This is a genomic window from Gordonia paraffinivorans NBRC 108238 (assembly GCF_000344155.1).
GTDB classification, from domain to species: domain Bacteria; phylum Actinomycetota; class Actinomycetes; order Mycobacteriales; family Mycobacteriaceae; genus Gordonia; species Gordonia paraffinivorans.
On sequence record NZ_BAOQ01000031.1, the window covers coordinates 1 to 42,685 of the forward strand.

40 protein-coding genes and 2 pseudogenes are annotated in these 42,685 nt (G+C 64.6%); 27 read left to right on the forward strand and 15 right to left on the reverse strand.

The window, feature by feature from the left end; translation table 11 throughout:
- Positions 1-48 precede the first annotated feature (48 nt).
- From GP2_RS15205 to GP2_RS15215, 3 genes and pseudogenes are all read left to right on the forward strand, one after another.
- Complete coding sequence (locus GP2_RS15205) at positions 49-420, forward strand: integrase core domain-containing protein (protein ID WP_006901415.1); 372 nt, start codon at positions 49-51, stop codon at positions 418-420.
- A 30-nt stretch (positions 421-450) separates the two neighbouring features.
- A pseudogene (locus tag GP2_RS15210) lies at positions 451-897 on the forward strand (IS256 family transposase); the annotation flags it as partial.
- A 45-nt stretch (positions 898-942) separates the two neighbouring features.
- Entirely contained in the window at positions 943-1,158 is a 216-nt protein-coding gene (locus GP2_RS15215) for a helix-turn-helix domain-containing protein (RefSeq protein WP_006901417.1), read from the forward strand.
- Positions 1,159-1,713: 555 nt separating this feature from the next.
- On the opposite strand, the gene GP2_RS21280 is transcribed toward GP2_RS15215, so the two are convergent.
- The 3 genes from GP2_RS21280 to GP2_RS15230 all read right to left on the reverse strand — a co-directional run bounded on the left by GP2_RS21280 (position 1,714) and on the right by GP2_RS15230 (position 3,573).
- Complete coding sequence (locus tag GP2_RS21280) at positions 1,714-1,905, reverse strand: hypothetical protein (RefSeq protein WP_006901419.1); 192 nt, start codon at positions 1,903-1,905, stop codon at positions 1,714-1,716.
- Between the two features lie 802 nt (positions 1,906-2,707).
- The gene (locus tag GP2_RS15225) at positions 2,708-2,971 is read right to left on the reverse strand and encodes a plasmid partition protein ParG (RefSeq protein WP_006901421.1); all 264 of its coding nucleotides are present in this window, start codon (positions 2,969-2,971) and stop codon (positions 2,708-2,710) included.
- Positions 2,968-3,573 carry a ParA family protein gene (locus tag GP2_RS15230; RefSeq protein WP_006901422.1) on the reverse strand — a complete coding sequence of 202 codons (606 nt, stop codon included), beginning with the start codon at positions 3,571-3,573 and terminating at the stop codon, positions 2,968-2,970. Before GP2_RS15230 ends, GP2_RS15225 begins: the two co-directional genes overlap by 4 nt.
- Positions 3,574-4,173: 600 nt before the next feature.
- Here GP2_RS15230 and GP2_RS15235 point away from each other — a divergent pair.
- The 3 genes from GP2_RS15235 to GP2_RS21670 all read left to right on the forward strand — a co-directional run bounded on the left by GP2_RS15235 (position 4,174) and on the right by GP2_RS21670 (position 8,323).
- Entirely contained in the window at positions 4,174-5,562 is a 1,389-nt protein-coding gene (locus GP2_RS15235) for a cytochrome P450 (protein ID WP_006901423.1), read from the forward strand.
- Entirely contained in the window at positions 5,562-6,614 is a 1,053-nt protein-coding gene (locus GP2_RS15240) for a GAF domain-containing protein (RefSeq protein ID WP_006901424.1), read from the forward strand. Before GP2_RS15235 ends, GP2_RS15240 begins: the two co-directional genes overlap by 1 nt.
- Positions 6,615-8,143: 1,529 nt before the next feature.
- Positions 8,144-8,323, forward strand: coding sequence for a hypothetical protein (locus GP2_RS21670; protein WP_040527187.1), 180 nt, complete (start codon positions 8,144-8,146; stop codon positions 8,321-8,323).
- Between the two features lie 347 nt (positions 8,324-8,670).
- On the opposite strand, the gene GP2_RS21295 is transcribed toward GP2_RS21670, so the two are convergent.
- Complete coding sequence (locus tag GP2_RS21295; RefSeq protein WP_006901426.1) at positions 8,671-8,904, reverse strand: hypothetical protein; 234 nt, start codon at positions 8,902-8,904, stop codon at positions 8,671-8,673.
- Between the two features lie 104 nt (positions 8,905-9,008).
- Entirely contained in the window at positions 9,009-9,488 is a 480-nt protein-coding gene (locus GP2_RS15250) for a helix-turn-helix domain-containing protein (protein ID WP_006901427.1), read from the reverse strand.
- 983 nt (positions 9,489-10,471) lie between these two features.
- On the opposite strand from GP2_RS15250, the gene GP2_RS15255 reads away from it, so the two are divergent.
- The 20 genes from GP2_RS15255 (at position 10,472) to GP2_RS15345 (ending at position 30,074) form a co-directional block, all read left to right on the forward strand.
- A complete protein-coding gene (locus GP2_RS15255) occupies positions 10,472-12,073 on the forward strand; it encodes a cutinase family protein (RefSeq protein ID WP_255218636.1) in 1,602 nt (533 codons plus the stop codon).
- Between the two features lie 422 nt (positions 12,074-12,495).
- Complete coding sequence (locus GP2_RS22230; RefSeq protein WP_255218637.1) at positions 12,496-13,014, forward strand: DUF8176 domain-containing protein; 519 nt, start codon at positions 12,496-12,498, stop codon at positions 13,012-13,014.
- A 54-nt stretch (positions 13,015-13,068) separates the two neighbouring features.
- Positions 13,069-14,301 carry a hypothetical protein gene (locus tag GP2_RS15265; protein ID WP_006901431.1) on the forward strand — a complete coding sequence of 411 codons (1,233 nt, stop codon included), beginning with the start codon at positions 13,069-13,071 and terminating at the stop codon, positions 14,299-14,301.
- Positions 14,302-14,340: 39 nt separating this feature from the next.
- Entirely contained in the window at positions 14,341-15,138 is a 798-nt protein-coding gene (locus GP2_RS15270) for a hypothetical protein (protein ID WP_051997238.1), read from the forward strand.
- Positions 15,135-15,710: a DUF6668 family protein gene (locus tag GP2_RS15275; protein WP_006901433.1), complete on the forward strand. Its 576-nt coding sequence runs from the start codon at positions 15,135-15,137 to the stop codon at positions 15,708-15,710. Before GP2_RS15270 ends, GP2_RS15275 begins: the two co-directional genes overlap by 4 nt.
- An 18-nt stretch (positions 15,711-15,728) precedes the next feature.
- A complete protein-coding gene (locus GP2_RS15280; RefSeq protein ID WP_006901434.1) occupies positions 15,729-16,016 on the forward strand; it encodes a hypothetical protein in 288 nt (95 codons plus the stop codon).
- Positions 16,017-16,031: 15 nt separating this feature from the next.
- Positions 16,032-16,289 (forward strand): hypothetical protein, encoded by a 258-nt coding sequence (locus GP2_RS15285; RefSeq protein WP_040527190.1) that lies wholly within the window; start codon positions 16,032-16,034, stop codon positions 16,287-16,289.
- A gap of 26 nt (positions 16,290-16,315) precedes the next feature.
- The gene (locus GP2_RS15290; RefSeq protein WP_506256200.1) at positions 16,316-16,897 is read left to right on the forward strand and encodes a DUF8175 domain-containg protein; all 582 of its coding nucleotides are present in this window, start codon (positions 16,316-16,318) and stop codon (positions 16,895-16,897) included.
- A gap of 82 nt (positions 16,898-16,979) precedes the next feature.
- On the forward strand, positions 16,980-17,777 hold the full coding sequence (locus tag GP2_RS15295) for a DUF8175 domain-containg protein (RefSeq protein ID WP_255218640.1): 798 nt from the start codon (positions 16,980-16,982) through the stop codon (positions 17,775-17,777).
- Positions 17,756-19,297 carry a hypothetical protein gene (locus tag GP2_RS15300; RefSeq protein ID WP_006901437.1) on the forward strand — a complete coding sequence of 514 codons (1,542 nt, stop codon included), beginning with the start codon at positions 17,756-17,758 and terminating at the stop codon, positions 19,295-19,297. Before GP2_RS15295 ends, GP2_RS15300 begins: the two co-directional genes overlap by 22 nt.
- Positions 19,294-20,784 carry an SCO6880 family protein gene (locus GP2_RS15305; RefSeq protein ID WP_006901438.1) on the forward strand — a complete coding sequence of 497 codons (1,491 nt, stop codon included), beginning with the start codon at positions 19,294-19,296 and terminating at the stop codon, positions 20,782-20,784. The genes GP2_RS15300 and GP2_RS15305 overlap by 4 nt, the downstream gene beginning before the upstream one ends.
- Before the next feature lie 22 nt (positions 20,785-20,806).
- Positions 20,807-22,663 carry a putative type IV secretion/conjugal transfer ATPase gene (locus tag GP2_RS15310; RefSeq protein WP_006901439.1) on the forward strand — a complete coding sequence of 619 codons (1,857 nt, stop codon included), beginning with the start codon at positions 20,807-20,809 and terminating at the stop codon, positions 22,661-22,663.
- On the forward strand, positions 22,660-22,971 hold the full coding sequence (locus tag GP2_RS21300; RefSeq protein WP_006901440.1) for a helix-turn-helix domain-containing protein: 312 nt from the start codon (positions 22,660-22,662) through the stop codon (positions 22,969-22,971). Before GP2_RS15310 ends, GP2_RS21300 begins: the two co-directional genes overlap by 4 nt.
- Positions 22,968-24,827, forward strand: coding sequence for a peptidoglycan DD-metalloendopeptidase family protein (locus GP2_RS20960; RefSeq protein ID WP_006901441.1), 1,860 nt, complete (start codon positions 22,968-22,970; stop codon positions 24,825-24,827). The genes GP2_RS21300 and GP2_RS20960 overlap by 4 nt, the downstream gene beginning before the upstream one ends.
- Positions 24,828-24,877: 50 nt before the next feature.
- A complete protein-coding gene (locus GP2_RS15320; RefSeq protein ID WP_006901442.1) occupies positions 24,878-25,609 on the forward strand; it encodes a hypothetical protein in 732 nt (243 codons plus the stop codon).
- Entirely contained in the window at positions 25,609-26,280 is a 672-nt protein-coding gene (locus GP2_RS15325; RefSeq protein ID WP_006901443.1) for a hypothetical protein, read from the forward strand. Before GP2_RS15320 ends, GP2_RS15325 begins: the two co-directional genes overlap by 1 nt.
- Positions 26,280-28,106, forward strand: a complete 1,827-nt coding sequence (locus GP2_RS15330; protein WP_006901444.1) for a TraM recognition domain-containing protein — start codon at positions 26,280-26,282, stop codon at positions 28,104-28,106. Before GP2_RS15325 ends, GP2_RS15330 begins: the two co-directional genes overlap by 1 nt.
- On the forward strand, positions 28,103-28,570 hold the full coding sequence (locus GP2_RS15335) for a DUF4913 domain-containing protein (protein WP_006901445.1): 468 nt from the start codon (positions 28,103-28,105) through the stop codon (positions 28,568-28,570). Before GP2_RS15330 ends, GP2_RS15335 begins: the two co-directional genes overlap by 4 nt.
- A 9-nt stretch (positions 28,571-28,579) precedes the next feature.
- Complete coding sequence (locus GP2_RS21305) at positions 28,580-29,635, forward strand: hypothetical protein (RefSeq protein WP_006901446.1); 1,056 nt, start codon at positions 28,580-28,582, stop codon at positions 29,633-29,635.
- A gap of 28 nt (positions 29,636-29,663) precedes the next feature.
- The gene (locus GP2_RS15345) at positions 29,664-30,074 is read left to right on the forward strand and encodes a hypothetical protein (protein ID WP_006901447.1); all 411 of its coding nucleotides are present in this window, start codon (positions 29,664-29,666) and stop codon (positions 30,072-30,074) included.
- A 240-nt stretch (positions 30,075-30,314) separates the two neighbouring features.
- Here GP2_RS15345 and GP2_RS15350 read toward each other — a convergent pair whose 3' ends face one another.
- The 6 genes from GP2_RS15350 to GP2_RS15370 all read right to left on the reverse strand — a co-directional run bounded on the left by GP2_RS15350 (position 30,315) and on the right by GP2_RS15370 (position 40,559).
- Positions 30,315-30,995: a hypothetical protein gene (locus tag GP2_RS15350; protein WP_006901448.1), complete on the reverse strand. Its 681-nt coding sequence runs from the start codon at positions 30,993-30,995 to the stop codon at positions 30,315-30,317.
- Between the two features lie 83 nt (positions 30,996-31,078).
- A complete protein-coding gene (locus GP2_RS15355) occupies positions 31,079-33,109 on the reverse strand; it encodes a relaxase/mobilization nuclease domain-containing protein (protein WP_006901449.1) in 2,031 nt (676 codons plus the stop codon).
- Entirely contained in the window at positions 33,109-33,609 is a 501-nt protein-coding gene (locus GP2_RS15360; protein ID WP_006901450.1) for a plasmid mobilization protein, read from the reverse strand. The genes GP2_RS15355 and GP2_RS15360 overlap by 1 nt, the downstream gene beginning before the upstream one ends.
- 448 nt (positions 33,610-34,057) lie before the next feature.
- A complete protein-coding gene (locus GP2_RS15365) occupies positions 34,058-39,337 on the reverse strand; it encodes a helicase-like domain-containing protein (RefSeq protein WP_006901451.1) in 5,280 nt (1,759 codons plus the stop codon).
- A gap of 74 nt (positions 39,338-39,411) precedes the next feature.
- Positions 39,412-39,852, reverse strand: a complete 441-nt coding sequence (locus GP2_RS21675) for a hypothetical protein (RefSeq protein ID WP_006901452.1) — start codon at positions 39,850-39,852, stop codon at positions 39,412-39,414.
- Between the two features lie 155 nt (positions 39,853-40,007).
- Positions 40,008-40,559 (reverse strand): hypothetical protein, encoded by a 552-nt coding sequence (locus GP2_RS15370; protein WP_006901453.1) that lies wholly within the window; start codon positions 40,557-40,559, stop codon positions 40,008-40,010.
- A gap of 218 nt (positions 40,560-40,777) precedes the next feature.
- Between GP2_RS15370 and GP2_RS21680 the strand changes: the two genes are divergently transcribed.
- Positions 40,778-41,137 carry a hypothetical protein gene (locus GP2_RS21680; RefSeq protein WP_006901454.1) on the forward strand — a complete coding sequence of 120 codons (360 nt, stop codon included), beginning with the start codon at positions 40,778-40,780 and terminating at the stop codon, positions 41,135-41,137.
- A 140-nt stretch (positions 41,138-41,277) separates the two neighbouring features.
- Here GP2_RS21680 and GP2_RS15380 read toward each other — a convergent pair whose 3' ends face one another.
- The 4 genes and pseudogenes from GP2_RS15380 to GP2_RS15395 all read right to left on the reverse strand — a co-directional run.
- Positions 41,278-42,021 (reverse strand): Fic/DOC family protein, encoded by a 744-nt coding sequence (locus GP2_RS15380; protein WP_006901455.1) that lies wholly within the window; start codon positions 42,019-42,021, stop codon positions 41,278-41,280.
- A 10-nt stretch (positions 42,022-42,031) separates the two neighbouring features.
- Positions 42,032-42,226 carry an antitoxin VbhA family protein gene (locus tag GP2_RS15385; protein ID WP_006901456.1) on the reverse strand — a complete coding sequence of 65 codons (195 nt, stop codon included), beginning with the start codon at positions 42,224-42,226 and terminating at the stop codon, positions 42,032-42,034.
- Between the two features lie 32 nt (positions 42,227-42,258).
- Positions 42,259-42,453, reverse strand: coding sequence for a hypothetical protein (locus GP2_RS15390; protein ID WP_006901457.1), 195 nt, complete (start codon positions 42,451-42,453; stop codon positions 42,259-42,261).
- A 20-nt stretch (positions 42,454-42,473) separates the two neighbouring features.
- A pseudogene (locus GP2_RS15395) lies at positions 42,474-42,685 on the reverse strand (hypothetical protein); the annotation flags it as partial.

Consider the following 42,685-nt stretch of genomic DNA (forward strand, 5'->3'; position numbering starts at 1 on the left):
CCCGCTGAGGCCTTCAACGAGCAGCTATTGTTGCTCCAACAATAGCCGGTGTTGCATCGACTGGTTGAGCCCGGTCAATACCGAGCCATCCGCTACACCGAACGACTGGCCGAAGCCGAAGCGGTGACATCTGTTGGCTCCAAAGGGGATTCATACGACAACGCGATGGCTGAGGCGTTCAACTCGCTGTTCAAAGCCGAATGCATCCGTAACCCCGTGATGCGCCCGCGAGGCGGCTGGGCAGGTGTGGGCGAGGTCGAGATCGCCGTCGCTGAGTACGTCGAATGGTTCAACCACCGCCGCCTGCACGGCGAGATCGGACACGTCCCACCCGTCGAGTACGAGAGCGCCTACTGGTCGACCCACACCGTCACCAGCTACCGTGAGAACCCGGTCCCCGCAAACGCTGGAACCAACTAACCGAGCCTCCAGCAAACCCGGGGCGATTCATCCATGTGGCCGGCGGTCAAAGCGATGCTGCACAGCGTTTATGACCAGCCCACCGCCACCGCCGTGCACGAGCAGTTCGACCGACTCCTGGAATACACCGAAGGCAGACTCCCCAAGGTTGCTGACCATCTCGGTGACGCTCGAGAGGACCTGTTGGCCTTCACAGGCTTCCCCGATGACGTGTGGCGACAGATCTGGTCCAACAACCCCACCGAACGACTCAACCGCGAGATCCGCCGCCGCACTGACGTTGTGGGTATCTTCCCCAACCGTGACGCCATCATCCGACTCATCGGCGCGGTCCTGGCCGAGCAGACCGACGAGTGGGCCGAAGGCCGCCGATACCTCGGCCTCGAGGTCCTCAACCGATGTCGACTGACCCCGACCACCGACACCACCACAACACCGGAGGCCACTACCGACCCGCTGATCGAACTGCCTGCCTGAAAGCCCGACGAAGGATCAGAAACGAGTTACACCACTACCTGGGACTTGACCGTCAGCGATGCCGAGTTGGCGCGACGCATCGGGATTTCTCGGCAGAACCTGAACCTGTGGCGCACGCACGGGGTGCGCGGGCTGCCGGCCCGTGCGACGTTGGAAGGCATCGCGACGGTAATCGGATGTACCTATCAGTCGGTCCTGGAGGCGGCACTGCGTGACGCCGGATACCTCGACGGTCCGTGGACCACCTCTGCCGACCATTAATTGAGTAGCTTCCGGATCGACGGAGACGTCGGGGGCGACGAGAAGGAAGGCCAATCAAAGATGACAGTGCCCGCAATAGGCTCCTTGCGCTGGCGAGCCCAGCTCGGTGGCGGCCTGGTCGCCATCGCGCTAATCACAGTTGGCTGTAGCGACAGTGAGGACACTGCATCGAGTGCCTCCAGTTCGTCGCCGGCCCCGGCTCCCACCACTATCGTCACTCCCCCGCCGCCGGCATGGATCGGCGATCGTAGCTGCGGGGTGGCCTGGGGACCGGACGGCATCCTGGACATTGTGGCGTTGACTCCCGGCGTTGATTGTGGGGCCGCTAAGCGGGCCGCCGACACCTACATGTCCGACGTTGACGGGTTCATGTCTAGCAACCCTCTCGAGGTCGGTGACGGCTGGACTTGTCAGATCTCAATCCGCGATCGCGGGGAAATTGTGCGATGCTCGGTCGGCCAGAGGGAGATTTCACTCAACCGCCGTCAAGCCGCCGGCCCTGGCAAAGGAACGGATGCTGGCACCTTGTCCCCTATCCCCTGACCTGGATACCGCTCAGGACAGGTGCTCGACCTCCCCGCCGGATTCCTTGGCATAGGACTCGGCCTCGGCGAGTTCGGCAGCAGTGAATGCTCGTGTCGCGGCGGGGTTGCCTGGAGGTCGCACGATCAGGGTCAGATCAGCGAGTCGGGTGCGGGCACGTGATGGAGAGACACGGCTGACCACTCCCCCCGGTGTCGGTGTCACTCACGTGTTGTCCTCCTTCTCCTGGACGCGAATGGCTTCCGGCGGCACCCACAGAGTCAGCGTCATCGAGGAGACCCGGTTGGCGCTACTGACCGTGAGTTCGCAGATTGCGCGCCACAGCCCATTGGACAGTTGGAGCCAGGCGAGCTGTCGCGCCGGCATGGTTGGCTCGATACGGGCACCGGATGCTCTCACCCGCAAGGAGACCCCTTCAGGCGCTGCCGAGTACGGGCGTCCGCAGTTGGGGTCGAGCCGCACCATGTCCACGACGACAGGCCGTGGCGGGGTGAACAGCCGTAGGGTCCGTTGATCGGGCCACGACTCCCACATGCTCGACCTCGATGCCTCACGCCGATCCGCCGGCGGTTCGCTCTACGAAATATGGATGGGATGCGCGGAACGCTTCCCGTTCGTCCACACACCCCATCCACCGCTCAGCATAACGCACGATCGAACTAATGTGCGAACATGGGTTTGTGGTTCTGGATCAAATTCAGCAGGCGCCTCCAGGAGCCCCCTCCCCCGCCGAATCGCCGACGTGACAACCGACCAGGACGGGAGGGCGGCAGCGCAGCGCAGCGGAGACTCACCCATTAGCGGCAATACAGCAATACAGCAATACAGCTTTCGTGCCGTGCATCTCACCTGCATATGTGATGCGTGCACGCACCTAGGGGGAACGGCTCAGCGCACATCAACGAGATCGGGATGGCCTTCACTGGGCACATCAGGAACGTCGGACTCGCTACGAGGCCCTGGTGGTGCTGCAATCACCACCAGGGCCGCTTCCTTGTACGGAATGTCAGTGCTCGTTCTGGCGAACCCAGTCCGCGATGAGCTCCTCGAGGACGGCGTCCATCGTGGTGCCGGCCGCCGTGGTCGCGAGCTTGAACCTGAGATGTAGATCCGGGTCAAGCCGATGCGTGAGCTTCGTTCGAGCTGAGGTCGGACTCTGAAAAGTGGCTGAAACGGGAATCTTCCGGGGCGACATCGACGATGCCGATTCGGAGGCCGCTGGCTGACGTGGCACCAGGTTGGCCTTGGGGTTGGGCTTCTTGATGCTCATTCCACTTCCTCTTTCAGTGCCTCAAGCATTTCGGTCAGAACGTCGCTATAAGCCACGTCGTGCGGCGGACGGAGGCCGTATGCAGTGCGAATGTGCTCCCGAAGGGGCACGATCGTGTCGAACCGAGAGATTCCCTGCTCTTCCAAGGTCGCGATCGTGTCTGTCAACAATTTGGTACCCAGGCGCGCGGATGTGATGAGAACTGCGTACATCTGCGTGGTGATCACCGGCAGCGTTTCCCACACACGGCTGAGGTCGAGCCCGGCTGCCTGAGTCGGGACGATGACAAAATCCGACATCTCAATCGCGGCCTGGATCACGGCACTGTCTCCAGGCGGCGTGTCGATAAACAGGGCCGCCTCCGGACCCATCTCCTGAGCAATGCGCGGTAGACGCTTCACATTGCTGACGATGACCTTGAACGGAAAGGGGTCTCCGTTGTCGTGGGCGCGGTCCGCCCACTCCGTCGCCGATCCCTGCTTGTCCAAGTCAGCGAGCACAATCTGGCGGTCGGGTTCCCGCCGCGCGAGTTCGGACGCCAGGAAGACACTCGTCGTCGTCTTCGACACTCCCCCCTTCGTGTTCACCACCGACACGATCATGTGACATCTCCCTTTCTCGCTGCTGTATTGCTGTATTGCTGTATTGCTGTAGTGACAGCCAGCCCTGTGGGCTGCGTCACGCATACAGAACCTCTTGCTCCGAGACGGTCTAGCCGAATCAACCCGCCGAATTGCCGTATTGCCAGCTAGCTGGCTAGCTGGCTAGCTGGCTTAACTGGGCGGCTGTACTACCGCACTCCCCGGAAATCACCTAGCTGAACTGAGGTTATGCCTCGCTACCGCCCCGTTTCAAGACGACGCGCCGTATTGCTGTACTGCCATGTCGCTGTACTGCTGTACTGCTGTACTGCCGCGTTGCTGTACTGCTGTACTGCCGCGTTGCTGTACTGCTGTAGTGCCGCGTTGCTGTACTGCTGTAGTGCCGCGTTGCTGTACTGCTGTAGTGCCGCGTTGCCATAGTGCCGTGTTGAGCTGTGCCGCCTTTACAGCTACGCGTCGTGCCGTCAGGCTGCATTGACAGCTGGCTGGCATGCTGTACTGACGGCATGCTGGTTGCGCAGTCCCAGTTGCAACTGCCGGGCGCAGAAGATCTTGATCTTGATCTCGATCACCTCCGCGTCGCATGGAAGACTCGGCCCAATGCACGCGAAGACACTGAGTGAGCTGCCTCATCCCTCGGGACGGGTGCCGCTCTTGGGGGACGTGAGGTCTGTCGATCGGCGCAGGCCGACACAGCATGAGGCTCAACTTGCGCGAGAGCTGGGGCCTATCTTCCAGCGGTTGCTACTCAGAGATCGGCTAGTCGTTGTGGGGGGAGCAGAGCTTGCCAAGGAGACCCTGAACGAGCAGGCATGGGGCCGGGTGCTGGTCGGTCCTCTAGCGAAGCTCCGCGAGATCGTCACCTCTGGGCTCTTCACTGCACGAACCAGCGATCCTCTATGGGGGCAAGCTCGACGGATTCTGACTCCCGGTTTCTCCCAGGCCTCTATGCGCTCGTACCACCGCGCCATGCAGACCGTGGCGGATGATCTGGCGATCAAATGGGAAAAGAACCCGGACGTCGACGTACATGGCGATATGACTGCCGCAACGCTGGAAATCATAGGGCGGGCAGGCTTCTCGACCCCGATGGGTTTGCTCGGTGACCATGAGGCCGCGCCAGAAGGGACCGACGAGTTCGTTGCAGCGTTGAGCCGAGTCCTGGCGTGGGCAAGCGAGTCGACCAACGATCTGCCGATTGTCGGTCCGCTCCGCGCCGCGTTCGCAGCGCCGGGCATTCGCCGCGACGTCAACTACGTGCGCGGGTTCGTAGACAGCATCATCGAGCGTCGACAGAAGGACGGTTCTGCTCAGAACAATGACCTCCTCGGGCTCATGCTGACCACGCGGGACCCGGAGACAGGGCAGTTGCTGCCCGTCGACAATGTGCGAGACCAGGTGCTGACCTTCCTCGCCGCCGGCCATGAAACAACGGCTGCCCTCCTCGAGGTTGCCCTGTACCACCTGGCCACCGATCCGCGTATCGGCGATCTGATCGTCGCCGAGGAACTGAGCGGGAACAGGGTGCTGGACTACGACGAAGTTGTACGACTGCGCCGAATCCGGGCTCTGATAAACGAGTGTCTGAGGCTGTACCCTCCTGCACCGGGGTTCTTCCGTATCGCTCGCTCTGACCAAGAGCTCGGCGGCTACCTGGTGCCGGCCGGCAGAGCGGTGTTCGTCCTCAGCCTCGCCGCACAGCGCGACCCAGCAGCGTGGGGATCGGACGCCGGAGAGTTTCGCGCTGATCGGTTCTTAAACACGAGGTTGACTGCCAGTTCACCAGAGTTCTTCGCGCCGTGGGGAACCGGCCCGAGATCGTGTATTGGCCGCCAGTTCGCGATCCATGAGACAACCCTGCTGATCGGATCAGTACTCTCACAGTTCAGACTGACTGTCAATAAGCCCTTCGAGCTACGCCTGCGCGAGCGGGCAACGTTACGGCCCGAACCGTTCAGGATCGTGGCAACTCCGCGGGGGAGGGCGTAATGACCTGGTATCTCATCGAGACGTTGGCGCCTGCGCCGAGCGCATCCATCGTCTTCAAGGAGGGGGAGCCCCGAGACTGGACCTCGGTCCGCACGCTGACGCGCAGCGACGGTCTGGACATGATCGAAGACCTCATCGCTGAGGTCCGTACCTCGCGTGAGGGGTTAGACCGAGTCGAGCACGGACGGCTTGGTCCTCGGCGGGTCGTGATGCGGCCGGTGCTCGGATACGAGGGCGAGGTCTATGGGATCAAAACCTGGGTAGGCAAGCCTGATGCGGCACTGACTCCCGAACGTGCCATTGCGTCAGTGAACTGGGATGTGCAGTCCCTAGTGGCCCGGCACACCCTTGAGTCCTACATGATGTCGTCTATCAGCCCAGAGGGGTTCGGGCAGGATCGCGATCCGGGACAGTTCCTCCGTAAAGTCGCTCAGTTCGACGCTCTCAATGAGCTGGCTGAACTGTGCCTCAACGACGGAACTCGTACACATTTTTCCGGCCGGCTCACTGTGCTGCACGACGACACCCACTTGATGGCGTGGCGCGGCCTGGCCCGGAGCAACGCCGGCTCGGATGGCTCCGAGGTGCGTGGGTTGTTCCATGACGTGACAGATACCGAACCACCACAAATTGCGCCTCTAACTGCGCTGAAGCTCCCTAGCGGCGATGAGCAGCGTGGCGAAACTGGCAGTGCCCCAGGAACAGTGTTGGTGGCGTACCGCCGTGTGCCTGGCGAACCTGAAATCCCAGCTCTGATCTACTGGGTCTCGCCCCGACCGAACTACATCGCGGAATCCGCCACTGAGCACTACCTGACGCAGCATCCCGACACACCGCTTCCCGGCAACCTCATCAACCCGGAGTCCTTCGATGAGTTCGCCCGTGCCAAGAAGATCCTCGAAGCAGGTCAAGACGACCTCGAGATCCCCATGGTCGTCGAGTTGCTCGGACCTGATGGCAACTGGGTTCGCGTCCGCTTCCACATCCGCCGCTATCCAGGCGCGGTCGGCAGCCTTCTCCACATCGGCCGCTTCGTTCCGCTGGAAGACTAACCAGGGCCGTCACGCACTGTTCGCCGGTACCGGCTACCCGATCGTCGCTGTGATGACGACTCTGTACGCGCTGGGAATGCGTGCACCATGCCAGGGAGCGCGTCAGCGTGCGTGAGGCGCCTCCGCAGCACTTCCAGTCCTCGTCTGCTCCGGTCTTGTTCCGAGCGAGACTCAGCGTGCCAGCAGCGGCGCTCCGCTACGACTCGCGCGCTGATCTGCCGTGCGCGGTCGAGAGCGCCGCAAGTGGCGGCGGCGTCATCGGGGGTCGTAGCGCCTAGTACCCACCGCGTCCCTCTTCCGCGACCTGTGCGCTGGACGAGGCCGAGCTCACCCAGGTGATGAAGGGATCGGAGCACGCCGTAGGTCTGATCCCCGGTGGGTAGCCCGAGCAGCGTCGCAATGCGGGAGGTCGTGGGGGAGGGGAGGGTGTGCAGGGCTGCCCACACACGCCGACAGGTGTGGCCCAGCTGTGCCCATAGGGGGTGGGTGAGGGTGGGCCGGACCCGGGGGCTTGTGACGTCATGGGCCACCTTCCCCCGGTAAATACGACTTGGCACTGAGAGGTCGTAGAGGTTCGCATGCCGGGGGTTGCCCCCTGGCCACCGCTCAACGAGGACGAGCAGGCCGCGGCGAACAAGCTCCTGGAGGGTCCTCGCCGCTGTCCCATCCGATAGATGCAGCCAGGTCGACAAGTCGCGCCGTGCAACTGGGCGAGCGGTGATGCCGTGCCCGTCTCGGTAACGCTGGTGGACGATAACCGCAGCGGCGGCCGCGAGGTCAGCTTCTGGCCACCAGCTGATCTCTTCTAGGGCCGCGTCGATAACGGCCTGGTCCGGCGCAGGGATCGCCGGCCGATGTGCGCGGGCGCGCCGCACAATTGATTGCCAGTGCTGCTGACAAGCCTCCCACCTGATAGGGCCGCGTCGGCCCGCTTTGCGGTGGGCATCGACGTCCCTGTCCCGGAACTTGGCAAATGCGGGTAGGCGTTCGTACCACCAGCGGGCCGCTGCAAAGGAGCGCACACCGTGTCGCCAGAGGAGCCACGCTGCTTCAGTGGCGGCCATCGAGCGATCTGCGGGATTGGTCGAGTTGAGCTTCCGCCATTCGTCGGGCGACATTCGTTGCCTAGCCCGCCATGCTCGAGGTGATTCCCATTGCAGGCCGTGGCTCTCCGAGTGGTCATCGGAGGGGAGGAGCACTGACGTCGCCTCGGCAGTACCACCAGGCGTTGCGGGCTGGGGGATGTCGTCGGCGGCGGCATCTACCGCTCGCTTGACCGCTTCAATAGCCGTGATGGGGGCGAGGGTGTACTCGTCAACGACGGTGCAGTGGCCGTGTCCTTTGAGTGAAGCACTGCCTGGCAGGCGTATCGGTTTACGTCCACGGACGTCGATTGCTGCGCCAGCAGGTAAGTAGGGGGCGTGGCGCTCTCGGAGGTCGGCGAAGACCTCCTCCAGCCGGGCATAGGCGTGGGGAGTTGGAACGGTGAGCGCCGCATGCAGGCAGTTCGGGCGGCCTGACGTCGCGCAATGAACAATGCCAGCTCCGACGTCGGCCGCGGCATCACGGATCGTCGGCCAGACCTCGTCGGCGCATTCGTCGATGTCGAGGACCAAGAGGTCAGCCCTCAGCGGCGCGACGACAGCCCAGACAGCTTGGCCGGCACCTGCTCGTTCGGCCTCTGTCATGAGGCCTACAGCATCGCCTGAATTGACCTTGACCGGCGCGTTTGCGCGATCAGTGGGGGCGAGCGCGTACGCGGTCGTCCCTGGATCAAGCAAGATCCTGAATAACTCGGCCCAGCGCGTCTCATCAGAGGACGCATCGGCCGACACGCTTATGTCAGAGCTAGCCGCGTACCGTGGGTACGCGCTATCCTGAGTGCAGTCCCGCAAAAGACTGACCCTTTCAATTTGGGTGGAGAATTTCCTCCCGGGTTGACCCTCAGCCAAGTTGGCGCTTGGCCTCTAGGACGAACTCCCTGGTGTGGCAGCTAGGGAGTTTTCGTCTATCTAGGGAAAGTTCTCCTCGTTTGAAGTTGTCTGAGTAGCTCTTCTCAGCCTGCTTGCTTGAGTTGGACCTCCGAGATCGCTAGTTGTTCTCCTGCTCCCGCTGCGACGTCGCGAGCGATGAGCTGCTGGATGTAGTCATTGAGGTTGAGCCCTTGTGCACCCGCGCGTTCGGCAGCGGCCGCCTTCAACGGCGCGGGCACCAGCGCTTTCACGACCTCCCGCGGACCCTTCGACGGACGACCGGGGCGGCGCCGCGGAGATGCTGAGGATTCACTCATGCTGCCGATTATCCGTACCAGAAACCGCTAGGCGTGCAGACACGCCGAGGAGCGTGGATCTGTTTCTGATCATACTTGCCAATGTAGACGAAAAATTGCGCCGGTCAGTTGCGCCTACGGCGTGCCGCCGCTCGGGCCTCCAGGAGCTGTCTACGTGCCTCGAGAGTGACTTCCCACGCCGCATCCACCTCCCCCGGCTTGACCCCATACGTCGAGGCCATCGCGTCAGCGAGCGTGGCCGGCAGTTCTTTACGCTGGCCACGCTCGACGACCCCTAAGACTGTGCGCGACACCCCCATCGCCTCCGCGGCAGCCGTCTGCGACAGTCCAGCTCGGACGCGAAGGTCCACTAGCGATGGGTCTTTCGCAGCAGACGGCGTGAACTCCGCGACTTCGACCTCAAGTACGTCAGCAACCTTCGCCAGTGATCCAGGACTCGGGACGGTGACGTTGTTGAGCCAGGCGGAGACCGTCTGCCGGGCAACACCAATCAGTTCTGCCAGCTCATCGGTCGAGATGCCGGCGCGAGACATGGTCCGGCGAAGAGCTGCCGCCGAGAAGCCGTGCACACCGGCGCGGGGCATGTGGGCACCTCTCTCAGTCGGATCGTTGCCCCGAGATTGCGGAGCAGCACCGCAATCTTCCTGCCTACACACGGCGCGCCCAAGCGTTTCGAACCCAAAACATGCGCCCAATAATTGCACAACGCGGGTCGCTGACCTACGATCGCAGCGTGTGGAAACACAGGATTGCGAATGTGGGGGCCGGTGCTACCATCAGCTCCACAACGCGCACCTCGGCACCGGGGTGGATGTTCCCGGACTCTGGAAACCCGAGTCCGGTCGCGACACAAGCGGGGGCACGCGACGCTTCGACGTCGGTAGCCCTGCTCCCGCATTGGTCCGCGACGAGAAAGGGTACGAGGCGTTGTTTTTCCTGGGGGCGCAGTTTTTGGCACTCGCTCCTGCCGTTCACACCATTCCAAGCGTTCATCTGGGCGGTCTGTGGCAGCTCCGCACCAGATGGCCGGCAGCCTCGAAGGTTTGCCGTCGTGGTGTCGTCAGAGCAGGGGAGGAGTAGCACCAGCACAACGTCTGTAGGAGCCCCGTGAGCGAGGTGAGGCCTAGATTTGGCCGTCTCGCCTCATCCCGCCCACGAGGACTCCTAGTTCATTGCCCGACTCGATGCGGTACGACCACGAGTCCGACATTTCGCATGCTACGCGAGGTGTATGGGTAGCGGCTATCCGCTGCCTGGATCGTTCGTGTGCCGTAACCGGATCGAGTCTCTCTACCCAAGAGCGAGGACTCGTGTACGGCTTCACTTCTCCGCAGCGACAGACTGCGCTCCCACCGTATGGGGGTGCTATCTCCGTCAACGAAATTGTTAGCGGCACAGCAACTTATCAGTGCCCATGCCGTCCATCAGGCTACTTGTGTGTGACTGGCCTACCGATGGTGACGGCGCTTGGAATACCCCATTGCAACCTGGGACATCCGCTCGTTCCCCGCAAGGTCGCAGAAAGTCTGGCCCAGTGAGTCGGGCGTGGGTGCGGCGCGGTTCCGCCGTGGGCCTGGCGGTGTCGCTGACGGTCGGAGGATTGATTACCGCGCAAGCCCCTGCCGAAGCGGCGGGGACCTGCCCGAGTCTGTACGTCCTGGGAGTTCAGGGCACGGGCCAGTCAACGGCCGACGCCAATCCGACCACCGATTCCGGGTTCCTGTCGTCAGTGATGAAACCGCTGATGACGATGGCCGGCTCCCTGGTGCAGCGCGCATACGTTCCCTACCCGGCCGGGTTTGGTGGCGCGGTCGGCAATTCGTCGATGACCTTCGACAAGTCCGTCTCGCACGCAGTCACTCGCACTACGTCGATGATCAAGCAGATCGCGGATCGCTGCGAAGACACACAGTTCGCGTTGACCGGCTACTCGCAGGGCGCATTCGCTGCGGGCCGCGTCGCCCGCGACATCGGCCAGGGGCGCGGCCCTGTCCCTGCGGACCGGGTTGCAGGGGTGTCGCTGTTCGGCGATCCCACCCGACCTGCTGGGTCTCCGTTGTTTCCTGGCCGCGACGGCGCAACCCGCCCTGATCCGGCTCCAGGTACATCGGGTGAGTCGCTGATGTCGGTACCCCCGCTGGACCAGCAGATGCCAGCCGGCGGTGGCATCGGCCCAACCGCAGACACGATCAGCGACTACGGAGCGTTGACCGGACGGGTCGCATCTCATTGCCAAACCGGCGATTTGGCGTGTGACGCCCCGGCAGACGCCCCGGTCGTTCATCTGGTGACCAACATCGCGGGACAGAGCAAGCTCGACCAGGACGATCCGGTTCAGACTCTCACGTCATTGGCCGAAGCTCTGGCACTGACCACAGTCAAGACTGTAGTACCGGTCATCAATGAAGACGTCCAGGGCGAGAGCTTGGAAGAGCTGTCCTACCAGCCCGGACAGTCGATCTCCCAGCGTTTGGCGGTCGCTTCTGATCCGAGGACCCCGATGCCCTCGATCAACGACGCTCTGAGCGCACTAGTGAAGGTCGGCACGATCGGACTCAACGCGGCGATCACCGTGGCCAAGGACGTGCTGGACCCGGCCACCATCACCGCGTTGGCAACGACAGGCCTTGCAAATCCGCCAGCCGCACTGGCGATGCTCGGAGCAAAAGCCATCGACGCCACGATCAAGCTGGTTCCACCGGCGACGGTAAACCGCTGGGCAGGCGAAGCGTTCCAAGCCGTCAAGGAGAACGTCGCCGATAACTCCGAGCTACTCGATGTATCGAATCTGGTCCGCTACTGGCAGACAGCCCAACAGCACACCAGCTACGGGTCGCGAGCCTCGACGTCGGCGGGAATGTCGGCAGCTGCCTACACCGCCGCCTGGTTCGCGGCACTCGCCGCCGACATCTCAGGAAAGACGCTGTCGCCCGGTTCTACCGGCGACACCCTGTTCTCCCCGGATACACAGAGTGCCCCGTCCCCGGCCGTCGTGCCGACACTTCCCGGCACCTCGACCACGGCGCCTGCCGAAAGTGCAGCCTCCACCGAGTCGTCGGAGACCGCACCCGAGCCCGGTGCAGACGCCCCGGCCAACGATCCGTCCTCGACTCCCGAGTCGACCGATGATCCTGCCGCATCCTCTGAACCCGTTCCCGCCGCCGAGTGACCAATGAACCGGCTTCTTCCCGAAAGGGGGAGAGGAGAATTTTGTTGACAACCAACAATTCTGAGTCGAAATGGTTCGACACAGTCGCGGCGTGGGCCTATGCCGGCGGCACTCCCGCACAGCACCTGGCCGATGACCTACGGACAGCGGGAAAAGTCGCTGCCCCTGGCAATGACCAGCAAGATGACCCCGTTCTTGGAGACGAGTGGGGCTGGCTTGCACTCGCTGAGGACGCACCCGACCTCGAGCCACCGGCGCATCTAGAGGAAGAAGAACTTGCTGTGTCCGCTGGGGCAGAGCAGCTCCTGGACGTCGATGAGGACCCTGTTGTCGCAGCCGCACCCCCCCGAAGGAAAGCGAGCCGGGGTTCGGATCACGCTGGCCGGCAACCTGATCAGCAGGGAAAGCGTCCCACTGGTCGCATGCTGGTGGCCGGATTGGCGGCAGCGGCTGTTGTGATCGTCGCGGCGACGCTAGCAGCGGGGATGCTGTTCGGCGGGGCGAGTGAGGATTCTGCCCCGCAGGACCCGGTAGAAGTCCTCGCCAACACCCCTGGGGCGACCGCAGTCGCAGACGACTGCCCCGAAAGCGTTGACGGCCCGGTGACCACCGGAAACGACTCAGGCGATCAGGAGTCGGGACCGGGGGTGATCAAGGCCTTCGATTACGCCTATTACGTCGATCGGTCGGGAGAGCGGGCACGCACCGTTGCCACCCCGAGCGGCGTCGGGAGCGCCAAGGATCTGCAAGCCAGCATCGACGCGTTGCCCGCCGATACCAGTCACTGCCTGCGCATCACCGACCGTGGCAATGGCCTCTACGCGGTGCAGCTGACCGAGACCCGGCCGGGTGAACAGCCGATCGTCTACCCGCAGCTGATTCAGACGGTCCAGGCCGACGGCAAGACCTGGATTGCCTCCATCAAGAAGGACACCCCCTGAAGCGCTCAGCGAAACACGCTGAGCTGCTGAGGGATCAACCCGAAAGGACCCGGTATGAACATGACCGCGAAACACCGCCACCACCAACGGCACCAGATGATGCCTCACCACCGGATGCTGGCCGCTGCGGTCGTCGCCGGCGCTCTGGCCTCCGGACTCGGCGCTGGACCGGCGTTGGCCGTCCCCGAGCAGGGCGGCACTTCGCCGAGCGCTCCCGAGGCACCTGAGCAGGGCGGAACGACCGCCCCCGCCGTCCCTGAGCAGGGCGGAACCACCCCAACGCCCGCACCCACGCCACCGCCGGTCGACTACTCTCCGGGAGCGCGCACGCTGCCTGCGCCACCGCAGGAAGCCCCATATCAGCCGCTGGTAACCCCGCAGTACGACGACAACTACAGCCCGGTTCCCACGGCACCGATCGGACCGCCCCGGCCGACGGCTCCGGTCCGGCCCATCGCACCGCCGCCGGAGAAGATCCGAATCGGCAACTACATCACCGACATTCCGAAGGGCATGTCGCGCCGCGATGTCACGTCGATCAACGAGTGGGCGGCCTACACCGAAGCGAAGATCGCTCAGGGCCTGATCTCGGTGGGGGTCCCTGAGGACGAAGCATCACGGCAGGCAGCTGCCACCGTGATCGGTGTCGCGGCAGGCGGAGTGACAGGCGCAGCCGCAGCTGGCATCCCCGCCGCCGTCGTCGGCGGCCTCGGAGGCGCGGTGATCGGCGGCGTTATCGGCGGCGCGATCTCGGCAGGCAACCCCGTTAACGTTGCCGGAGGCGCAGCGATCGGGGCAGCTGCCGGTGCTGCGGTCCTCGGCATCCCGGCCGCACTCGCGGGCGGCGCAGCAGGGGGTCTGGCTGGCGGAATCATCGCCCACACCCTCGGCGCGGGCGATCCCGGCGCAAATCCGCACCTTCCGGGGCAGCCCGACCGCCCGCAAGCTCCCCGCACGCCCGAGGCACCAGCCAATCCCGGTGCCAACCAGTTCGAGTTGAACCTCTCTGCCGACGAGGCCGCCAAGGTCGGCTTGCCCGCCGTGGACTACACGGTCACCGCTGGCGGGGACGTCAACGCTTCGGCCACGGTCGGCGGCCAGACGCTGCGCGCGGGTTGGTCGGGGGAACAGGCGCGCGCACCGTACGCCGCACTGGGTGCGCTTGCACCGCAGGTGGAAAAGCAGGTGCACGAGGCGACCAAGCAGGCGGTCAGCGATCTGAACAAGGCCATCCCCGGTTTGCACGTGGAGTGGCCGCAGCAGAAGAAGCCCGCCCCACGCCGATAAGGCGCCCGCGCGGCATCGACCGAACAGGAGCACACGCAGATGAACGAATCGGCATCGTCATGGTTGACCGAAACCGGGTCTCGGTCCTTGATCGAGGTCCCCAACCACCCCAGCGCGGACCAGCAGATCCCGGTGCGTGAGCGCCCGGTGCTGGTGTGCGGTACCAGCGGGGGAGTGGGCACCTCGGTGCTCTCGGCGCTCCTCGCCGACTACCGGGCCGCGGATCTGGGAGACCGGTCGTGGTGGGTCGACCTGTCGGGCAACGACACCGACATACCGCGCCGTTTCGGCGTGGATGCTGTTCCCGAACGCCGCCAGTGGCAGTCCCCTCGGGGAGGCACGCTGTGGGCACCTGACGAGGGCACCGCCCTTGGCACGGTGCTCGAGAATGTGTCGACCACCGGGTACGGGGTCCCGGTGGTCGATGCCGGGGCGCGCGCCTTCAGCATGGCCCAAGCCCTGCACCATGAACCGCTGCCAGAGGCTGTGACACCGGTTCTCGTGGTCAGTCCCCGACCGGACCTGCTCAACCGGTCCAGGGAAGTGTTCGACTGTTGGGACTCGATGGGGCTGCTAGCCGACACGGTGCTGGTCATAGCGTGCCAGGTGCCCACTTTGAATTACCTCGCCCTGACCGAACTCCTGCAGAACGCGGTTGCAGGTCAGGTCGCCGGCGTGGTGGCGCTGGATTACGACCCGGTGCTGGGCGAAGGCACGCACCTCGATCTGGATCGGCAGGAGGCGTTGGCACAACGCACCTGGGACGCCGTTTCGGAGCTGGCCGCGCACACCAGTTCCCGGACGACCGATGGCCGGCGTTCGGTGGTGTCGCAGTGATTGAGGTCCGTACCGAGCCGTTGCCGATCACTGGGGAATTTCCGCCGTTGTTCGCACTCATGGGTGCACACGGCGGAGCCGGTACCACCACCCTCGCCCGGATGTGGGCGCCAGCGGCCGATGCCGGGCGACGGTGGCCCACCTCGCCGTTGACCACCCGGCGCGTGCTCATCGTGGCCCGCGAACACATGAGCGGGATCTCCGCGGCCGCCGACGTTCTGCGTGCGGCGCTGGACGAGTCCGCACCGACGGGTGTCACCGTGTGCGGATTGATCACCGTTGCCGCCCATCCAGGACGCCCGAGCAAGGACGTGGTGCGCTACGCGGGGACGGTGTCGGAGCTCGCGCCGCATTCCTACCGAATCCCGTGGGTCAAATCGTTGATCCCGCTGCTGCATCGACAACTGCCGACGTGGCGGCCTGCCGATGGAGTCAAGACCACGCAACGCACCGCAGACGGCGTGATCGCGACGGTGCCGAGTCCCATTGCGGCAGTGGGACATCAAATCTGTGAGGACTTGGCAGCCGACCGTGCTGTCGAACGCAGCGACCCGTCTGTGACGGTCGCCTAAACACCGAGGGGAAACATCATGACAACCCGTTCTCTCATCACCGAAGCACAGCTGTTGGCTGTCGATTTCCAGGTCAACCCCACTGCACCTCCCGGCTCGGAGAAGTTCATGACTCTCGTGTCGTGGGTGGGCTGGGGTGCGTGCCTGGCGGCGGTGGCCGCCTTGCTGATCGCGGGCGGCAAGTTCGGCTTCGACAAGCACCAGGGCACCGCCGACAGCGAGGCGGCCACCAAGGTCGCCAAGACCTGCATCGGCTGCGTCATCATCGCCGTCGCCGGCGGTCTCGTCGGAGGCCTGACCGGCTAATGAAAGGAACCACACATGCACGTGCTGCACTCGCTGGCAGCGGGCAGCGACCTCCCCAAAGAAGTCACCGAGCCACTCAATCTTCTTCTGGGCTGGATTATGTGGCTGATCTGTCTGGCCGCCGTGGCGCGACTGCTCTGGATCGCCGGCCAGATGGGGCACGTGCAGGATCACCCCGCCTCCGACCCACCCGACACTCCTCTGGGAGTGGTCATCGGACTGATCGTGGCCAGCTCGGCGTCAGGCATCGCCGGAGCACTACTTACATTCTGACCACGATCGCTACGCTGATCGGCCTGATCGTCCTTAGCGGGTGTGGCGGGGAATCCTCTCCGTCGGCATCGTCGACGACAGCGGCACCGACAGCTCCACCGACCAATGTCGTGTGGACCTCATTCGCGGGGGTGAAAGTCCCCGCCGCCGATGAAGGTCCGCGCAACAACCGCTACCAGTCAGTCCCCACCGGATACGCCCGCACGGGTGCCGGTGCGGCGCTGGCCGCGATCTCGGCGACCATCCGCATGTCGGTGGCCGACGACAACACGTGGCCGAGGGTGGTCGGCACTCTGGTCGCTCCGTCGGAAGCACGAGATCAGTGGTCTGTCAACCGTGTTCAAATCTCCATCACTCAGCCGGTACCGAAAGACAAGGCACCCAGAGTCATCGGGTACACCGTTGAGTCCTTCACCCCAGATAAGGCGACCATCGGGATCGTCGATCGCCAGTCCGACGACTCACTGACCAAGACCACCACGACGGTGAAGTGGGTGGTCAGCGGTGACTGGTTGCTGGAGCTTCCCCCAGTGGACAACACCACCAACCGTGTCCAGGCGCTCGATGCTCCGCCGGCCAGCATGATTCACCTTCCCGAATCCAACTAGCAGGGAGAACTGTGCAATGGCGCTACCAGGCTTGACCGAATCCGAGACCCCCACCAGACGCGCCTGGTGGAAGCGTCCTCGCGTGTGGGCGACATCCGTCGTCGTTATCGTTGTGGTCACCAGCATCGCCGGAGTGGCTCTACTCAGCGACGACGAGGACAACAGCCAACCGAGGGTGGCTGTACCGCCGCCGGTTTCACAGGAACCGTCAGAACCACTGCCCGACGGTGGGCCGTACACGGGCAGCGACGTCGACGTCATCGGTCGCGGTATGCGGGTGCCGGCCGACCCCAACGGTCACGTCCTGGAGCAGACCGTCAGGACATCATCGCCTCGGCTGACACAGCCGATCTCCGCGCCTCAGGGACTGGAATGGCAGAAAGTCTACGGGGTGCCGATGCCGTTCAGCACCAGCGATGGTCCCACCACAATCAGTGCCGAGGGTGTGCCGTCAGGGTTCAGCCGCACGCCTCAGGGTGCAGCTCTGGCCACCTTGCAGATCCTCATGCGCATCACCTACGGCCCGCGCGAGGTGCGTCAAGCGGTGCTCGATAGCTCGGTCATCGGTTCTGCCGAGTTGAAGAACATCGTCCTCAACGCACCGAGTGAAGCTCAGTACCAGACGGTTCCGGCGGCGGTGCAAATCCTTGAGGATCGCTACACCGAGGACTCTGCGTCCGTGCGCTGGATGTTCGGCCCGTTCCCCGCCCCGGAAGAGTTCCCAACCACCAACGGCACTGTGTACCACGGTGGGGCGATTCCGGCGATCTGGGAGAACGGGCGCTGGAAAGTGAAGCTGACCGAGGCGGTCGTGTCCTCTGAACTCCGCGACTTCGAGGAATACCTCGACGACCCTCGGTGGGCGACGACATGGTTCTGAGTTCTGGCACTGCGTGGCCGCGGCGTCTTCTCATCGCGTTCGTGCTGGCCGCGGTCCTCCTCCTGCGGGTACCCATCGGGTTCCACGACGCCAGCTCTGTCCCGCAGACGATTCCGGCGGCGGCAGCGGCACCGAGCGTTGTCGACAACGCCAAAGAGTGCGCGAAAAACCCCATAGCGCTGGTGACCAGCATTCTGGGTTGCACCCTCGCGAAGGGGGCATCTGGAGCTCTCAAGGATGCCGCCGGTGACGGCTTCAAGGCGATCGCTAAGTCGATGGCACAAGGCTGGGTGAGGATGATCCAACTGGCCTTGGCGTGGTTCGTCAAAATCCCTACCCCCGACTACGCCAACGACTCGGTGATCACCGACGTTCAGCAAGCAACCGTCAAGTTGCAGGTCTACGGACTAGCGCTGTCGATCCTGATCGGCTCCTACAAGCTGATCCGTGCGCGCCGCCAGGCAGTGATGAACGAAGCGGAAGAATCATTCACAAGCTTGGCCAAGACCGTGTTCGGGGCCTGGATGTTTGGCGGCGTGCTCACCGTCTGCACCGCAGCCAGCGACTCTCTGTCCGACTGGATGCTCAACCAGGGGACAGAGAACAGCGAACAGCTCATCGCCAACCTGGCCACGGCCAACCTGCTCGGACTCGGGTCAGGTCTGGTGTTTGTCGTCGCGATCTGCGGAATCCTCGGCGGCCTGCTGCAGGCCGTCCTCCTGATCGGCCGCCAGGCAATGCTGGCTGTCATAGTCGCCGTGATCCCGCTGGTGGGATCATTCGGAGGCACGGCAGTAGGCAAAGATGCCTTCACCAAGTTGATCAAATGGACTGTTGCGCTTCTGCTCTGGAAGCCGGTGGCCGCGATCGTGTACTGGGTGGCCTTCCGAATGGCCGGGCACGACGTGAAATCTCTCAAAGACGCACAGATGGCATTGATGGGCCTGATCTTGCTCGCCCTGAGTGCTTTGGTTCTGCCGATCCTCATGCGACTTGTCTCCGGTGGCGCAGCAATGTCGGGCGGGTCGGGTTTGCAGGCCGGAATGATGACCGCGGGCGTCGTTGCCGCCGCCGGAACGATGGTCGCGACCGGCGGAGCCTCGGCCGCCGCCGGCGGGGCATCGACCGCGGCATCTGCGGGCGCGACAAGCGGGGCTGCCGCGGGACCGAGCGCCGGCGGCGGGCTCAGCGGTGGCACCGGCGGCGCACCACCTCCTGGTGGTGGTGGCGGCGGCGGGCTCAGCGGTGGCACCGGCGGGGGAGGCATGCCTCCTGGGCGCGGTGGCACTGGTGGTGGCACCGGCGGCGGTTCGCCGGCACCGCCGCCGCCCGGTGGTGGTAACTCCACAGACCAACTCGGTGGGAACAGCGCCGGAAGCGGCAACGGCAGCTCCGGCACCGGAGGCCCCTCAATGGGAGATGCCGCGATGGCAAGCAATGCCGTCATGTCGGCCTCGGAGATGTTGTTCGACGACGGCTACGAGTCCTCGTCATCGGCACAGGAGGGCAGCTACAGGTGAGCACTCCGCGCAGCAACGCCGTCCTCTTGTACGGCCGCTGGGAAAAGCCCCGCTCTACCGGCCTCTTCGGCATGACCTGGGGCGCAACCATTTTTGCTGGCGCTGTCCTCATCGTAGGCGTGCTCCAGTTCATGATTTTCCGCTCGTTGTTGTCAACCGGCGCAATCCTCGGCCTCGGCATAGCACTGCTGGTGCCGATGCTGATGCAGCGCCGAGGCCGTACTGGATGGGAGCTGATGATTGTGCGTCTAGCGTTTTGGCGGGCACAAAGTAAGGGAGAGAACACATTCCGGGGCGGCGTGTTCGGGGTGGTGCCGGGCCGTTCTCAGATGCCTGGCATCCAGGGCGATACCCGACTCTACGAGTACGAGTTGAGCTCGGGAAAGCGGTTCGGACTGATCCACGCCAGGGCCAAGGACCACTACACCGTGGTCCTGTCCAGCCAGCCCCAAGGTCAGGAACTCGTCGAACAGTGGCAGATCAACGAGTGGGTGCAGGGCTGGGATGACTTCCTCGCAAGCCTAGGCACTACCCACAACGTGGCCGGCGCGACGGTGGTCGTCGAAACCGTGCCTGACAACGGCACCCGTATCGCATCAGAGGTCCGGGCGATCACCTCTCCAGCCGCTCCCGCCTACGCCCGCGAGGTGATGGCACAGACCGCTCTGCATCGGGCATCAGCGACCGTACGCAGCGAGTTGCGCATCTCGATCACCTTCCGTCGCCAGCGCGAGGCAGCCAGCCGTGAGGTGGCCGACCAGGGTGCCGCGATTGGTCGCCTACTGTCGACGATCATCTCCAACGCTGCTGCGGCAGGCTTGGATGCTGCACCGATGACGGCGGGGGAGCTGTGCGCAGTGGCGACCCGCGCGTACCGTCCCGAGCTCGATCGCGAACTCGAAGTGCTGCTGAGCCGGGGCGAGCAGAACGAACTGCGGTGGGACCAGACCGGCTGCGCGGGCGCCAAGGCCCAGTGGGACTACTACGTGCACAATGGATTCCGCTCGATCACCTGGGAAATGGCCGCCGCCCCGGCAGGCACCGTCACCCACGATGCACTTCGCCCACTGCTGGTTCCCCGCTTCGATCTGCCACGCAAACGGGTAGCGATCATCTACCGAATCCACAACATCGCCGAGGCGGTCAAGCTCGTCGACGGCGACTTCAAGGATGCGTTGTCGGCTGAGCAGGCGAAGACCGGTATCGGCTCGGCGGCGGCCTCGATCCGTGTGGACAACACCCGTGCCGCCCGCGAGGAGCAAGCCCGTGGTGCAGGTCTGACCCGCTTCGGTGTCCTGGTCACTCTGACCGCACCACACGATGCCGATCTGCCCCAGATGACCGCAGAAATCGAGGGCATGTCCGCAGCCGCCCGTATCGGGGTGCAACGCGTGTACGGCGGACAGGACTCGGCCTTCGCCGGGTCGCTCGGGCTGGGGATCTTGCTGCCCGAGTACGCGACGGTCAACAAGCGCCTCACCACCTGAAACTGAGAGGACCTAGCGAGCAATGACGACATTGGGAGTGCCCCCGCGCCACCGCGCCGACTCCGCAGCCATCTCCGTCGAGAAGGCCACAGTGCCCGACACAGTGCGTGTCGGTGGTGTGCTGGTGCTGACCGCCCAGCGGTACGCGGAACTGAAACTCGCTGCTGCCACCAAGACGGGCCTGGCCGGGCGCACGGCACGTCGACGTTTGGCCACCGAGGATCGGCGGCGGGTACGCGCAGTTTCCCGCGTAGTCGAGCAGGGCGGATTCGACGTCGAAGGCCGGGACCCTGGCCATCGCGGCGCGGCTGGAGCAGGGGGAGGCCGCACCAACATCGTGCTGAAAATGCACGAATGGCGCGCCACCACCGCCCAGGTGGCGGGCGGGTTCTGGCCGTTTTCCATCGGAGCATCGTCGCCGCTACTCGGCACCCCGCTTGGCTCTCACCTGCGAACCGGGCAGGATTTCGGGTGCGACCCACTCTCGTGGTTTCTGGCCGGACTGATCACGGCACCGGTCGCGTTCGTGCTGGCCCTCAATGGTTTCGGCAAGAGCTCGCTGGTTCGCCGGTTGGCACTGGGCAACATGGCCCAAGGCCACACCTCCTTGTTCCTTGGCGACATCAAGCCCGACTACGCCGAGCTGACCCGAGCCAACGGCGGACAGGTCGTGACCGGCGGCTACGGACATCAGAAGATCAACCCGTTGGCCGCCGGAGCGCTTGGCACCGTCCTGGACCGGCTGAGTGAGGAAGTCGTAGCACTCCAGGCCCTCACCGATCCGAGCGACGAGCAGCGTAAACGGCTGACCACTCTGTCCGATCTGCGCGTGCAGGTGGCGGCGGATCTGCGTGCACGCCAGGTCGCGACCCTCGCCGGCCTGGTCGAGATCAACCGCGGACGAGCAGTGGAGGACTTCGAAGAAACCCTGCTGTCCTCAGCGCTGGACATTCTCTACCGGCCAGAGTCCGACGGCGGCCGCGGATTCACCGGCGCTCACCCGCCGATCCTCGAGGACCTCTACGAAGTCATCAAGGAAGGCAACGCCGCCCTCTACGAAGACGCCGCAGTGGAATGGAAAGAGGCCTACGTCGAGGTCACCGCCCCGCTGCGACGCTCGCTACGAGCCCTGGTGTGCGGTCGACTGGGCGAAGTTCTCAACGGTCAAACCACCCAGCCACTCGACGTGAACGCCCCGGCGGTCTGTGTCGATGTGTCCCGTGTTCCCCAGGGCGACAAGAAGCTCAAAGCCGCACTGCTGCTGGTGTGTTGGTCCGACGGGTTCGGCGCAGTCGAGGCAGCCCACGTCCTTGCCGATGCCGGCATGGGGCCGCGCCGCACCTTCCAGGTCATCATCGACGAGTTGTGGCAGGTGATCGGTTCCGGTGCTGGCATCGTCGATCGCGTCGATGCTCTGGTCCGCCTGAACCGCTCGGATGCGGTGTCGCTGGTCATGATCACCCACTCGGTGGCCGATCTGTCAGCGTTCGAGTCGCAGGCCGACGCCAACAAGGCGATCGGTTTCTTGGAGAAGGCACGGCTGAAGTTCATTGGTCCGGTCGGTCCGGAGGAACTCGACCGGCTCTCAGCGGTGACACAGTTCAATGCCGCAGAGCGCGCCCTGGTCACGTCGGCGGCTTCGACACCACCACCATCGGAGTCGGTGCTGCAGAAGCTGCGCAACAGCATGCGGGTCGGCGACCGTGCTGCCGAACGTCCCCGGCCCCACGGGCAGGGGGTGTTCCTACTCAAGTTCGGCGAGGACAACCGACCCGGCATAGCTTTCCGCCTCAACTTCACCCCGCTGGAAGCCAGCGGAGCGGTGCACGACACGAACTCCCGCTTCAAGGGAGTCACCAGCCGAGCAGGTGCAGCATGAGCGCGCCCGATTCCACCCGCCGCTACGGCTGGATCGACGCCGAGATCCGGGAACTGGCCGTGTCCGCAGTCCGTGAGCTATTGCCGCACACGGTGTCAGTGTGGGCTGCGTGCTGCGAGGTGTCCAAGCAACTATCTGTGCATCCCAACACCGTCAGGAATTGGTACCGGGGGGCCGTCGATGAACAGGACACCCAACAGCCCGGCACAAACCTTGAACTGACCGCAGCCCGCGAACAAATGCGGGCCTTGCAGCGACTCAACGCCAACCTCGTCGAAGCCCTCAAAGACCGAGGTACTCCTCCATGAACGAGGTCGCGAAAGGCGCAGTGGCACTGGCCGTGGCACTGATGGTGGCGATACCAGTTGCCATCGTCGCCATGCTCGGCGGCACTGTGATCGACTGCACGCCTTCCAATGGCGTCAGCGAAACCCCATCTGGCGGCAATCCCGGTCAGCGCACCTGGCCGATGAAGAAGGGCACCTACAACCTCAGTTCCGGTTTCGGTATGCGGTGGGGATCACCTCATCAGGGCATCGACCTGGGCTCACAGCCCGGAGTACCGATCTACGCCGCCTACGACGGGGTCGTCGAACAAGCAGGCCCCGCGTCAGGGTTCGGTGAATGGATCGTCCTGCGACACACCATCGACGGCAAACGAGTCGACACCGTCTACGGGCACATGTTCCCCCAAGACCTCCTGGTCAAAGCAAACGCGAAGGTCGTAGCCGGCCAGCAAATCGCGCGGGTCGGCTACAACGGCTCAGTCAGCCCTCCCGGCCCTGGGGGTGCGCACCTGCACTTCGAGGTGTGGCAGGGAGGCCGGTTCGGCGGTACAGCCATCGACCCACAACCGTGGCTCAACGGTGCCTCCGAGCCCGGACAGGCACGCAGCTCGGGCGGGGTACGCAACATGGCCGCAGTGGTGCCGCACACCGAAGAACCGTCGAGCGAGGCACCGGAGACCGAAGCCCCAGCGGCCCGGCCGGCAGCCGGTGAACCACTGCCCGAAGCGGTCCCCGAACCGTGGCGCTCACTGATCAACGAAGCCGCAGCCAAGCATCCCGACTCTGACCGGCGCATTGTTGCCGCAACCCTGTGGGCAGAGAATCGCGGATGGCCCGAGTACCGCAAGAACGGGTGGGCGACGTCGTCGTCGGCGGCAAAGGGGCCGTGGCAGTTCATTCCGTCGTCCTGGGCGTCGATGGGCTATGACGGCGACGGTGACGGCGTGAAGGACCCCGGTAATCCTGAGGACGCGGTGCACGCCGCGTTCAACCATTCGCCCGGATCCGCAGGCCTGCCGGTGATCCACGGAGAGACCGGGAACCCGGCCGTCGACTATCCGACCAAACCGTTCTACCGACACAACCCGGCCAAGAAGAGCCTGCTGACCTACATGGCCAACTACAACGGCAACGACGGCACCGCCGTCGAGGGCGCAGTTCTCCCCAACTTCGCGCGCGGTCAGAACGGCGACTACGTGCGAATGGGCTACTGGCTGATGGCGACCAACTTCGAGCGGGGTTGGCTACCTGAGTCGAACCAGATCGTCGATGCCAAGACGAAGAAATCGCTAGGCACCCGACTCCCATCTTCAGGATCGTCCACCGGCAACCAATGCGGGGAGAACAGTAGCGAAGGGTCCGGGGCAGCCGCGCCGAACGGATCATGGGTGTACTACTCACAGAACGATCCACGCTGGCAAGTCGACGGACTCCCGATCGCTGAAGCAGGCTGCGGCCCCACCTCCATCGCGATGATTCTCGCATCGACAACCGACAGCTCGATCACTCCGCCGGTCGTGGCGAAGTACGCGGTGGAGAAGGGTGCCTGGGGTGCCGAGGGACTGTCGTGGTCGTTCTTCGACCAGATCGAACCGAAGTGGAAGGTCCCGGTCCGGTCCATCGGCACCGACTACGCCGCCGCCGTGGCCGCACTCAAGAACGGCAAGAAGCTCGTGCTCTCAGGTGACGGAGGATTCCCGCCACCGTTCTGCCCGTGCCCCGGCGGACACATCGTGACCGCCAGAGGCGTCACCGACGACGGAAAGATCGTCGTCGCCAACCCCGCCCCGAACCTGAAGGGACCGAACGGAACACCGGACAACTCGGCGTTCTCCACCCCGATCCCAGGCTTGAAGAACATGTGGGTCTTCGGATGACAGCGACACCCAATCACCACGCAGGCCAGGACTCGACTGAAAGGATCACCATGACCACTCCCTTCGACAAGTCGAACCACTTCGGCCGCGACGGATACAACGCCTACGGCCTCGACGCGAACGGCTACGACCGCGACGGATACGACACCCAGGGCTACGACCAGTGGGGATTCGACCGCTACGGGTGGGATCGCGACGGCCGGGACCGCGAGGGCTTCTACCGCGACGGATACAACGACGCTGGCTACGACCGCGACGGGTACGACCGGGCCGGTTTCAACCGCTACGGCTTCGACCGCACCGGCCAACGAGCACCGGCCCGCCCGATCGAACCCACCGCACGCGACGGAGTAATCGGACTCACCGGCGGAACGATCGTGGTGGTCACAGCCACCAGCATCGTCACCGCACTCGTGGTGTGGCTGCTGCGCTACTTCTCGTCGCACGTACCGGCACAGGTGTGGGACCAGTTCGACAGCGGCCCACCGATACTGCCCGGTACCGGCACCGCCGCCCTTTGCGCCGCCGGGCTCGCAGTGCTCGCCATCGCAGCCTCCGTCGTCATGACGGTCTTCACACCCGGCGGAACCACCTTGTTCCGGCTTCTTGTGTTCCTGATCGGGGCCTGCCTGGTGATCGCGATGGGAACCAGCCACACCGCACCCACCTGGATCGCTTCCATCCTTCTCGTCGCCGCCGGCGGCGTAGCGATCAGCCAGCTCGTCCCAGCCGTCCAACCCCGAATCCGCACCGCCACCACCACCGACCGAAAGGACCCGTAATGACTCGCAAGAAGAGCACCAACGACGCCGCCGACTGGGACGCCGCACGTGACGCCGTACGAGCAAACAGCCAGGCACTAAAGGCCATGAGCAGCCACAGCGAGCTGTTCGCCTGGGCCGAGGGTAACGGCCTCAATACCCCCTCGCTGTTCACCAAGTTCAAGGCCGAGCTGCGCAAACAACTGCACGTCGACTACAACGAGCTGCGCCAGAAAGCGTTTGACGCCCGCACCGAAGAGATGGCACAGCAGGCCGCCGACGCGCCACAGGTGACGCTCTATGCCGCCGGAGACAGCGAGGTGGACTCGTTCGCGGTCTGCTCCGAAGACGGTGAAGATCCTTGGTACGGAGAGTTCCATGAGAATGACCGAGTCACCGATCAGGACAGCGCCGACATCTCGGCGGCCCGGAAGGCGATCTATCTCGCCGGGCAGGCCCGAGAACAGGAGAGCCTCGAGCTGATCGGGCTGCGGCTGGTGGTGTCCAACCACCATGTCACAGCCGATTCCGTACAGCGAGACAGCCTGCGTCACAAGGTGTTCGTCTCGATCGAGGTGGTGGACAACGGCGAAGACAACCCAGCGTTGGAGGTGTGCCGGCTGCCTGGATTCCGTAGCTGGCGTGAGGTTTCTTTGACCGACCTTCTGGCCGCCAACAGCGGGGCACGATAATGGCCAGCGCACCGGGTAAGACCAGGGAGCCCTCTGGGCATCGTGGCGCCGACCTGATGCTGTTCAGCGTTGCCGGCGTGGTGACAGGTATCGCGATCCTGACATGGGCGGCGGTGCAACTCGCCGGAGGGCAGACGGTCCCCGGCAATCCGTTCGCGGTACCCATCAAACTCGCTACCGGCGACCTTCAGTGGCCTCTGGCAGCGACCGTATGGACGGTGTTGCTGCTTGCAGTCATCATCGGCCTCGTCGGCGGGGGAGCGTGGTGGTGGCAGCAACGCCGGACCAACCGCACCCGCGTCGACAGCGCACAGCAGCACCTGGGCAACGGCAAGGACATCGAATCGGTGACCGCGAAGGCCGTGGGGTCCAAGGCGAAGTCCCTCGGCGTGACCGAAGCTGCCATGCCTGCGGAGTTCTCCAGCGCCGTCGGCGTTCCGCTGGGCAACACATTGAACGGGACTCCGGTCTATGGGTCCTGGGAGGACATGCACCTCGACATCTGGGGTCCCCGCCAGGGCAAATCGACCTCGCGGATCATCCCGGCAATCTGTGAAGCTCCAGGACCTGTGCTGGCCACGGAGAACAAGCGCGGAAACCTCGACCACACCCGGTTGGTGCGCGAGTTCCGGGACGCCGACGGCCTTCCCACCCGGCAGGTGTGGGTCTTCGACCCACAGTCGGTCGCCAACGAAGAACCATGGTGGTACTGGAACCCGCTGAGCTACGTCACCGACGAGACCCGTGCTGAGGAGCTGGCGCAGTTGTTCGCCGCCGGAGACGACGGCCTCGACGCGAAAAAGGATCCCTACTTCGACCCCGAGGGCGAGGACCTGCTCGCCAACCTGATCCTGGCATCCGCACTTGCTGGCGAGTCGATCACCGTGGTCTACGAGCGGCTGGTAGTGCGAGATCGCGGGCACGAAGCCGTCTCAATTCTCGATGAGCACGGGTACCCGATGATTGCCCAAGCCCTCAATGCTCGACTCAACTATGCGTCAAAGCAGGCCGACGGTATCTGGGGTACTGCGATCAAGATGGCCAAGTGCCTGCGCGGCCGGAACGTCCGGCAGTGGGTTGCCCCCGTTGACGATGAGGATCAGCGACCCGAGCTGGACCTGGACTCCTACATCCGCAACGGCGAGACCCTGTACTGCCTCTCGCGTGAGGGTGTCGGCTCGGTAGGCCCCTTGGTGGCTGCGCTGACGATGGCCGCTACCAAAACCGCCGAGGCCATAGCCACCGCCTCACCAGGTGGCCGGCTGCCGGTTCCCATGCTGTGTGCGCTCGATGAAGCGGCGAACGTCGTGCGCTGGCCCGATCTGCCGAAGCTGTACTCGCACTTCGGTTCACGAGGAATCATCATCATGACGATCCTTCAATCCTGGTCACAGGGGATCGGCGTATTCGGTGAGAGACCGATGAAGCTGCTCGAATCGTCATCGAACATCTACATCTACGGCGGCAACGTCCGCGAGGCTGCATACCTGGACAACCTCACCAAGCTGACCGGACAGTACGAACGGCTGGCTCGCAACGTCTCTGACTCCAGCGGAGGTGGCAAGGGCGGCGGAAACCGGTCGGTGTCGCGGCATGTCACCCGCGAGAACATCTTCAACCCCAGTGACCTCGCGGCCTGGCCGCGCGGTCGGCTGCTGCTGTTCTCCGCTGGTAACCCGCCCACGATCCTGAAAACGGTCCCGTGGTGGGAGAAGCCATACGCCGACCTGATCAAGCAATCGCTCGCCGAGTACAGCCCCGATACGTCTGCGCCGGCGGGCGCGGTGACCGCCTCGCCTGTTCACTCCGAAGGAGCGCTCCGATGACCGATGACCTGTTCCTGGATGAAGAGTTCGATGACGTCGATGCCGACTGTGACGGGGAAGCCGCCGACGAGGCTGCTGCACCGGAGCCGGAGTTCACCTCGGTCTATGAGTTCGTGGAGACCCACCTGGTGTACCTGTACGCCCGCAAAGTCGCCCACAAGCAGGATCGCCGCTGGTGTCCTCGCTGGTTTGAGCATCCAGAAGCGGTGTCGCGCCTCGAGGCGTTATGGCGTGCATACGAATCGCTGCGGTTAGACCCCGGCACCGGGATGAGCGTGTGGTGGCGCGATCACGCCGACCACCACATGTCGGCACTGTTCGCCACCGACGGACCTTTCGAGGGGTGCTCGGTTGACCGCGGTCACAGCCCCGACCTCACGGCCGAATCCCTGCCCACCGAGGAGATGGATGATCTGAACCTCCGCATGGCCATGAGCACCCTCGCCCCCGAAACCGTCAGTTAAGGAGTCCCGATGGAAGAGCACGACAACGAAACCCGCGAGCTCGAACAGACAATGGAGCGCGCACTGGCGGTCGCCATTGCGCACGGCTCCTCCATAGTCGAGTCATGGGCGAAACTCGCCGCCAAACAGCGTGACCGGACAGCCCGAGGTGCCGATACTGACGAACTGGCCGCCTCTGGCAAGGCCAGTGAAGACTTGAGCCGAACCGCGAGCAAAGTGCAACAACGTGCCCGCCATGACCTTGCGAAAGGCCGGGCAGACGCGGAGTTCTGGCGCACCGCCAGCCCCGATGAGTTGGTCACCAGATTCCAAGCGGAAGCCGCAGAAAAGGACCCGCTCCGTGACGCAAGATCCGACGCCCGGCTCGACCCTCGTCGTCTCGGCGATCGCACCTATGACCGACAGTGGGCACAAAGCACGAAGGGCATCGCAGTCGTGGGTGTGCTCGACCTCGCACACCGATACGCCGACGAGGCCGCCGTGGCTGCCAACGTGCGCGATAACCTCCGCGAACAGATCCGCAATCTCGGACTCGATCCGGACGAACTGATGCGCATGGACCCAGCAGAAGCGGGCCGCCGCTACGAAGAATCGCTGGGGACATCCTTGCAGATTCCGGACACTCCATTCAGTCTTGGCCCCAACTCCACTGCCGCTCCGACGATGACGCTCGATGGCAGCGACAGCGTCGATCGCGACGGAGCCCAGGTTGCAGCGCTGCTCTCACAGGCGCAGGCCGCCGATCAGCGGGCCGCCGAAGCAACCCACAACGCCGAGATCGCCACCGAGCGGGCCGAGACACCAGCCCAGTCGGAGTCGGCGCCGGATCGAGGGGACCCGCTCGACATCCCTCCGCCCCTGTGGGGCCTTCGACCTGAGTCGATGAGCAGAGCAGAACGCGTCGGTACGGCAAGTTCAACAGCACCGGGCCGCGCAGCAGCGACGGCCGCCCGCGACCATCCGACGAACCCACGTGCCGCAGTGGCTTCACCGCCGCGCAGCCAGGCACGTGCGAAGACCGGCGGCGGCAAGAGCGCCGATCGTCAACGCGACCGCGGAATGTGACCACCTACAACCACATAAGGAGACACCGATGACCACATTCGACCCCACCAATCTGCTCGCCGAACTCGAAGCCGAGGACGCCGCCGAAGCACAAGCCCTCGCCGACCGGCAGCGTCGCCGCCGCGAAGCCCTCGAACCGGCTGCCCGGCTCGCCGCCGAGATCGAGGCCACCCGCACCGAGTTCCTCGAGGCCGACCGCCGGCGCCTGGCCGAACTGGCCCAGCTCGTCAAGGAGGCAAAGAAGAACGGCGCTCCCGCCGCCAAGCTCGACCTACTCAGCGTCGCACCGCTGACCACCCAGTCCGGGACCCGGCGAGGCCGCACGAGCAGTCCACGCCGACCGCGTCGCAGCTCGACCCCCACCACCGCCACCTCCGCGCAGTACACCGAGCCGACCGCTGAAAGCGACGATCCAACCGACGTCCGAATGGCCGGCTGAACCAAGCCGCAGACGACTCTGGACTCGGTGCCACCTTGAAGGTGACACCGAGTCCTCGCCTGCGTACATCGCGCGTCGTGGAGTTGCGGGATGACTTCACACGGTGGTGTTGTTACTATGACTGCGAGCAATGAATCGGCCCTCTGGATTTTCCGGACAGTCGATCAGGCCCCTCGGTGTAGCTACGGCAGCCAGGGGCTGCTCCTTTTTTGAGGGGTCTTCTGGACGGACCTGCTCCCCTCAAGGCGTCACGTTAATGAAGTGAACTCTCTGTTTCACGATTTCGAACAGCTCGCTACTAGCATCGCTGTGCGTGATTGTCCGACGGTATGCAGCGGACACGAGGTCGGGTAGCCACAGAAGACGCTCGATCGACGGGGATGTTTGAAGTAGGCGCGTATGTCGGGGGATGGCCTGCTCCCGCACCAGCTCCTTATGGTTCTTCGCGTCCTTGTTGCGGAAGTTGCTCTGGTTCCGCTTTTCAAGCACGAACAACTCCACCGGGTCCCATCCGCCAGGCTTCCCCGCGGCGAGCTCAGTTCCTAGCGCGCGATAGCAGGCGCGCCTCGCTTCTTCGGCGTCGTGATCGGAACTATCGACAGGTACTTGGTGGGCAACCACACATGTCTCACCGCCTTCTGCGAGGAAGTCCAGCATGTCCTTCGTAGCGGCCAACCCCCGAGGCTCCTGCAACGCGTCAGTAGTGTGCCACCAATTCGAATCCGCGATTTGCCGGAGTCCATCCCGCAGTTCGTCCATGCTCTCGTGCGCGACGATCACTGCGGTGAAGAGATAGAACGTGGAGCGATGGGCCGTTATCGGATCGGGAGCCTGGTACGACTCATCGAGGTATGCCACAGGGTTCTTCGTTCCGCGGTACGCCTCAGCAAGAATCTGCGCCTCAGCGTCTGAAAATCCCACCTGTGGGATTCTAAGCTCAGGGACCGACGTCGCTCTCCGGACTCTCCGGGCCACCGACGGCCACTGACGCATCTTCGCGCAAGCTACCGCCCAGGTCCGCGATTCCGCCCAGGATCTGCGCGGTTAGTGGCGGTCCGCGGAACGGTCTGCAGTGCAGCGGGAGCGGACACTCGTGCAGGCGCGTAGTCCTGCCCTTCAAAACGCCGTTGGGTCACTCCGATTGCCTCGTTGATATGGCGAGCGTGGCGGTGATGTCCTTGCGCAGCCATCGCTTCACTGATCGCCTTACTGGCGGCCAGCACCTGCTTCATCGCGGCGAGCCACAGCAGTGAGGTGTCGTCGCGGCCGGCGGCCAGCATGGTCGCGGCAACGCGACGGGCCGACGTGTACGACCGGACCGCTTGCGGTTGAGTCGGGCGGCGGTGACCGGACACAGCACCAAGCGCGTCGGCAAGCTGGTTCAGACTCTGCGCCTGCTCACCTGAGAGACCTCGCGCAGCTGCACCAACGGCGCCGGCAGTATCGGCGGCCACCGCGTGCCATGCGCGCGAGTGCGGGTCGTTGATCGACGTCACGGTGCGCTGCCAACGGCGGGCATCGTCGTGAAGCCTGTGCGCGAGCGGGTTGTCATCGGCGCGTGCCGCCGATGCACGGTTGGAGCGCGACCATGCAGAGGCCGCGAGGGCACGGTGGTTGTCGCTGTCGGGCCACCGCTGCCGGAGGTCTTTGAGGGCCAGGCCGCCACCGAGGTAGCTGGCGTTGCGCCAGATCTCTTTGCCGTCAGCGCCGCGCGCAAGCCGGGTGTGCAACGCGACTGCATATCCGGTGACCTCGGTTGTGGAGCCCTTGGCGTAACGAGGTCGGGCGACCACGTCGGGATGGTTACGCAACGCCTTGGCGTAATCCGCTTCGGTGGCCGCAGACTGGGCCAGCGGGGTAAGGATCGCGCGTAGCCGCGCCGCCACCTCCGCGTCGGAGGTAGCGCGTTGGGTGTCGTCGGCGGCACGCTGATGCGGTGCCGTCTGCTCGCGTGGTGTCGTGGCGCGTTCGTCTGCGTGGTCCCAGGCCGAGAGCGCATCGGCCCGAGAGTTGGCGTCGTCGATCCATCCTTCGCGGAGGCGGGGAAGTGAGAGGTCTTCGGCGAGTTTCTTGCCGCCGTGCATGACCGGCTGGCCGTGCTTGTTGGCGTACTCGGTGGCCGGCAACCCGACGCTGAATCCGGTGACGGCGCGGGGATCGGTCTTGTCGTAGCGCGCAGCTCGAATGACCAGTCCGTCGGCGCGCACCAGGCGCACAAACTCGGCTTCACTCTCAGCGGCGGCCGCCGCAGCACGCACCCGCCGCGCCAGGGTGACCGACGGTGACTCAGCGATCCGCGGTTCGCGCACGACGTTGCCCTCGGCGTCGAGCACCGGTTTGGTGGCACCGTCCTGGGCGTGTGCACGACCCCGGCTGGCCATGTCCTTGTTGTAGCTAGACAGCACTTCGAGGCCGTACTTCACTTCGAGTTCGCGGGCGACTCGCTGCGCGCGGGCGAAGTCACCTTCGTTGCCACCGCGGGTCGGGTGTGGACGCCACTTGGCGACCACACTGCCGTCATCACGAACTCGGGACGCGGCGATGTGAATGTGGTCGCCGCCGTTCTTCGTCAGTCCATGACGAATGGCCACCCAGCGAGAGTCAGCGGCCTTCGGATCGTCAAACCCCATGCCCTCCATGAAGTCATGAACGATCGCCGACCACGTCGCATCATCCAAAGCTTCGGCGTCGGGAGGCAACGACAGCGAGCAGTGCCAGACGTTCTCATCGCGGGTCGCCTCGGCGATCGCGGCACTGCCTTTGACGCCACGCTCCTGGGCGGCTTTCAGCGCGGCCGTGTCGCGGCGAGTGACCTCGGTACCGAACACCACCCGCGCCTCATCGAGGGCATGACCGAGTTCGTAGGCGTGTTCGCGGTTCATCCCCGCGCCCGCACCACCAGCGGCGAACACGCTGCGCGACGATGCTGCCACCACATGCGGGTTGGAGTGCTCGTTGGCCTTGCCCGGACCTGCCAAGTACATGACCAAACCCTGCATCCGCGCACCCGATGAGATCGCCGGCATGATCGGCATCAGACAGTCCAGCCTTCGCCCTCGGCGAAAGTGATCGGCCCGCTCGGTCGCTCCCCGTTATGGGTCGGGGAGTGGTGCTGACTCGCAGGAAACGACACCGCGAACACTTCACCGAATGCGTCGCGGACCCGATCCGCCGTACGCAGCACCGCGCTCACCGCAGGCTCGAAGTCGGGCGGGATGTCCTTGTCGGTGTTGGCGTGCCGCGCGATCTGGTTCATGTTGACCGCGATACCCGACAGCAGGTTGCGAATCCCGGTCGCTTCTTTCCACGCCGCCAACTTCTCGGCGTAACTGATGCCACCGCCGGCCTCTGCATTGACCGCGCGAGCCATCAGAAACTCTTGCACCGAACCGAATCCCGCATCCTCGGCCCGATTGAGCAAGTCCTGCTTCTCGGCAGCCGTCACCTTGATGATGATGCGGTCATCTCGACCACCTGGATGGTTGCGCCGCCGACGCCGCAGGAACGCACCTGCCGAGTCTTCACTCCGACTCATCGGTGCCTCCTCTCTGCGTCTCTTCCCGGCCTCACGAGCCGTCCGCCCAGCGCAGCGACCCCACCACCGTGGGGACTATTCGATCCTCACCGTACCGACGACAGGGACGGTGAGCAAGGGTTTAGGGCACCTAAACCATAGCTTGCTCCCGCGAGGCGGGTGCTTTTCAGGGTGAGCGCGCGTGCGCGCGGGGTTACCGAGTCCACGCGCAGCGTGGTCGTTTTCCGCCGCTGGAACAGCGACCCGCCGTCCGCAAGCTGGTGGCGAAACGTCGGCTGGGGACAGCGGCGGGGAGGTGTTCGGGTGATGCTCTCGGCTCACCGCAGATGGCGGTAAGGGCCCGGTGCGGGCGCGCCATGCCGGCCTGTGGCCGTGAATGCATCTGGCCCCGCCGAGACCGTTGTCTCGACGGGGCCAGAAGAGCAAACCGCAGTACTACCGCGAGGTACTACCGTGAGGGTCCGCCGTGATCTCGAGGACGCTGGGCGTCGCGGCGCCCCGCGGCTGCGCCGGGTGATTCCGGAGTGCGTCGTGCTCCGGTCACCGGCGAGGTACGCGCGACTCCCCGGGAGGCGATGGCCGCTGCGCGTTGTGCCGGGGTCATCGGTGGCGGTGTGTCGGCGCGGCCTCCGTCACCATTCGGAGTCGGGGATGCAGCTGCTTCCTTTTCTGCGGCATACGCGGCGGCGCGACTTTCCTCGATGCGTTGCGCCGCGACGCGGTACTCCTCGCGGGAGTTGAGCCCGGCTTCTTCGACCATGTGGTTGGTCGGGTTCCACTGCAGCGACCAGCCGGGCTTGCGGCCGGCGACTTTGAGTCGTTCGGCTGCGGCTGCACGTGCAGCCTGCGCTTCGGGTGTGCTCGCTTCGGCGGCGATAGCCGACTTGATCTGTTCGAGCTCGACTCGCTTGTCGCGTAGTGCATCGGAGTGCTCGAACCGTGTGTCGATGCGGGGGATGAGCATGTCTCGTTCCCGAATCATGTCATCGACATCGACCGCGAGTTGGTCGGGCAGCGTTGCCAGTTTGGCGAAGTTGTTCTCCACGCGCGTGGTGAACCCTGATGCGGTCGCCGGGCCGGCGGGCTTGGTGAACACCTCACTGTCCATGCTTGGCAGATACTGTGGCGTCTTCAGTGCTGGGCCACTGAATCGGAAGTAGGTCATGTCGCCCTCGATCGAGCGTGACATGTCCAGCCGTATCCCCGTGTCACCGAAGGTGGCGATCGGACGGTAGCCCGCAGCGCCCCGACCTTTCAGTCCGAAGTAGGTTTCGCGTGCACGTTCCATGAGTGCGGCGCTGCGCTCGGGACGTTCATCGAACGTTGTGCTGTTGCCGTGCCCGTCGAGCACAGCAAACTGGCGGCCGTTGTCTTCCCACGCTGTGATCGCGGCGGTGATCTCGGCCAGGGCCTCGATCTGCGCCTGCTTCGCAGGGATGTCGCGATCGAGCACGCCTACGCGTCGGCGGGCATGTGCCTGGGTGTCGCGGTGCGCAGCCTCCATCGCGGTCAGCTTGCTGACTTCGTCTTCGAGCTCGACCATCTTGATGAACCGCATGTCGCCGGTCGCGGCGGCCTTGGTCGCAGCAGCAGCCTCAGTCAACGATTCGCTGTCGATCTCGCCGAGCTCGTCGGTGTTCGACAGCTGGCCCATCTTGTACTCGTCGATGAACCTCGACTTCATCTCGACCTTGCCCCACATCACTGTGTCAGTGGTGCCGGCGGTGACGTACTGGAAGATTTCGACGTCCTCGTTCTGATTGCCTTGGCGCAGGATGCGGCCCTCGCGCTGCTCGAGGTCGGCCGGTCGCCACGGCACGTCGATGTGGTGCAGTGCCACCAGTCGCGATTGCACGTTGACTCCAGTGCCCATGCGTTCGGTGGAGCCGATGAGCACCCGGACCTTGCCGGTCTTGCAGTCATCGAAGAGTTTCAACCGCTGCGCGGGTGTCTTCGCGTCGTGAATGAATCGAATGTGTTCGGCCGACACACCGCGCTCGATCAGCTCATCCTTGATCGCCGAGTACACCGTCCACGATCCGTCGGGCTTGGGCGTGCCCCGGTCACAGAATGCGATCTGGAAGCTGCCCGGCAACTCCGCGACGGTGCTGCGGTCCTCGGTGAGATAGGTGCGGTCGCTGTCGCGGTGATAGATGCGAGCGATCTCGTCGGCAACAGTCTCGGCGCGAGTGGTTCCCTTCTCGGGGGTGAGTCCGACCAGCCTCGGGTCGAGGGCCACGTTGCGGCCGTCGTTGAGGATTTTCAGCGGGTTGTCGATTCGCGCATCCGGTTCGGGATGGTCACCGCGGTACTCCAGGTCAGCGATGAAGTCACGCACAGCCTGTCCCGGTTCGGTGGTGATCATCCGCCGGCCGTCGAAGCGCGGCAGCTTCGCGGGCACCTGGGCGCGGGTGACGACATCGGTGAACTGTTGCGACAGCGCGTACATCGCTTTGGGGTTGTTGTAGCTGCTGACCGTCGACACCACCTGCAACCGGGTGCCGGTGGAATTGGTGATCGTTTCCTGCCGCGTCTTGGTGAACGTGGCCGCCCAGTCGGTCACGCTGCTTACCCCGGCGGCTTCCAGTACATCGGGCCGCAGATACTGCTGCATCACCCACGCCTCGGCCAACGAGTTCGCGATCGGGGTTCCGGTGGCGAACATCGCCACCTTCTCCGCGCCGCTGGGCACCGACCGTCCCTCCGACGTGGCGCGCCCCTGGGCCAGCTCACGCAGATGGCTGAGCTTCAGCGACAGGTCTTCCGCCTTCTGCGAGCCGGGATGCGACAGCGAGTCGATCGCGCACTCACGCGCCTTGTTCTTGTAGCCGTGGGCCTCGTCAACGATCAGGTAGTCACAGCCGGTCTGCTCGAAATACAGGCCGGTGTCCTTGCTGCGTTTGCCTGTTGTGAGCGACTTGATCCGCTGCTCCAGTCGCTCCTTGGCCTGCTCGATGCGCTTGACGGTCGAGGGCTCCTGTGCGCCACCGGAGTGCAGTTGGTGTTCCAACTCGGCGAGCTGGGCACGCATGTAGTTGGTTTGCCGGTCCGGATGGGTGGGGATCAGCTCGAACACCGACGCCGGGACGATCACCATGTCCCAGTCGGCAGTGGCGCTCTGCGACACCAGTAGTCGTCGGGCCTCGGCGTCCATGCTCTTGCGGCCGGCCAACACATTGGCCGCCGGATACCACTGCTTGGCTTCACGGGCGACCTGCTCGATCAAGTGCGTGGGCACCACAATCCACGGCTGCTTGACCAGCCCGCGGCGTTTGAGCTCCATCGCGGTCATGAACATGGTGCCGGTCTTGCCGGCACCGACAACGTGATCGAGCAGCACCGTCGGTTCCGAGAGCGCGCGGGCGACTGCGTTGCGCTGGTAGGGGTGCGGTTCGAACTCCGCCGACACTCCAGGCAGCGACAGGTGAGTGCCGTCGTACTTGCCGGGGACGAACGAGTTGAAGCGGTCGTTGAACACGCGCACCAGACGTTCGGTGCGGTCCTGATCCGACCACACCCACTGCGCGAACTCGTCGGCGATCTTGGCCATCTGCACCTGCGCCATGAGCGTGGCCTGCTGGTCAATGACCGGCGCACCCTGCTCGACATCTGCGGTGGAGTTGTTGATGACCACCGGCTCCTGGTTGAGCAGCGACTCGAACAATTGGCCGGCGGTGCGAGCCTTGCGTGGTTCCTCGTTGGGGGCACCGAAGTCGGTGTAGAACTTGTCGACGTCGACGCTGTACTGGGAGACGTTGACCGTCCAGTGCCCGGCACCGCGCTCCACCTTCGCCCGACCTGCCCCGAGGACCTCGGAGGCGAACTGTGCGTAGTCAGATGCCTCGACCCAGTTGACACCGGGCTTGACCACACCGATCTCGTTCGGTTGCAGGTCGCGCGGGATGACCTCGGCCAGTGCTTCCATCGACTCGCGCAGGTCGCGGCGGAGCCGGTCATCGCTCGCCTCCTCAAGCAGAGTCTTGGCGGCGGCGTACTTCTCGCGCACGTTGCCCGACAGGAACTCGGCGGCCGGGAGCAGATCGTCGGAGCCGTCGACGGCGGCATAGACCAGCCCGCGCAGCTGTTCGCGGGCATCGTCACGGTCGGTGGACAGCAGTTGCGCCACCCGCCCGAGGTCGACGCGACCGCTCTCGCCCAGGCAGATCGCGACGGCGTCCTGCGGGGTGTCGGCACGTTCGACTCGTGCCGGCGGGGAGTACACGTCGCGGTGGAACAGTGCTGCCTTGCGGGCGGTCTGGGTGTCTTCGTTGAAGATCTCGATCGCCATGAGTGTGGCCATCATCGGATCGTCACGTAGCTTCTGCATGTGGTTGCGGCGGAACTGCACTGCGGTGGGCTGCGCAGCTTCCTCTGCGATACGTTCGGCTTCCTCCGGCGGCAGCATTCCCGGGTACGGGTCAATGATCGGCTTGCCCTTGGTGTCGAGGATCGGCTCGCCGTCGGCGTCGAGGCGGCGGGTGCCGTTCTTGATCCGCCACCGCTGTTCCAGCGTGACCATGCGTTCGCGCACTTCGGCGTCGGTGCGCTCACGGCCGCCCTGCTCGACGAACCGGTTGATTGGACCGTAGGTGGAGACGTAGGCGTCGTAGGAGCGGTTGAGTGCGGCCCGCAGATCGTTGCGCACCGACAGCTCCGCGCCGCTGGTCTGGCTGCCGATCACTGCCACGGTCAGATCACGCAACTCCAACAGATGTCTGGTTTCGGCCACGCGAGACTTCGGCACTGCCAGCGGTTCCCAGCTAGGTTGCGCGCCCTCGGCAGCGACGTAGCTCTCGAACTGGTTGCGTTCGGTGTTCCATCGCACCGTGCCCGCGATCGGGACACCGGCATACAGTTCTGCGGCATCGGCGAGACCCTCGCGGAATGCCTCGGTGTCCTGTTCTGCGCTGGCGGTCACGATCGGTGCGTGGGTCAATCCGTCACGGCGGGCCTCGGCGACGATGTCGTCGAGGATTGCCCGCACATGCTCAGGGATGCTCGGCTGCGCTTCGTCGGCGGCCACAGTGAGGGAGCCATCTCGGTAGAGACCGTGCGAGATCTGCATCTGGCCGGCAACCCGGTCGGGGTGATCGGCGAAGTAGGCGTTGACCGCGATCGCCTTGGACTGCCCGTCGCGGTCGATCAGATCGACCATCCGGGTCTGCACCCAATCGGGTTCGGCGTTGGAAGCCAACGGCTCCTCTCGGCGACGGAAGATCAGCAGGTCGGTGGTGACATCAGTACCGGCGACCTCGCGGAAGGTGCTACTGGGTAGCCGCACCGCGCCGACCAGGTCGGCGAGTTCGGCCATCTCACGCCGCGCTTTAACACCGGCAGCCCCCACGGCATCCATCGTGGAGTGCGTGGTGATGCCCATGACCCACCCGCCGGGGGCGGTCAGGTGCAACGACTTGATCAGGAAGTGGTTGTGCAGGTTGTAGCGGTAGTCGGGGTTGTAGACCGGATCGTGCACCGCCGTCTTGGCGAACGGCACGTTACCGATCGTCGCAGCGAACGAACCCTGGGGGACAGTCGTCGTCTCGAATCCCTCGAGGCGAACCTGGGCTTGGGGGTTGAGCAGATGAGCAATCTGCGCAGTCATCGGGTCTTTCTCGACGCCCACCATGACTGCGGTGTCGGGCGCCATCGCCATGAACGTGCCCGACCCACAGCCGGGTTCCAACACTCGACCACCGGCGAAACCGGCCTCGCCCAAGGCATCCCACATCGCCGCCACCAGACGAGGATCGGTGTAGTGGGCGTTCAGCGTCGAGCGGCGAGCCGAGTCATAGTCGGTGGCGCTCAGAAGCTCGCGCAGCTCGGCAGCTCGCGCAGCTCGGCACGTTCATCTGTCCAGTTCGACTTGTTCGGATCGAAGATGTCGGGCACCGCACCCCAACCCGACCACTGCGCCAGCACCTGCTGCTCAGCCGGGGTCGCGTAGCGATTCTCGTCACGGCATCGCACCGCGATCCGAGCCGCCGCGATGTTCGCCCTCGCCCGCGCCTTCGCACCCGACGGAACAAGGATCGTGCCGGGATGATCGAACCGCACAGCGGGGACAGAAGACACCTCGCCTGAGACACCACTCGTCTCAGGCGTTGAAGTGATAGTGCCAGCCGAATCCGGTTCCACCCCTGCGGGCCGATCCGCGATCCCCTCACCCTCGGGTGCCGGCGTGAGTTCGTTGGTGTGCGCCGGAACGGCGACCATGCTGCCGTCAGGGCGCTGCGCGAGCTCCACTCGGGTACTCGACCACTGCGACAGCGGCACACCACGCTCGGCCTGGTCAACCCTGGGCAGCGTGGTGGGATCGGCGGGCGGAAGGGGAGAGCCACCAGGGTCGATGACCGCCGGATCGGTCGGTAGTCGGAAATCCTCGGCGGAGTCGAAAAGACTTAGCTGATCCTCTTCGCCAGGGCGGCGTCGACGGCGGCCGCGACCTCGCGGGCCACCGGATCGTCCCGATGCTGAGGCAGCGGCAGCCCGTCGATTGTCCTCGCCTCGATCAGACCGGCCGCGCGGACCACCCACGCCGGCGACTTGTCCGGCCACAGCTGCTCGGCCAACCAATCCGAGTCCCAGCTCGCCTTCACCCACAGATTCTCGTGAATCCACTGATAAACGGCGTTGCCCGGCTGAATCTGCGGATACGCCAGCACTTCTTCCTCTGGCTCCTCCTCCAGCTCCCTCGCCGACTCCTGGAGTTGGTCGCTGAGCACCTCGTTCGCGATCATCCTGGCCCGCGTCTGCAACCTGCGCAGATCCTCGAACTCCGGCTCCTGACCCGGATTCTCGTCCCGCCACTGCTCGATCAGTAGCTGGGCCTGCGTTTCGATCAGGTCCGCCAACTGCACCCGAAATCGGTCCAGTCGTTCCTGAATCTCGTTGTCCGACAACGCCGGACTTTGCTCCCGCAGCTGGGCTCTCAGCACGTCCACCGCGCCCATCAGACCCTCCCTCATCATCGAACAGATCAAGATCGAACAAGCCCCCCGTGATGGCCGGGCCTTCCTTATCGGCAGCCATATCTATGCTGTCACCCCTCCAGTTGGGTTGCCTTCAACTCGGCTGTGCTCAGCATTACATGGCTGCCCGTGAGGGCAGTGTAAGAACACCACAGGACAGCTGTCAATAGGCTATTGACACTCTGCTTATCGTGGGAGACATGAATAACGCGGCAACGACTGTGCGCGCGGTGCACATCAGCGAGCTCGACCGATGGGTGCTGACCTGGAATGACGGACAAGACGAATCACCACTACTGCGGTTGCGCTCGATTCCGACTTTCCTAGCCGCGACCTTCGACAAGCCGCCGACAATCCAGTGGCCGCAAGGCATCCAACAGCTCCTCGAGCGAGTAGACAACGCAGATCAACTGGCCGCACGGGCTCAGGACCATGCGCAAACAGTGCGGCGCGAGGTCGCGCGAGGACTCCTCGACAGCCGTCTGGCCGAGAGTTTCGGGGACGTTGCTGCGATTTTGGGTGTGAGTCGCCAACGCATTCATCAGTTGCTTGACCAGTGACGAAGCAGTTATCGGCCGCGGTCCTGGGAAGGTGATCGGCTCTGCGGTGCCGTGCGGGGTCGCTGGCTGCTCGCCGTAGCCGATGAACCGGCGGCGGGTGATCCTCGTGAGACTCCGCGGCTGGCGATGCGGGCGGCGCGTTATGCGGGTGTCTCTGCTGACGTCTCTCTCGGGAAGAGGGTGAAGGTGTCAGCGGTTCGACCTGCACGTTTGTGGTCGATCATCGCTCGGAATATCTCGACCGAGCGGCTGGCATCGCGAGTGTCCTGGGTTGCTATGAGTGTTCCGGTCGGGACCTCGCCCAGGCGGTGAATTCCGGGACGGAGTGTGGCGGCGAGATAGCTGGAGTCGACGGTGGCCATCGCGACGTGGCGTGCTGCGTGCACGGCGGAGGCGTCGATCTGTGTCCAGTCCAGTGCCCAGCCTGACTGGCGAAGATAGCGGTCGAAGAAGAGGCGTTGGCTTCGGGAGTTCCCGTCGCGGAATGGATGTACGCCGGTGAGTTCGCCCCAGTGATCTGCGACGGTGACGATCGCAGCGTCGCGATCATCGGGAGAGGGACGATGACGGTCAATCGCGGTGAACACGCGGCGTATTTCGGCGTCGAGAAACTCCGCGCGGCAATGCGGCATTCCCATCGCCATCGTCTCTTGGCCGTACCGACGAGGTTCCCCAGCCCACGGATAGACGTCTTGAAGGATGTAGGCGTGGATCCGCTGCAAATGTGGGAAGTCGAAGTCGCCGGTGACCAGGTCGGGGTTTCGGTCGAGTTCGTTGACTCGCACGAACGCCATGCGGCGTTCGAATTCTCGCAACTCTTGCGGATCCGTAAGGCCGGGCAGGTTCTCAGGTACCTGCCCGGCCTCGGGGTCTTGTGGTGTCATGTGAAGGGCGTCAGCTCCGGCGGCGGCGAAACTCGGCCAGCAACTGGGCTGCCTCCTGTTCGGCGGTGGTTTCTCCGCGCAGCACTCGCCGCGCTGCGGCGACGTCCGCGTCGGTGGGCGGCATACCAGCCATGACGTGGCCGGCGGTTGCGGCGGCCAGGATCTCGTCTTCGGTGCGGGTGTCGGTGGTGCGTGGTGCTGCCATGCCTACCTCCTCAGTTGTGTCGATTCTACCGGTCAGAACAGCGCGATCTGGTCGCGAGCGGCGAGTTCAGCGGCACGCTGGTAGGCGTGGCCGACAGCGCGTTTGACGGTTGCCTCGGGCAGCGCAAGGTCGTGGGCGATGTCGGCCCAGCTGCGGCCGCGCTCGCGCATGTCAGCGGCGAGGTCCTGGATCTCGCGGTCCTGGGCGTCGGGGTCGTCGTCGGTCATCGCAGTGTGTCCCTTTCGGTTCAGGTGCGGGCAAAGGCGTCGCGGATGGCGAGCCAGCGGGTTTCGGCGGCTTGTTGGTGGGTGGTGAGGGCGGTCCAGTGGCCGGCGAGTTCGGCGGTGGGGCGTTCCTGGGTGACTTGTTGCATGCGGGCCAGGAGTGCGGTGTAGCCGCGGCGGTACCAGGCGTCGATGAGGGCAGCAGCAAGGTAGGGCAGGTCGGCGCTGTCGGCGA

Bases quoted from the DNA above. Each gene is read 5' to 3' on its own strand.
- GP2_RS15225 (WP_006901421.1), bottom strand. From the start codon at position 2,971: ATGAGCATCAAGAAGCCCAACCCCAAGGCCAACCTGGTGCCACGTCAG.
- GP2_RS15230 (WP_006901422.1), bottom strand. From the start codon at position 3,573: ATGATCGTGTCGGTGGTGAACACGAAGGGGGGAGTGTCGAAGACGACG.
- GP2_RS15235 (WP_006901423.1), top strand. From the start codon at position 4,174: ATGCACGCGAAGACACTGAGTGAGCTGCCTCATCCCTCGGGACGGGTG.
- GP2_RS15240 (WP_006901424.1), top strand. From the start codon at position 5,562: ATGACCTGGTATCTCATCGAGACGTTGGCGCCTGCGCCGAGCGCATCC.
- GP2_RS21670 (WP_040527187.1), top strand. From the start codon at position 8,144: ATGAACAATGCCAGCTCCGACGTCGGCCGCGGCATCACGGATCGTCGG.
- GP2_RS21295 (WP_006901426.1), bottom strand. From the start codon at position 8,904: ATGAGTGAATCCTCAGCATCTCCGCGGCGCCGCCCCGGTCGTCCGTCG.
- GP2_RS15250 (WP_006901427.1), bottom strand. From the start codon at position 9,488: ATGCCCCGCGCCGGTGTGCACGGCTTCTCGGCGGCAGCTCTTCGCCGG.
- GP2_RS22230 (WP_255218637.1), top strand. From the start codon at position 12,496: ATGCTGGTGGCCGGATTGGCGGCAGCGGCTGTTGTGATCGTCGCGGCG.
- GP2_RS15265 (WP_006901431.1), top strand. From the start codon at position 13,069: ATGAACATGACCGCGAAACACCGCCACCACCAACGGCACCAGATGATG.
- GP2_RS15270 (WP_051997238.1), top strand. From the start codon at position 14,341: ATGAACGAATCGGCATCGTCATGGTTGACCGAAACCGGGTCTCGGTCC.
- GP2_RS15280 (WP_006901434.1), top strand. From the start codon at position 15,729: ATGACAACCCGTTCTCTCATCACCGAAGCACAGCTGTTGGCTGTCGAT.
- GP2_RS15285 (WP_040527190.1), top strand. From the start codon at position 16,032: ATGCACGTGCTGCACTCGCTGGCAGCGGGCAGCGACCTCCCCAAAGAA.
- GP2_RS15310 (WP_006901439.1), top strand. From the start codon at position 20,807: ATGACGACATTGGGAGTGCCCCCGCGCCACCGCGCCGACTCCGCAGCC.
- GP2_RS21300 (WP_006901440.1), top strand. From the start codon at position 22,660: ATGAGCGCGCCCGATTCCACCCGCCGCTACGGCTGGATCGACGCCGAG.
- GP2_RS20960 (WP_006901441.1), top strand. From the start codon at position 22,968: ATGAACGAGGTCGCGAAAGGCGCAGTGGCACTGGCCGTGGCACTGATG.
- GP2_RS15320 (WP_006901442.1), top strand. From the start codon at position 24,878: ATGACCACTCCCTTCGACAAGTCGAACCACTTCGGCCGCGACGGATAC.
- GP2_RS15325 (WP_006901443.1), top strand. From the start codon at position 25,609: ATGACTCGCAAGAAGAGCACCAACGACGCCGCCGACTGGGACGCCGCA.
- GP2_RS15330 (WP_006901444.1), top strand. From the start codon at position 26,280: ATGGCCAGCGCACCGGGTAAGACCAGGGAGCCCTCTGGGCATCGTGGC.
- GP2_RS15335 (WP_006901445.1), top strand. From the start codon at position 28,103: ATGACCGATGACCTGTTCCTGGATGAAGAGTTCGATGACGTCGATGCC.
- GP2_RS21305 (WP_006901446.1), top strand. From the start codon at position 28,580: ATGGAAGAGCACGACAACGAAACCCGCGAGCTCGAACAGACAATGGAG.
- GP2_RS15345 (WP_006901447.1), top strand. From the start codon at position 29,664: ATGACCACATTCGACCCCACCAATCTGCTCGCCGAACTCGAAGCCGAG.
- GP2_RS15355 (WP_006901449.1), bottom strand. From the start codon at position 33,109: ATGCCGATCATGCCGGCGATCTCATCGGGTGCGCGGATGCAGGGTTTG.
- GP2_RS15360 (WP_006901450.1), bottom strand. From the start codon at position 33,609: ATGAGTCGGAGTGAAGACTCGGCAGGTGCGTTCCTGCGGCGTCGGCGG.
- GP2_RS15365 (WP_006901451.1), bottom strand. From the start codon at position 39,337: ATGTGGGATGCCTTGGGCGAGGCCGGTTTCGCCGGTGGTCGAGTGTTG.
- GP2_RS15370 (WP_006901453.1), bottom strand. From the start codon at position 40,559: ATGGGCGCGGTGGACGTGCTGAGAGCCCAGCTGCGGGAGCAAAGTCCG.
- GP2_RS21680 (WP_006901454.1), top strand. From the start codon at position 40,778: ATGAATAACGCGGCAACGACTGTGCGCGCGGTGCACATCAGCGAGCTC.
- GP2_RS15380 (WP_006901455.1), bottom strand. From the start codon at position 42,021: ATGACACCACAAGACCCCGAGGCCGGGCAGGTACCTGAGAACCTGCCC.
- GP2_RS15385 (WP_006901456.1), bottom strand. From the start codon at position 42,226: ATGGCAGCACCACGCACCACCGACACCCGCACCGAAGACGAGATCCTG.
- GP2_RS15390 (WP_006901457.1), bottom strand. From the start codon at position 42,453: ATGACCGACGACGACCCCGACGCCCAGGACCGCGAGATCCAGGACCTC.